The sequence below is a fragment of the Streptomyces sp. NPDC049627 genome (genome assembly GCF_044465645.1).
Classification (GTDB): domain Bacteria; phylum Actinomycetota; class Actinomycetes; order Streptomycetales; family Streptomycetaceae; genus Streptomyces.
Window position 1 is genome coordinate 342,759 of the sequence record NZ_JBITLW010000010.1, and the last position, 57,671, is coordinate 400,429.

Genomic DNA, 57,671 nt, shown 5'->3' on the forward strand with positions numbered 1-57,671 from the left:
GAGGCAGCCGCCCGCGCCTCTCAGAACCCGCCGCGCGTCCTGGTCGGCCTGGTCGCCGAGGGGCGTCGCGTCCCGCGCGCCGGGTACCCGGTCGTGGCCGGCGGCGAGGTCATCGGCGAGGTCACCTCGGGTGCGCCCTCCCCCACGCTGGGCAAGCCGATCGCCATGGCGTACGTCGACGCCGCGCACTCGGCGCCCGGCACGGCCGGGGTCGGCGTGGACATCCGCGGCAGCCACGAGCCGTACGAGGTCGTGGCGCTGCCGTTCTACAAGCGGCAGAAGTAGCGCCAGAAGCGGCAGAACGAGCGCCGGGCGGAGAGACTGGCAGCGGTCCCTGCGTGACCCTGCACACATTTCCGCTGCTCACGCACGTTTCGAGTAGTCCCCCATTCATCACCACTCCCGCGCGTACAGGAGAATTCAGGCCATGAGCAACCCCCAGCAGCTGCGCTACAGCAAGGAGCACGAGTGGCTGTCGACCGCCGAGGACGGCGTCGCGACGGTCGGCATCACCGAGTTCGCGGCCAACGCGCTCGGCGATGTCGTCTACGCCCAGCTCCCCGAGGTCGGCTCGACCGTGACCGCGGGTGACACCTGCGGCGAGCTGGAGTCGACCAAGTCGGTGTCCGACCTGTACTCCCCCGTCACCGGCGAGGTCACCGACGTCAACGAGGACGTGGTGAACGACCCGTCGCTGGTGAACTCCGCCCCGTTCGAGGGCGGCTGGCTGTTCAAGGTACGCGTCACGGAGGAGCCGGCCGACCTGCTCTCCGCCGACGAGTACGACGCCCACACCGCCGGCTGAGGAGTCGTATCCCCCTATGTCTGACAAGTCGCTTCTGAATGCGCCCCTGCACGAGCTCGACCCGGCCATCGCCGCCGCGCTCGACGCCGAGCTGGAGCGCCAGCAGTCCACCCTGGAGATGATCGCCTCCGAGAACTTCGCGCCGCTCGCGGTGATGGAGGCGCAGGGTTCGGTGCTGACGAACAAGTACGCCGAGGGTTACCCGGGCCGCCGCTACTACGGCGGCTGTGAGCACGTCGACGTCGCCGAGCAGATCGCCATCGACCGGATCAAGGAGCTGTTCGGCGCCGAGTACGCCAATGTGCAGCCCCACTCCGGCGCCTCGGCCAACCAGGCGGCCCTGTTCGCGCTGGCCCAGCCCGGCGACACCATCCTGGGTCTGGACCTGGCGCACGGCGGCCACCTCACCCACGGCATGCGGCTGAACTTCTCCGGCAAGCAGTTCAACGTGGTCGCGTACCACGTGGACGACGCCGGTCTGGTCGACATGGCCGAGGTCGAGCGCCTCGCGAAGGAGCACCGCCCGAAGGTGATCATCGCGGGGTGGTCGGCGTACCCGCGGCAGCTGGACTTCGCGGACTTCCGGCGGATCGCCGACGAGGTCGAGGCGTACCTGTGGGTGGACATGGCGCACTTCGCCGGTCTGGTCGCGGCGGGGCTGCACCCGAACCCGGTCGAGTACGCGGACGTGGTCACCTCCACGACGCACAAGACGCTGGGCGGGCCGCGCGGCGGCATCATCCTCGCCAAGAAGGACTTCGCGAAGAAGCTGAACTCCTCGGTCTTCCCGGGCTTCCAGGGCGGCCCCCTGGAGCACGTGATCGCGGCCAAGGCGGTGTCCTTCAAGGTGGCGGCGTCGGAGGAGTTCAAGGAGCGCCAGCGGCGTACGGTCGAGGGCGCGAAGCTCCTCGCCGAGCGGCTCACCGCGCCCGACGCCCGTGAGGCCGGGGTGAACGTGCTCTCCGGCGGCACCGACGTGCACCTGCTCCTGGTCGACCTGCGCGACTCCGAGCTGGACGGGCAGCAGGCCGAGGACCGTCTCCACGAGGTCGGCATCACGGTCAACCGCAACGCCGTCCCCAACGACCCGCGCCCGCCGATGGTGACGTCCGGTCTGCGCATCGGCACCCCGGCCCTGGCCACCCGCGGCTTCCAGGCCGAGGACTTCACCGAGGTCGCCGACGTCATCGCCGAGGCGCTGAAGCCGTCGTACGACGCGGAGGCGCTCAAGGCCCGGGTGAAGGCCCTGGCCGACAAGCACCCGCTGTACCCCGGTCTCAACAAGTAGTTCCCTGGTGGGGGCACCCGACGACGTGTGCCCCCACCCTCTTAGGAGGAGTTCCCGTGGCCATCTCGGTCTTCGACCTGTTCTCGATCGGCATAGGCCCGTCGAGCTCCCACACGGTGGGACCGATGCGTGCGGCCCGCATGTTCGCCCGCCGCCTGCGCAACGAGGGCCTGCTGTCCTCCGCGGTCTCCGTACGCTGCGAGCTCTACGGCTCCCTGGGCGCGACCGGCCACGGCCACGGCACCCCCAAGGCGGTGCTGCTCGGCCTGGAGGGGGCCTCGCCGCGGACGGTGGACGTCGAGAACGCCGACGACCGCGTGGAGGAGATCAGGCAGACGGGGCGGATCAAGCTCCTCGGCGAGCGCGAGATCCCGTTCTCCTTCGACGACGACCTGAAGCTGCACCGCCGCAAGGCCCTCCCGTACCACGCGAACGGCATGACCCTCTGGGCCCACGACGCCTCGGGAACCGAACTCCTGTCCAAGACCTACTACTCGGTGGGCGGCGGCTTCGTCGTCGACGAGGACGCGGTCGGCGCGGACCGCATCAAGCTGGACGACACGGTGCTGAAGTACCCCTTCCGCACCGGTGACGAACTGCTGCGCCTGACGCGGGAGACGGGCCTGTCCATCTCCTCGCTCATGCTGGAGAACGAGCGTGCCTGGCGGACCGAGGAGGAGATCCGCGAGGGGCTCCTCGACATCTGGCGGGTCATGCAGGCGTGCGTGTCCCGAGGCATGTCCCGCGAGGGCATCCTGCCGGGTGGCCTGAAGGTGCGCCGCCGGGCCGCGGTCTCCGCCCGCCAACTCCGGGCGGAGGGCGACCCGTTGGCACACGCGATGGAGTGGATCACGCTCTACGCGATGGCGGTGAACGAGGAGAACGCGGCGGGCGGCCGGGTGGTGACGGCCCCGACGAACGGCGCGGCGGGCATCATCCCGGCGGTCCTGCACTACTACATCAACTTCGGGGCGGGCGCAGCCTCCGAAGGAGAAAAGGAAGACGGCGTGGTCCGCTTCCTGCTGGCCGCGGGCGCGATCGGCATGCTCTTCAAGGAGAACGCGTCCATCTCCGGCGCCGAGGTCGGCTGCCAGGGCGAGGTCGGCTCCGCCTGCTCCATGGCGGCGGGCGCGCTGGCCGAGGTTCTCGGCGGCAGCCCCGAACAGGTCGAGAACGCAGCCGAGATCGGCATGGAACACAACCTCGGCCTCACCTGCGACCCGGTCGGCGGCCTGGTCCAGATCCCGTGCATCGAGCGCAACGGCATGGCCGCGGTGAAGGCGGTCACGGCGGCGAAGATGGCGATGCGGGGGGACGGCTCGCACAAGGTGTCCCTGGACAAGGTCATCAAGACGATGAAGGACACCGGCGCCGACATGTCGGTGAAGTACAAGGAGACGGCTCGGGGCGGGCTGGCGGTCAACATCATCGAGTGCTGAGCGGATTGGCCCTGACCTGCGCGTTCATATCTTTGAGCGCTGTCAGGGCCTTCCCTGCTTACGCGGCGGAAAGTCCATGGAAAGCCCCTGGGACAGGCTTGGAAGTCCCCGAGACTTGAGGGGTGTCATTCGATACATGAGTGCTGCGGAAAACTCGCGCCTGGAGCAGCGGCTGACCGGCCTCTCCCCTACGTTCACGACGGCGCAGGCACGTCAGGCCCTGCTCTCTCCCCGCGATCTGGCGTACTTGGTCACGGAAGGCGAGACAGACGAACTCTCCGCGGGGTCTACCGGCGAGCAGACGCACCGGGGACCGTGCACGTGGATCTGCTGACCGTGTGTGCGGGCCCCTTGCGCCGTCGTGTGCGGCGACCCGGTGCCTGACCGGAACCAGGCCCCTGGGCCACATCAGCTTCTATCCCGGTGTGTGGTTCGCCAACCATGACGCCGTCTTCACCACGGCATACACCGGCGGCAACTGCGAGGGCTGGTCGCAGACCGACAACTGGCATGTCGGACGGACCGGCCCGATCAGAACCAGTGGTGGCTCCTCAGCGCCTCCTGGTGAGCAACCCCGAGGACGCATGGGCCGGTGCCCACGACGGCGACATCGGTCCGCTCATCAGTCGGCGGGCCAGGGGACATCGGTCTCGACGGGGGCGGAGTAGTCGACGCCGGGGACGCTGAAGCCGTACAGCTGCCGGATGCGGTCATGGAACCAGTCAAGGTCCGCGACGTCGGTGATGTTCGCGGTGGTGGCGGCCTGCCAGCGATCGGCGACGGCGTCCTGCACGTCGGGCGCGAGCTCCCAAGTGTCGAGCCGCACCCGCCCCTCGTCGTCCGTCTCGAGCGGGCACACGCCGGTGAACTGGTCCCACAGTTGCGACAGTTGGCGGACCGGGGACACCATGCGGTCCCCGAGGACCCCCCGCAACAGGCCTGTGTACAGGGCGATTCCGGGGATGGCCGTCGACGACTGGGTGACGGCGGCCCCGTTCACCGAGGTCACCGCGCGCCCCCCGCAGAGGTCGCCGAGCCGCGCGTCGAGCGCCCGGGCCGTCTGCTCCAGGTGGGCCTTGGCGGCGCCGATGGTGCCCTGCCGGTAGATGTCGGCCGTCAGTGGAGAGCCGATGTACGACAGGGCCGCCGTGCTGAAGCCGTCGGCGAGCAGCCCGCGGCCGGCCAGGTGGGACACCCACCGTTCCCAGTCGGTGCCGCCCATCACGGCGACCGTCTGCGCGATCTCGTCCTCGTCGGCCGGTTCGGTCACCGCCTCCCGGACGTCCGGCTTCCCGTCCTCGTCGAAGACGAGGGTCTTGGTGCAGGCCGTGGATCCGATCGGCTTGAGCGCCGAGGAGTAGGTGACGCCCGTCTCGGGATCGGTGCGGCGGGGGGCCGCCACGGAGTAGATCAGGTGGTCGAGCCGCCCGAAGCGCTGCTCGACCAGGTCGGCCACCTGCTCCTTCATACCGTCGGAGAACGCGTCGCCGTTGAGGAAGCGCATCTCCCGCCCGGCCTTCCGGGCCAGTTCGGCGGTCGCCGCGGTGCGGTACCAGCCCGCGGTGCCGGTCCTGCGCGCGCTCGGCGCCTTCTCGAAGGAGACGCCGACGCCGCGGATCCCCGCGCGGGCGAGCCCGGCGACGGCGGCGGCCAGTCCGTAGCCGGCGGAGGAGCCGATGACGAGGGCCACGGGCGCATCCTCGCCGAGGCTCTGCGTGGGCCGGGCATCGACCGAGTCCCACATGTCGTTCACCAGGCGGCGGCAGCCGGCGGGGTGCGCGTCCAGGAAGAGGAAACCACGGTTGCGCGGCGTGATGACGCGTTCGCTCATGAAACAGTCCTTGACGTGATGGAGGGCGTGTTCCCAGGGCCCGGAAGGAGCGTACCGAAGGCACGGTCCAAGTAGATCAAGGGAGCTTCCGGGGAGCTCCGCCGAGCGTCCGTCACCGTTCCGAGAAGCAGGACGTGGTCGCCGCCTCGGACTGTCCGCGCGACGTCGCACGCGACCCATCCGAGGCAACCGGCCAGCCGTGGCAGCCCGTTGTCGGCGTGCCAGTCGGCATCGGCGAAGCGGTCCACGTCACGCCGGGCGAAGCGGCCGGCCAGTGCCTCCTGGGAGGCGGCGAGCAGGTTCACCCCGAACCGTCCCGACCGGATGATCTTGGGGAGCAGGGTGGAGCTCTCGCTCAGCGCGACGGTGACCATCGGGGGGTCGAGGGAGAGGGAGGCGAACGCGGTGACCGTGGTCCCGTGCGGCACGCCCTCGTCGAAGGCGGTCACGATGGTCACCGGCCCGCTCACGCCCGCCATCACGTCCTTGAACCTGCGCTCCGCCACGGCGGTGGTCATGCGGTGCACGGCCGCTCCACCGCCGCCGGCCCGGTCCGGAATCGCGCCGCACTGCGCAGGAACGCGTCGTTGGCCGCGGCGTCTCCGATGCTGACCCGCGCGCCCTCGCCCGGGAACGGCATGACGGACACGCCCGCCGCGGCGCACGCGTCGGCGAACTCCACGGTGCGGTCGCCGAGTCGCAGCCACACGAAGTTCGCGTGGGTCGCCGCGATGGTCCAGCCGTGTGCCGTCAGTTCCCCGACGACACGGGCGCGCTCGGCCGTCAGCGCCGCGACACGTTCGCGCATCGCGGACTCGGCGCGCAGCGAGGCGACCGCCGCGTCCTGGGCGAGCTGGCTCACGCCGAAGGGGACCGCGGCCTTGCGCAGGGCCAGGGCCACCGGCTCGTGCGCGACGGCGTAGCCGACCCGCATGCCCGCCAGCCCGTGCGCCTTGGAGAAGGTGCGCAGCACGCAGACGTTGGGGCGGTCGCGGTAGAGCTCGACGCCGTCCGGGTAGTCCGGGTCGTCGGCGAACTCGACGTACGCCTCGTCCAGGACCACCAGGACGTCCGCCGGCACCCGGTCCAGAAACGCCTCCAGGTCGGCGCGGCCCACGATGGTGCCGGTCGGGTTGTTGGGATTGCACACGATGACCAACCGGGTCCGCCCGGTCACAGCCCTGGCCATGGCCTGAAGGTCGTGCCGTTCGTCGCCGGTCAGCGGCACCTGGACCGGTACGGCACCGACGAGCCGGGTCATCACGGGGTACGCCTCGAAGGAGCGCCAGGCGAAGAGGACTTCGTCGCCCGGGCCGGCGGTGATCTGGAGCAGCTGCTGGGTGACGCCGACCGAGCCGGTGCCCACCGCGATGTGCGCGGCCGAGACGTCCAGCCGGGCGGCGAGTTCGGCGGTGAGCTCGCGGCACCCCGGGTCGGGGTAGCGGTGGGCGTCCCCGGCGGTGACCGCGAGCCGTTCCAGCACGCCGGGCAGCGGCGGATAGGGGCTCTCGTTGGCGGCCAGCCTGTGGACCGGTGCCGTACCGACGGGGAGCCGGGCCGGCGTGTAGCCGGGAACGGCGTCCAGCGCCGGGCGCAGTCGGGGGCCGATGGTGCTCGGCATCATGCCTCTTCCGTGCTGGGGGATTTCAGGGTGCTCGGGGTGAAGGCGACGGGCAGCCTGCTGACGCCCGTGAGGAAGTTGGACCGCGAGTACTCGACGTCGCCGGCGAGACTGACGGAACCCACCTGATCCCGTATCTCCTCGAAGAGGATCTGCATCTCGATCCGGGCGAGCGCGCCGCCCAGGCAGAAGTGGGGCCCGAAGCCGTACGCCATGTGCTTGTTGGGCGTACGCGCCAGATCGAAGGAGTACGGGTCCTCGAAGACCTCCTCGTCCCGGTTGGCCGCGCCGATCCACAGGGTGACGATGTCGCCCGCGGCGATCCGGGCCCCCCGGACGGTGGTGTCGGCCGTCGCCACCCGCGCGATGTGCAGCGCGGGCGAGGTCCAGCGGACGATCTCCTCCACGGCGCTGTCGATGACGTCGGGCCGCTCCTTGAGCAGCCGCCACTGGTCCGGGTGCTCGATCAGCGCGAGCAGGCCGCCGGCGCCGGAGAAGCGGGTGGTCTCGTCGCCGCCGATGATGAGGTTGTAGCAGTTGAGGAAGACCTCGACCTCACTCAGTGGCCGCCCGTCGACCGCGCCGGTCGCGAGCATGCTCACGGCGTCGTCCTGCGGGTTCGCCCGGCGCTCGGGCACCAGCTTCGCGTAGTAGTTCATGATGTCGCTCTGCGCCTTGGCGGCCTCCATCGGCGTGCTGTCCGCGTCGAGCGCCGCCGAGGTGAGCTCCAGCATCCGCGCGCGGTCCTCGACGGGGACGGCAAGCAGTTCGCAGATCGCCTCCAGCGGGATGCGCGCCGCGATGTCCGCCACGAAGTCGCAGCCGCCGCGTTCGACGGCCTCGGCGACCAGCCGCCGCGCCACCGCCCGGACGCTGTCGGCGATGCGTCGCATCGACCGTGCCGAGAAGCCGCCCTGGAGGATGCGGCGCAGGTCGCGGTGGCGCGGTGGGTCGGTGACGGCCAGCATCTGCCCGCCGGCGGGGTCGCCACCCGCCAGCAGGGTGCCCAGGATGTTGCCGCGGGCCGAGCTGAAGGTGGTGGTGTCCTTGAACACCTCCATGATGTCCGCGTAGCGGGACAGCACCCAGAACCCGGGGACGCCGGGCGTGGGTTCGTGCCAGCCGACCGGGCACTCGTTCTGCAACCGCCGCCACAGCCGGGGCTGGTTGTCCACCGCGTAGACGTCGGGATTGAGCAGGTCGACGCCGACGGGCGTCCTCGCGTCGCTCACCGGAGGCCGTCCTGAGCGGTCGTCAGGCTCGCCGGACGCAGGTCCGTCCAGTTCTCGGTGATGAAGTCGAGGCACTCCTGCCGGGTGCCCGCGCCCCGCACGGTGCTCCAGCCCTGCGGGACGTCCAGCTCCTGAGGCCAGAGGCAGTGCTGACCCTCGTCATTGGCCAGCACGCGGTAGTCGGCGTCCGGGTCGTCGAACGGATTGGTCATGATCTTCTCCTGTGGTGCCGGCGGGCGGGTCATCCGTTCACCATCCGTTCCCCGACGGCCGCGCCGATCTCAGCCAGCGGCTTGGGGTGAATGATGCTGTTGTGGCCGTAGGGCATCGGGCGGTTGTCGATCCGGCCCGTGCTGAACCTCCGCCAGCTGCGCGTCACGGCGTCCGCGTCGCGGTCGTCGCCGGCCGCATGGAAGAGAAGCAGGTCGCCGTCGTACGGCCGGAGTTCGCCGGCGCGCAACTGGATGTTGTTCGTCGCGATGGCGACGAGCGAGGTGATGCTCTCCTCCGTGAGGTTGCCGAGGGGGCTGCCCTCGCTGCGCAGGATCTGCAGCGCCCGGGCGCGGGTGAGATCGTCGCCGACGGGGCCCTCGTACCCGGCGTCTGCGAGCAGGGCGCCGAGCATCTCCTTCTCGACGTTCAGGTCGTCGCCGAACTCCGGGTCGAGCTCCGGGTCCGCCGGCCAGGCGTCGATCATGGCCAGGACGCCGACCCGGTGACCCTCGGCGGTCAGCCGGGTCGCCATGGCGTGGGCGATCACGCCGCCGAACGACCAGCCGAGGAAGTGGTAGGGGCCGACCGGTTGGATCTCGCGCACCTGCGCCAGGTAGTCCTCGACCATCTCGTCCAAAGTCGCGGGCAGCGGCCCCTCGCCGTTCAGCCCGCGGGCCTGGATGCCGTAGACCGGGTGCCGGTCCGGCAGGCCGCCGAGCAGGCCGGAGTAGCACCAGCTGATGCCGCCGCCGGGATGCAGGCAGAACAGCGGGGAGGCGTCGCCCTCGCGGCGCAGCGGCAGCACCACGGCCAGGGGGTCCTGGGCCGCCGCCCCCGGGTCGAGGTGCCGGACAAGGCCGGCGATCGTGGGGTTCTCGAAGAGCGAGGCGATGGTCAGGTCCACGCCCAACTCGGCGCGGAGCCGGCTGAGCAGCATGGCCGCGCGCAGCGAGTGACCGCCGATGTCGAAGAAGTTGTCGTGAACACCGACCTCCTGAAGTCCCAGCAGATCGCACCAGATGGCGGCGATGGCCTGCTCGGCCGCGCTGTTCGGACGGTCGTCGGCCGCGGCGGTCGAGGCACCGGCGCCTCCCGCCTCGGCCAGGCGCCGCCGGTCGACCTCTCCGCTCTCGGTGACGGGCAGCTCGGCCACCAGGGCGAACTCGCAGTCCGTGCGGGTCCCGTAGCGGTCGGGCAGACCAGGGGCGCCGCGGCCGTCGTCGGCGGACCCGGCGGTGCGGTAGCCGACCAGCCGGTGCAGTGGCGCGGTGGGGGTGAGCAGCCTGCCGGCCACCCATGGCGCGGTGTGGTCCAGGCCGATCAGCACGTGCGGGGTGGCGTGCCGCAGGGCGACGTCGAGGGAGGAGACGGCCTGTCCGGGAGCGAGTACGCGGTACCCGCGGGCCTCGGTCAGGGCCTTCAGGGCGTAGCCGCGGCTGAGTCCCAGCTCGTCCCACATGGTCCAGCCCAAGCTCTGGGCCCGTATGCCGTGCGTGGTGGACTGGTGCACCGCCAGCGCGTCCAGGAAGGCGTTGGCGGCGGCGTAGCCTGCGACGTTGGCGCCGCCGAAGAAGCCGTTGACCGACGAGTAGGACAGGAAGCGGGCTTCCGGCCGGTCCTTGACCAGGTGGTGCAGGACGGCGGCGCCGAGCACCTTGGCCCGGGTGACCTCCGACCAGTCGTCCTCGCCCGCCTCGGTCACCGGAGCCTCGTGGAAGTGGCCGGCGAGATGGACAACGGTGGCCGCCCGCGCGGCGAAACGCTCCTCGGCGTCCTGGACGGCCGCACGCACGGCTTTCTCGTCGGTGACGTCGGCGGCCGCGTAGTGGACCTCGCCGAGGGCACGCAGCCGGCGCAGGACGGCGATCCGCTCGGCGGTCGTTCCGCCGGCGGCGAGCACCTCGTCCCAGGCCTCCTCGGCCGGCAGGGCGGTCCGGCCCAGCAGCAGCAGTCGTACGCCGTGGACGGACAGCAGATGGGCCGCGGTCTCGGCGGCCAGGCCGCCCAGGCCGCCACTGACGACGACGAGTTCGCCGCGGCGGAATCCGGCGGTCGCGGACGGGGCGGCGGGAAGCCGCTCGATACGGCGCACCCAGCGCTCCCCGGCGCGCAGCGCCTGCTCGGGCTCGTTGCCGGCGGCGTCGAGGAGCTCCAGGATCCTGTGCGCCAGCTCCGCGGGCTCAAGCGGCTCCACGTCGAGGTGGGTGGCGCGCAGCCAGTCGTACTCCTGGCCGGCGGACTTCACCACGCCGGCACAGGCACCCCGCTCGGGCACCACGCGGTCGCCCTCACGCACCCACTGGCTGTGGGTGGCGACCACGGTCAGCGCCACCGGCCGGCCCTCGGGGTTGGCCCGGACCACGGCACCGAGAAGCTCCGCGAGTGCCAGCGGCCCCTCGCGGTAGGCCGCGGCGAGTTCCTCCGTGCGCGTCGGCAACTCCTGGTACGGGGCGTAGCCGGCGAGGTGGACGACGCGGTCGACACCGTGCGTCTGCGGGGAGTGGACGGTGTCGGCGGGAAGGACGGTGCAACGCTCGCCGCGGTCGCGCAACAGGCCTGCCAGGGCGTCCGCCAGTCCGTGGCCGTCGGCGACGAGCAGGGTGTGGCCGACGGCCGGTGCGACGGGCCGGGGTCCGACCGCGGCCCGCCGCCACACGGGCCGGTGGAACCAGTTGGGCAGCGTCGTGTCATCGTCCGTTCCAGCTCCGGTGCGCCGCAGTTCGGCCGCGAACTCGCCGGCCTCGAACTGCCTGCGCAGCAGGGTGCGCTGGATCTTGCCGATCTCGGTCTTGGGGATGCGGTCCCGGGTTGTCGGCACCAGGTAGGAGGCATGGGCACCGGCCTCGCGCAGGAGCTTGGCGCGGATGCGGGAGATCGCCTCGGCCTCGGCCACACCGTCCTTGAGGCTGAAGAACAGGGCCAGTTCGTCCGTGGCGCTGTCGGCGGTGCGCACCGCGCAGGCCGCGGTGAAGGACCGTTCGACCTCGTCGAGCTCCTCGACGCACTCCTCCAGCTCATGGCTGTGGAAGTTGTGGCCGTTGATGATGATGGCGTCCTTGGCCCGCCCGGTGATCGTCAGCCTGCCGTCCCGCAGCACGGCGAGGTCACCGGTCTCGAACCAGCCGTCCTCGGTGAACGACTCGGCGTTCTGTTCCGGGTTCAGGTGATATCCGGAGGTGACCGCCGGGCCCTTGACCTGGAGCCGCCCGGGCACTCCTTCGCGGACGACGGTGTCCTCGCCGTCGACGATCCGCATGGTGAACCCCGGGAAGGGTGCGCCGACGCAGACGAACTGGTCGTCGTCGGCGGAGGTCTCCAGATCGAAGCGGTCGTCGACCTCGCCCGAGGACGTCTCCGACATGCCCCAGGCCGGACGCATGGCGGTGGCGGGCAGCCCGAGCGGCGCCAGCGCCTCCATGAAGCGCCGGGTGACCCGGGGGACGATGGCCTCACCACCGTTGATGATCAGGCGCAGGGCGCTGAGGTCCCAGTCCTGCCCGGCGAGCCGGCCGGCGCGTTCGGCGATCAGGCCGAAGGCGAAGTTCGGGGCCCAGGTGGTCGTCACACGGTGCTCGGCCATCTTGGCCGTCCAGCGCAACGGATCGGCGAGCACCCACTGGGTGGGGGCCTGGATCTGCCGGCAGCCGACGTATACGTCGCGGATGTGGGACATCACGATGCCGCCGACGTGGTCCAGCGGCATCCAGTTGAACGAGACGTCCTGTCGCGTCAGTTCGTAGACGTGCTGGGCGGCGACCGTGCGGGCCAGGATGTTGCGGTGGCGCAGTTCGACGGCCTTGGGGCGGCCGGTGCTGCCGGAGGTCAGCAGCAGCAGGACCAGGTCGTCTGCCTGGGAGTCGTGGCAGTCGGTGGCCCGGGGGGCGTCGCGCAGGTCGTCGAGCACGGCGAGCCGGAGCTGCTGCCGCCCGAGCCGGTCCATCAACCCGCGCAGCGGGTCCGCGAGGGTGCGGTCCGTGAGCAGCAGGGGCTCCGAGAGCAGCGTCCAGGCGCCGACGAGCTTGTTGGTGGCGGCCGTGTCCTCCGCGTAGGTGGGCGACACGGCGAGCGGTACGGCGACGAACCCGCCCAGCACACAGGCCCACAGAGCGGTCACGAAGTCGCGGTTGTCCGCGAGCTGGAGGATCACCTTGTCGCCGGGGCGCGCGCCCAGCGCGCGGAGCCCGCCCAGCACCCGGGAAGCCTCGTCGCGCAGCTCGCCGTACGTCTGGTGGTCCTCCTCCCCCTCGGGGGAGACGTAGACGATGTCACCGCAGGCCGGGTCGGTGGCGGCCCGGCGCAGCACCTCGGCCAGGTTCGCCGCGCCGGGGTCCAGCGCGGGCCCGCCGCTGCTGATCGCCGGCACATCCGGGTACCCGGCCGTCCCGGCATCGTCGGTCGGGGCGTTCTCGGCGGCGGTGTCGCGGGCGAGGGCCCGCGGATCGACGACATCGTCCGTGGCCGGCGCCGGGTCGCTCTCGGCGACCACCACGACCGCCGGGACATCCCGCTCGGACAGCGCCTGCTCCCATGCAGCGGCCAGCTCGTCGTCGAGGACGGGCAGTTCGCTCAGCGCGGCGGTGTCCACCCGGCCACCGGATGTGCGCGGCAGGGCGGTGACGAACACCACCGCGGCCAGGGCGGCGCCGCTGGGCAGCGCGGCACGCGCGGCCTGCACGACGCGGTGCGACGGCACATGGCCGCGGCGGACGGCGTAGGCGACCAGCTCGGTGTGTCCGGCGGTGGTACGGCGCTCGACGACCGCGACGTCGGCGATCGCCGACTCGGCCAGGATCGCCGTGGTCACCTCGGCGATGTCGACGGGCACGCCGCAGACGACGGCGGTACCAGGACTGCGGCCGAGGATTTCCACCTTCCCGTCGGGGGTGATCCGGCCGATGTCACGGCCGACGGCCCGGGCCACCGGACCGTCCCCCGCGGCGGGCAGGGCCACTCCCGGACCACCGGCTTGCACCTCGGCGGGGACGCCGACCGGGACGGCGGCCCCGTGCCCGTCCAGTACCCGGACCGCGCGAAGGGGCGTGAACAGCACGGCCGCGTCCGCCGGGGCCGCCTCGGCGACACCGGCCGGACCCGCGTGCGGGGTGACGTACACCCAGCGCGCCGCGGAGCCGAAGCGGTCGTGGCAGCGCCGGGCGAGAGCGGGCGAGGGCACGGATGTCAGGCACAGCAGGGCCCGCGGGGAGACGGCCGGCGCGTCCGCGGCGAGGAGGCGGGACAGGTCGGAGTCCGCTGTGATCACCACGGTGGCGTCCTCGGGGGGGCCTGCCCCGTCGGCGGCCACCAGGCTCGCCCCGTGGCAGACCGGAAGCAGCGCCTCCCACACGGCGCGCTCCTGGCCTTGGGCCGCCTGCCGCGCGACGAGGTCGCCGGTGGTCAGCGCGGACAGCCCGGCCAGCCGGATCAGCCGGTCGGCGAGCCCCGCGTGGTCGAGGACGAACGGGCCGCCCGGCAGGTCCAGCAGGAGTGCGGGCGCGCTGCCGACGGGCGGGCCGGCCGGCTGCGCCGTGTCCGGGCCGGCGTCGCTCGCGACAGAGCCCGCGTCCACGGTGTCCAGGTCGGCGGCGTCCAGGTCCAGGGCAGCAAGGCCGGCGGCCCAGTCGCCGGCCTCGCCTCGGGTGAGCAGCAGGGAGAGTCCGGTGCGGCGGGCGGAACGGCCCAGCAGCGCCGGGTCGTCGGACGGGTTCAGGGGCACGCACACGCCGCCCGCCGCCAGGACGGCGAGGGTGCCCACGAGTTCGTCGACCGGGCCGGCGAGGTGCAGGCCGGTTCGGGTGCCCGGCGTGAGCCCGGCGCCGCGCAGCCGGGCCGCGAGCGTGCTCACGCGCGCGCCGAGTTCCGCGTAGGACAGGTCGGCTCCGGGTGCCCGTACCGCCGTCGCCCCGGGGCGGGCCGCCACCTGGGCGGCGAAGAGCCGCGGCACGGTGGCTTCGGCGTCGAACGCGGCGTCGGAGCCGGCGACGGCGTCCACGACCCGGCGGTCCTCCTCCGTGAGGAGGGACAGCTCGCCGACGGTCCGGGAGGGGTCCGCCAGCGCGCCCTCGAACACCTTGGTGAGGTGCGCCGCCATGCGCTCCATGGTGGCGCGGTCGAACAGATCGGTGCTGTAGACGAAGGAGCCGCGCAGCCGGTGCGGGTCGTCCCAGCAGTGCACCTCCAGGTCGAAGCGGGCGGTGCCCTCCTCGACGGCGATCCGTTCCGCGCGCACGCCTGCCAGCTCGAATCCGCCGAGCTCGTAGTTCTGGAGCGCGAAGGTGACCTGGAACAGCGGGTTGGCGCCGATGCCGCGCTGCGGTGCGACGTCCTCCACGATCTTCTCGAACGGGATGTCGTCGTGCGCGTAGGCGCCCTGGCTCATCTCCCGCACCCGGCCGAGGAGGCGGGTGAAGGACGGGTCGCCCGAGAGGTCCGCGCGCATCGGCAGGGTGTTGACGAACGAGCCGATGAGCGGCTGGGTCTGGGCGTCGTCGCGCCCGGCCATCGGGGTGCCGAGGATGAAGTCGTCCTGACCGGTGTAGCGGTGCAGCAGGGCGGAGACGCCTGCGAACAGGGCCATGTACAGGGTGACGCCCGCTGCCCGGCACATCTCCTTCAGGCGGGCGGTGAGTTCCTCGTCGAAGGTGAAGTCGAAGCGGGCGCCCGCGAACGAGCGGGTCTCGGGGCGCGGCCGGTCGGTGGCCAGCCGCAGCTCGGGCAGATCGCCGCTCAGCCGTGTGCGCCAGTACTCCAGTCCGTCCTGAAGCGCCTGCCCGCGCAGCTGCTCGGCCTGCCATTCCGCGTAGTCGCCGTACTGGATGGCCAGCTCCGGCAGTTGCGGGGCCTCGCCCGCCCGGCGGGCCCGGTAGGCCTCGCCGAGTTCCCGGAGGAAGATGCCCAAGGACCAGCCGTCCACGACGATGTGGTGCATCGACAGGACGAAGAGGTGGTCGGCGGGCGCGGTGCGCACCAGGGTGGCGCGCAGCAGCGGGCCGTTCTCCAGATCGAAGGGGGCCTGGATGAGCCGGGTGAGCTGCTCGCGCACCGCGGGCACCTCGTGCGGGGCCGTCCCGTCGGCCGCGGAGCCGGCGGCCTCGTGCACGTCGAGCGCGATGTCCACGGCGTCGGCGACGACCTGGCGCAGCTCGCCGTCGTGCTCGCGGAACGTCGTGCGCAGCGCCTCGTGACGCCGTACGACGTCGTTCAGGGCCAGCCGGAGCACGGCGGTGTCCAGTTCGCCGTTGAGCCGGTGCACCATCGACACGTTGTAGAAGGCGCTGTGCGGGTTCAGCCGGTAGAAGAACCACAGTCCCTGCTGGGCGTAGGTGGCCGGGAACTCCAGGACGTCGGCGGCCGCGTCGGAGGCCGTCCGCAGGTCGGTGGCGGGCTCCTGCGGCTGGCTCGTCGAAGCTGACGGCATTCGGTGTACTCCTTGGCGACTAGCACCCGGCTGTGCGCCGGTGATTCAGGACTCGGACTGGACTTCGGCGGTGGGAACGGGCGATCAGCCGGCGCGCCGCCCGCGGCGGGCGCTGGGGGCGATCCGGGAGGCCGGGGCCGTGTCCGCGTTGCCGCGCAGGGCGTCGGCCTCGGCGGCCATCGCCGCGACGGTGAGCTTCTCCATGAGCTTCTTGACCCGCAGTTCGACGCCCAGTTCGTCGCGCAGCCGATTGACGAGTTGCAGCGCGAGCAGGGACTCGCCGCCGAGGTCGAAGAAGTTGTCGTCGGCCCCGATGCCGTCGACGCGCAGGATCTCCTCCCAGTGCCGGGCGACGACGCGTTCGGTGTCGGTCGACGGGGCGCGGTGGGCGATGTCGAGGGCGGGCCGCGGCTGTCGTCCCGCACCGGTCTGCTCCGGCGTCCGAGCGGGCTCGGCGCCGGGCCGGGCGGTGGTCGCCCCGGCGGCGCCCGCGGCGGGGCGGCGGCCGGCGATGAGGGCGTGCGGGATCAGCGACCGGTCCGCCCGCTCGTCGCTGAGGACGCGCACCTCGTCGAAGCCCTCCGAGACGAGCAACTCGCGCCACCCGTCGGCCGGCAGGATCGGCGAGTGCCGGCGCAGGTCGTCCGCGAACGCCCACCACTGCGGGAGCAGCCCCACCGACAGCTCGGAAGCCCAGGGCATCCGCACGGTCTCCAGCGCGTACAGCCGGCCGCCGGGGGCCAGCAGCCGCTGGACGTTCCGGGCGCACTCGGGCAGGTCGGCGGGGATATGCAGCACGTTGAAGGCCAGCACCGCGTCGAAGGCGCCGCCGAGCGTGTCGGGATCCACGGCCTGACCGATGTCCAGCACGCCGAACGACATGAAGTCGATCCCGCGCCGCGCGGCCTCGCGCTCGGCCTCCAGGACGAACGACCGGCCCAGGTCGGTGACGTGGTACCGCACTCCGGGGATGCCCCGCAGGGCTTCGGCCACGGTCCAGGTCAGCCGTCCCCGCCCGGCGCCCGCCTCCAGGATCCGGAACGGGCGGCCGCCCGCCGCTCGCGCCAGCTCCGCGACGTGCTCGGCCAGCAGCGTGCGGTACAGGGTGAAGTCGCCCTCGTCCATGTGCGTTTCGAGCACGCCGGCGGTGAGGTCCGTGCGGCCGTCGGGGGTCAGCACCGCGGTGCCGTCCATGTCGCCCCGCACCACGTCCGCGCAGCGGGCCAGACTGGTGTCGAGCAGCTCCAGGTCCTTCGCGAGCGACGGGTGCCGCTCGGTGACGGACCGGGTGAGCCGCTCCTCCTCCGCGGCGTCGGCGCCGCTGCCGGTGAACCGCAGCATGTCGCCCTCGCGGGCCAGGACCCCCGACTCCTGAAGCATGTGCAGCAGGGCGTCGAGCAGCTTGCGGTACGGTCCGGCCGGCCGGAGCCGGCCGATGAGGTCCTCGGGGGTGTAGGTGCGGCCGGCCGTGGTGTCCACGCCCGCCGTCCGCAGGAATGCGGCGGCCCGCAGCGCGGCGAGCCGGTCGAAGTCCGCGCGCAGCGACGCCGGCACCGTGGTCAGTTCGGTGCTCCGGCGCAGCTCCTGCTCGGCGTCCGCGAGGTCGCGTACCGCGCCGCGGCCGGCGGTGGTCCCGGTGGCGGAGGCGGCGGGGCGGACCTCGTCCAGCCAGTACCGCTTGCGCTCGAAGGGGTAGCCGGGCAGCGGAACACGGCGGCCGCGCCGCTCGTCCTCGCCGTTCGCGTGATTCTCCCCGTCCTCCCACGTCAGCTGCGCGCCGGCCTGCCAGAGCCGGCCGAGCGCGGTGAGCAGCACGTGCTGGTCGTGCTGGTCGGCGCGCGGGTGGCGCATGGTCTCGACCGTGGGCACGGCGTCGCCGAACTGCAGTTGGGCGCACCGGGTGAGGATCCTGCCCGGTCCGACCTCCACCAGGACGGGCTCGCCGCCCGCGCGCAGTTCCGCCAGCCCCTCGGCGAAGCGCACGGTCCGGCGGGTGTGCCTCAGCCAGTAGTCGGGGCTGGTCGCCTCCGCGTCGGTGATCCAGGTGCCGGTCACGTTGGAGACGAAGGGAATGGCCGGGGGACGGAGGGTGACCTTGGCGAGCTCCGCCGCGTAGTCGTCCAGGACGGAGTCGAGCAGCCAGGAGTGCACGGCGCTGGGGAAGTGGACCCGCTGGTACTCGATGCCGTCTACGTCCCAGCGTGCCTCCAGCTCCCGGATGTCCTCCTCCGGGCCCGACACGGTGCACAGGGCAGGGGCGTTGACCGTGGCCAGGGAGACGCGGTCGGTGAGGTGGGCGCCGAGGTCCCGCTCGCCGAGCCGGACGCTCACCGCGACCCCGCCGGCCCGCTCCAGGAGCCACTGCCGCTTGGCGACCAGCGGCAACATGTCCTCCAGGGACATCACCCCGGCCAGGCAGGCCGCGGTGTACTCGCCGGCCGAGTGCCCGATGAGCGACTGCGGCCTGACTCCCTGGGACATCAGCAGGGTGGCGAGGGCGTACTCGGTCGCGACCAGCCCGGGCAGCAGGCTCGACCGGGGGCCTTCCTCCCCGCGGTGCAGGGCGGTCCGCACGTCGAAGCCCAGGACGGGTTCCAGGATGGCGGCGCAGCGGTCCAGCGCCTCCCGGAAGACCGGCTCGGTCTCGTACAGGCCGCGGCCCATGCCTTCGTACTGTGCGCCGCCGCCCGGGAACAGGAAGGCGACGGGTCGCTCGGCCGGGCCGTCGACGGGCGGGGCGGCGGGTCCGGGGGCGCGGAGCAGCGCCACCGCCTCGTCACGGTCGCGGCAGACGGCGAAGCGGCGGTGCGGGAACGTCCGACGGCCCGCGCGCAGGGTGTGCGCCACGTCGCCGAGGGCGAGGTCCGCAGTGCGGGCGAGGTGGTCGCCCAGCAGGGCGCCGAGCCGGTCGGCGGCCTCGGCGGACCTGGCCGACCAGGACAGCAGGACCCGGCCCGCGCCGGTTTCCCGCGCCGGGGCCACGGGGGGCTCCTCCAGGACGGCGTGCGCGTTGGTCCCGCCGATGCCGAAGGAGCTCACGCCCGCTCGGCGCGGCGTCGGACCGGCCGGCCACTCGGTGAGCCGGTCGTTGACGTGGAACGGGGAGGAGTCGAAGTCGATGAGCGGGTTCGGGGAGTTGTAGTGGAGTGTGGGCGGGATCTTTCCCTGCTCCACCGCCAGGGCGGCCTTGATCAGGCCCACCACGCCGGCCGCGGTGTCGGTGTGCCCGATGTTGGTCTTGACGGATCCGAGGGCGCAGAACCCGGTGCGCGTCGTCGTCTCCGCGAACGCCTGGGTGAGCGCGGTGACTTCGATCGGGTCGCCGACCGGTGTGCCCGTGCCGTGGGCCTCCACGTAGCCGATGGTGTCGGCGTCGACCTCGGCGGCCGCGTGGGCGGCAAGGACGACCTCGGCCTGGCCCAGCGGGCTGGGCGCGGTGAATCCGACCTTGCGGCTGCCGTCGTTGTTGACCGCGGTGCCCTTGATGACGGCCCGGACCCGGTCGCCGTCGGCCACCGCGTCGGTCAGCCGCTTGAGTACGACCACCGCCGTGGCGTCGCCGGGCACCATGCCCTCGGCCCGCGCGTCGAAGGCCCGGACGTGCCCGTCGGGTGAGAAAGGGCCGTCGGGTGTGTGGCGGTAGCCGCGCTTGGCGGCCGGGTTGATCGAGGAGCCGCCGGCGAGCGCCACGTCGCAGCGGTAGGACAGCAGGTCCTGGCAGGCGAGGTGGATGGCGGCCAGCGAGGTGGAGCAGGCCGTCTGGACGGTCAGCGCGGGCCCGGTCAGGTTGAGCGCGTAGGCGACGCGGGTGGCGAAGACGCCGGGGTCGTTGCCCATGGACGCCGACCAGGCCCGCAGCGGCTCGGCCGACTCGTCGAGGCGAGGGCGCACATGGGACAGGTAGTACCTGCTCTGGCTGGCCCCGCCGTACACGCCGATCACTCCGTCGAAGCGGTCGGGGTCGTGGCCCGACTGCTCCAGCGCGTGGTGGCAGACCTCCAGGAAGACGCGCTGCTGCGGATCCATCATCTCGGCCTCCTCGGCGCGCAGGCCGAAGAAGTCCGCGTCGAAGAGGTCGGCGTCCTCCATCGCCGCGGCGGCCCTGACGAGATGGGGGTCGCCGAGCGCGGCCGGGTCGCCGCCCGCGGCGAGGTACTCCTCGTCGCCGACGGGCCGGACGGACTCCTCGCCGGCCACCAGGTTGGCCCAGAACTCCGCCACGTCGCGAGCCCCCGGGAAGCGGCCCTCCATGGCGACGATGGCGATGTCCAGGTCCCGCACTGTCTGCGAGTCGTCAGCCATTGCGCTGCGTTCCCTTTCTGTCGGCGGCCCGGCGGGCCATGGCCTTGTGCTGGAGTCCGGCGCGCTGCCGGGCGCGGTCGGCGTTGCCGCGCCGTGCCGCCGGCCCGCCGCTCCGCTCCGCGGCGGACAGGTGCGCGGCGAGCGCGGCCACGGTGGGGTGGGCGAACAGGTCCACGACGGGGACCGGGCGCCCGAGCTCCTCGACGAGCCGCTTCTGCAGGGCGACCAGGATGAGCGAGTGGCCGCCGACGTCGAAGAAGTTGTCGTGGGCGCCCACCTGTTCCAGGCCCAGTACCGCGCACCACGCCTCGGCGATGCGTCGCTCCAGCCCTTCGCCGGGGGCGACGTACGACGCCGTATCCGTCGTCCAGGACACGGGCCGCGCGGCCAGTGCGATCCGGTCGATCTTCCCGGACTGGGTGAGCGGCAGTGCGTCCAGCGTGATGGCGATGGACGGGACCATGTGGTCGGGCAGCGACGAGGCCAGCCAGGTCCGCAGGTCCCGCGGTGCGGCGGCGCCGGGCGCGACCGTCACGTACGCCACCAGCCGCTGGTCGCCCGGCCGCTCCGTGCGGACCACGACCGCCGCCTGGGCGATGTCCTCGCGGGCGCTCAGCGTGGCCTCGATCTCACCGAGTTCCACCCGGAAGCCACGGATCTTGACCTGGTCGTCGGCCCGGCCGAGGAACTCCAGCCGGCCGTCGGGGCGTCGGCGGGCGAGGTCCCCGGTGCGGTACATACGGGTGCCGGGCGGACCGAACGGGTCTGCCACGAAGCGGGCCGCGGTGAGGTCGGGGCGTCCCAGGTAGCCGCGGGCCGTGCCGGGGCCCGCCACGTACAACTCGCCCGGCACGCCCGGCGGGACCAGCCGCAGACGGCGGTCCAGCACGTAGAGGCGGGTGTTCACCGAGGGCGGGCTGATCGGCAGCTCTCCGGTGGCGCCCAGCGGCGGACTGATCGCGCAGGAGACCGTGATCTCCGTGGGGCCGTAGGAGTTGACCATCCGCCGGCCGCGCGACCATCGCGCGACCAGGTCGGCCGGGGTGGCCTCCCCGGCCACGACGATCGTGGTGGACGCCGGCAGGCCGCCCTCGACGGGCAGCATCGCCAGCACCGACGGCGGCAGCGTCACATGGGTGATGTCGTGGGCGGCGGCGAGTTCGGAGAGTTCGGGGCCGGGCAGCAGTCGCCAGACGGGGGCCAGGATCAGGGTGCCGCCCGTGAACAGCGCCATGGCGACGTCCCAGAAGGCCGCGTCGAAGCTCGCGGTGGCGAACTGGAGCACCCGGTTGTCCGGTCCGACGGCGCACCGCTCGATCTGGTTGGCGAGCAGGCCGGGGATACCGGTGTGGCAGACCACCACGCCCTTGGGCCGCCCGGTGGACCCCGAGGTGTAGATGACGTACGCGGGGTGCGCCGCAAGCAGCGGGGCGCGGCGCTCGCCGTCCGTCAGATCGTTGGCCGGCAGGTTCGCTACGCGGGCCGCGGTCTCCGGATCGTCCAGGACGACGGGGGTGACCGGGCCTTGGAGTACGTGGGCGGCCTCGGTGGTGGTCAGCACCTGGGCCGGCCGCGCGTCCTCCAGCATGTAGCGGATGCGGTCGGCGGGGTAGTCCGGGTCCACAGGGAGGTAGGCCGCCCCCGCCTTGAAGACGGCGAGCATGCCGACGACCATCTCCAGGGAGCGCGGCACCGCCAACGCGACCACCTGCTCCGGGCCGACGCCCTGGGCGACGAGGTGGCGGGCGAGCCGGTTGGCACGGGCGTTGAGCTCGGCGTAGGTGAGCCGGGCGCCCTCGAAGACGGCGGCGGTCTTGTCCGGGACCGAGGCCGCCTGGGCCTCGAAGAGCTGGGCGGCGGTGGCGTCCGCGAGCTCGCGCCGCGGGCCCTGCCAGTCCTCCAGCAGGTCTTCGCGCTCCCGGGGAGTGAGGATCTCCAGCAGGCCGATGGGGACGTCCGGGGCGTCGGCCGCCGCCCGCAGCAGCAGCACGAGGCGGGCCAGCAGGCGCTGCGCCGTCCCCCGGTCGAAGAGGTCGCTGCTGTACTGGAGCGAGCAGTCGACGCCGCCGGGTGTCCGGTCCGCCCCGGTCACCTCGCTGAACACGAAGGACAGGTCGAACCGCGAGCTGTCGGTGTCACAGGACTCCACGCGGGCGGTGAGGCCGGGCATGGCGGTGACGTCCCGGGCCGGCTCGCGCAGCGCCAGCATCACCTGGAAGAGCGGGTGCCGGGCCAGCGAACGGGGCGGGTTGAGGACCTCCACCAGCCGGTCGAAGGGCAGGTCCTGGTGCCCGTAGGCGGCCAGGTCGGTGGTGCGGACCCGGTCGAGCAGCTCGTGGAAGGTCGGTGAGCCGGAGGTGTCCGTGCGCAGCACGAGGGTGTTGACGAAGCAGCCGACGAGGTCGTCCAGCGCCTCGTCGCCGCGGCCCGCGACGGGGGTGCCGAGGGGGATGTCCTCCCCCGCGCCCAGGCGGGTGAGCAGGGCGGCGAGACCGGCATGGAGCACCATGAAGAGGGTGGCTCCGCGATCCCGGCCCAGGCGCAGCAGCCGGGAGTGGAGTGCGATGTCGACCCGGCCGCGCACGGTGCCGCCTCCGTAGCCGGCCACGAGCGGGCGGGGCCGGTCGGCGGGCAGTGGCAGCTCCTCGGGCAGGCCGGCCAGTTGCTCGGTCCAGTAGGCGAGTTGCCGGGCCATCCGGCTGCCGGGAGCCCCCTCGTCGCCCAGCACCCGGCGCTGCCAGAGGCTGTAGTCGGCGTACTGCACGGGCAGCGGGGCCGGCCAGTCGGGCTCGCGGCCCTCGCACCGGGCCGCGTAGGCGGTGGCGAGGTCCTCGGTGAACGGTGTGACGGACCAGCCGTCCGCGACGATGTGGTGCATCACCACCAGGAGCGTGTGCTCGGCGGGGCCGGTGCGGAACACGATGGCCCGCAGCGGGAGTTCGGTCTCCAGCTCGAAGCCCTGTTCCAGGGCTGTGCGTATCCGCTCCGGCTGCTCCTCGGGCCGGCATTCGACGACCGTCGTCTCGATGCGGCAGTCGGCGGCGGGCCTGACGAGCTGGCGCGGGACCCCGGCGGTCTGCGGGAAGAGCGTGCGCAGGCTCTCGTGCCGAACGAGCACGTCGCCCAGCGCGCTGTCGAGCGCCTGGATGTCGAGAGTGCCGGACAGCCGGAGCGCCAGCGGCACGTTGTACGTGGCGGACAGCCCCTTGACCTGGTTGAGGAACCACAGCCTGCGCTGGGCGAAGGACAGTGGCACCGTCTTCGGGCGGGGCTCCGGGCGCAGGGCGGGCACTGCCGAGTCCGCGTCGCCGAGGAGACCGGAGATCCCGTTGACCGACGGGTTCTCGAACAGCGCGCCGATGGTGATGTCGACGCCCAGCTCGGCGCGGATGCGGCTGATCAGCTTGGCGGCGAGCAGCGAGTGACCGCCGAGGTCGAAGAAGTTGTCGTCGGCGCCGACGACGGGCAGGCCGAGGATCTCGGCGAACAGCGCGCCCACGGTCGCCTCCCGCGAGGTGCCCTCGGCCGCCGCCGGGGTGGCGACGGGGGCGGCGGGCGCGGGCAGGGCCCGCTGGTCGAGCTTGCCGTTCGCGGTCAGCGGCAGCGCGTCGAGCAGTTCGACGGCGGAGGGCACCATGTGGGCGGGCAGGATCCCCGCGGCGTGACCGCGCAGGCCTGCGGTGTCCGGTCGCACGCCGGCGGCCGGCACGGCGTATGCCACGAGGCGCTTGTCGCCCGGCCGGTCCTCGCGGACGACCACCGCGGCCCGGTCGACGTCCGGGTGGCGTTCGAGCGCGGCCTCGATCTCGCCGAGTTCGATGCGGAAGCCGCGGATCTTCACCTGGCTGTCCGCGCGCCCGAGGTAGCACAGGCTGCCGTCGTCGAGCACGCACGCCAGGTCGCCGGTGCGGTACATGCGGCTGCCCGGGGCTCCGAAGGGGTCGGCCACGAAGCGTTCGGCGGTCAGGCCGGGCCGCCCTAGATAGCCCATGGCCAGGCCGGGGCCGGCCACGTAGATCTCGCCGGTGGCGCCTTCCGGCACCGGCCGCAACTCGCGGTCCAGCACATGCACGTCGAGGTCGGGGATCGGCTCGCCGATCACGCTGCCCCGGGCGGCGCGCACCGTCTCGCGGTCGAGGGCGGCGTAGGTGACGTGCACGGTGGTCTCGGTGATGCCGTACATGTTGACCAGGCGGGGCGCGACGTCGCCGTGGCGTGTGTACCAGTCCTCCAGACGGTGTGTCTCCAGCGCCTCGCCGCCGAAGACGATGTACCGCAGCGCGAGCCGCCCGGAGAGGTCCGGGCGATCCCGCTCGGCCGCGACCAGCTGGTAGAAGGCCGACGGGGTCTGGTTGAGGACGGTCACCCGTTCCCGGACGAGCAACCGCAGGAAGTCGGCCGGGGACCGGCTGGTGTCGAAGGGCACCACGACCAGTCGGCCGCCGTGCAGCAGCGGTCCCCAGATCTCCCACACCGAGAAGTCGAACGCGTAGGAGTGGAAGAGCGTCCACACGTCGTCGGCGCCGAAGCCGAACCAGTGGTCCGTCTGCTGGAAGAGGCGCAGCACGTTGTGGTGGGTGACCGCCACGCCCTTGGGCCGGCCGGTGGAACCGGAGGTGTAGATGACGTAGGCCAGGCTCTGCGGGCCGGCTCCGGCCGGACGCTCGGCGGAGGTCAGGTCGGCGCCGGAGAGCTCGTTCAGCTCGGCGGTGACCGCGGGGTCGTCCAGGAGCACCGGGTGCACGCCGCCCTGTACGCGATCGGCGCCTTCGGCGTCGCAGAGAATCAAGGCCGGGGCGGCGTCCTCCAGCGTGAACCGCAGGCGGTCCGCGGGGTACTGGGGGTCGAGCGGCAGATAGCCGGCTCCCGTCTTGAGGACGGCGAGGAGCGCGGTCACCAGGTCCGCGCCGCGTGGCAGGGCCAGGGCGGCCAGCCGCCCGGGACCCAGGCCCCGGCGCAGCAGCAGTCGTGCGAGGCGGTTGGCGCGCGCGTTGAGCTCCCGGTAGGTGAGCCGGGTCCCGCCGCTGGTGACCGCGGTGCGGTGGGGCGTGCTTGCCGCCTGGGCCTCGAACGTCTCGTGCAGGGTGGCGCCGCGCGGCGCGGGACCCTGGACGGGGCGGGCGGAGCGCGGGGCCCTCGCGGGCACCGGTATCCGAGCGAGCGGCGTGCCGGGGTCCGCCTCGGCCAGGGCGGTGAGGAAGCCGGTGAACCGCCGGTGGTGGGCGGCCAGCTCCGCCTCGCCGTAGCGGTCCGGGTTGGCCTCGAAGGCGATGGTGAGAGCGCCGGTCTCCGGGTCGTCGCCGACGACGACGGAGAGGTCGTCGATGGGCCCGGGGGCGACCGTGGTGACGGTCGCCCGGCGGCCGGCGAAGTCCAACTCCCGGTCGTAGTACTTGACGTTGACCAGCGGGCCGATGAGCTGCCGTCCGACCATGCCGAGGTCGCGCAGGACGTCCTCGCTGCGGTAGCGCTGGTGGCGGCGGAGCTCGCGCAGCCGCTCGGCGGCGTGCTCCAGCAGGGCGGCCACGGTGGTGCCGCGCGGCACCGACAGGCGCAGGGGCAGCACGTTCACGACGACGCCGGGGGTCTTGGCGGCGGCGCCCCAGCGGCCGGCCACGGGGACGCCCAGTGTGATGTCCTCGGCCTGCGTCATGCGGTGCAGATAGCCGGCGAGCGCGGCGACCACGAGTGCGGCCCGGTCGGCCGCATGGTCGGCGGCCCGCCCGGGCTGCCGCGCGTCGGGGATCCGGGCGGGGCCGACGGCAAGGGGGTCCGCGGCGGGGCCGTCGAAGGGCCGGCGGGCGAGGGTGACGGCGTCCGAGGCGCCGGCCATGCGCTCGGCCCAGTAGGCGCGGTCGGCCTCGAAGCGCTCGGAGGACCGGTAGCCCGCTTCGGCGCCGACCAGGTCGTCGAGGCTGCCGAACCAGCGCGGGCGGGGCTGCGCGTCGGCCGCCTCGGCGGTGTAGAGCTCGGCGGTGCGCGCGGCCAGCAACTGGAAGCCGTACCCGTCCAGGAGGGTGTGGTGGCAGCGCAGATACCAGCGGAACCGGTCCGGTCCGAGCACGAGCACCGCGGTGTGGAAGAGCGGCCCGCGCAGCAGGTCGACGGCGGTGGCGGCGTCCTCGCGCATCCACCGGTCGGCGGCGGCCGCCGGGTCCGTCTCGGCGCTCAGGTCCACCACGTCGAGGAGCGGCCCGGCGAGCGGTGCCGGCCGTTGCCAGGGCTGCCCGTCGTGCACGACGAACCGCACGGTGAGGGCGTCGGTCTCGGCGACCGCGCGACGCAGCGCCCGCTCCAGGCGGGCCGCGTCGGCGGGCGCTGCGACCTCGACGTACTGGGCGGTGTTGTAGGCCGCGTTGGCAGGATCGACCTGCTGGGCGAACCACACACCGAGCTGGGCCCCGGTGAGCGGTCGGCGTGCCTCTTCCCGATCGCGCATGCTTGAGACTTTCTCCCGGCGAGGACTTACAGGAATCGGTTGGGATCGGTGAAGTCCAGCGGACAGCTGGTCTGTCGGCCGAGGACGATGTCGGCCAGTGCCTCCCCGATGCCGGTGGAGTGCTTGAAGCCGTGGAAGTTGCAGCCGCCGCCGATGACCAGTCGTGGGTCTCCGTGCGGGCGGCCGATGAGGAACTGCTTGTCGGGGGTGCGGCTGAACATGCCGATCTCCGTCCGTGACGGCGCGGCTCCCATGCCGGGCACCGCCTCGGCCAGCAGGCCCGCGACCGCGGTCCAGTCCTGGGGTGTGACGCCGCGGTCGCAGTCGTCGGCGGGGGTGACCCGGAAGGCGCTTCCGCCGTCCTCCAGGCCGAGCTTGACGTCCGGGCCGCCGTGGGAACCGTGGCCCCAGATGGCGCCGCGGCCGCCGAGCTCCCGCATGAAGGGCGGCAGCCGGTCGAGCGTGAACGGCGTGGGGTCGCCGGTCGGCCGGAACCAGGTCTGCGGGACGCGCACGGTCTCCAGGGGCAGGCCGGGCACCAGCGTGTCGAGCCAGGGGCCGGCCGTGACCACGACCTGTCCGACGCGGAAGTCGCGCACGGGGGTGCGGACGATCGCCCCGTCCCCGGTCACCTCGACAGCGGTGACGCGGGTGTCGGTGTGGACCCGGGCGCCGGCCGCGGCGGCCGCGCCGACGGCGGCGCGGACGGCCTCCTCCGGCCGGATCAGCCCGGCCTCCGGCTCACGGACGCCGATGTCGCCGTCCTGGAACGCCGCGTGCTGCGGCAGCCACCGGCTCAACTGGCCCGCGGTCAGGGTGTCCACGGGCAGGTCGTGCTCGCGGGCGGCGCGCAGCGAACCGCCCGCGATGTGTCCGTCCGCGGGGCCCATGAGGACCGCGCCCACCTGGTCGAAGAGGGCACGGCCGGTGAGGGTCTCCAGCTGCTGCCACAGCTGCCGGGACCGCTTGGCCAGCGGGACGAGACCGGGGTGCTCAAGGCAGGTGACGCGGAACATCCGGGTGCCGCCGTGCGACGCGCCGAAGGGGTGGCCCAGGCCGTACCGCTCGAAGCCGAGCACGCGCACGCCGCGCGAGGCCAGTTGCCACAGGGCCGAGGACCCCCAGGCGCCCAGCCCCACCACCGCGACGTCCGCGTCGGGCGTCCGGGTCATGCCGCCTGCTCCAGGCCGGTGAACGCGGGCATCACGTGCTCGGCGAAGAGCCTCATGGCACGCTCGGCGTCCTCGTAGGGCAGGTGGCCGGGGTTGAACTGAAGGCTGAGCGTGGGGTCCGCGCCGAACCAGTCGACGAGCACGGCGATCTGCTCACGCACCTCGTCCGGGGTGCCGGCCAGCACCTTGTTGTCGGCGTGCGACTGCCGGAAGTCGTAGTTCTTGACCTTCTCCACGAACTGCTCGTAGCCGCGGTACGCGTCGCTGCGGGTCCGGCCCCAGCTCGCCACGGCCTCGGCCATGTGCTCGACGTAGTTGACCTCGAAGGTCTCGGCGAGGTCGAGCGCCTTCGCGCGGTCCTCGGCCACGTAGCACGTGTACTTGATCTGGATGCGCGGGCTGCCCGGGTGGCCGGCCTCCCGCCAGGCCTCGCGGTAGCCCGCCAGCATCGACTGGAGCTGCTCGCGGGAGGTCACCGACGGCACCACCTGGAGGTGGTGGCCGGCGCGCCCGGCGGCGGCGCACGAGGCCGGGCTCATCGCGGAGGCGATGAAGATGGGCGGATGCGGCTTCTGGACGGGCTCCGGGAGCATCGTGACGGGGCCGAACCGGTGGAAGGAGCCCTCCCAGACCACGTCCTGTTCGGACCACAGGCGACGGCAGACCTCGACGCCCTCGGCGAAGCGCGCCGGGCTCTCGTCGATGTCGATGCCGAAGGCCTCGAACTCCTGCGGCAGGAAGGCACGGCCGAAGCCGACGTCGAGCCGCCCGTGGGAGAGGTTGTCCAGCATCGCGAGCTTGCCGGCGAGCTTCAGCGGGTGAGTGAAGGCGGGGATGACCGCTCCGGTGCCGATGCGGATCCGGCTGGTGCGCGCGGCGGCGGCGGTGAGGAAGGTGACCGGGTCGGGCAGGTAGCCGCCGTACGGGGAGAAGTAGTGCTCAACGCACTGTGCGTGCTCGAAGCCGAGCTCCTCGGCCAGGCTCACCAACCGCAGGGCCTCGTCGAAGTAGTCGCTCGCACTCTTCTTCGCCGGGTCGACAACGGGAAAGAAATTCACGCCGAATTGCATCGTGACTCCAAATGGATTGCTGCGGACTAGCGGGAGATGAGCTCCCACCAGGCCTTGAGGGTGGGCGCTGCGGTGAATTCGGCGATTTCAGTCCGGAGGCCGTTGCGCTGCCAGCCCGACACGATGCCCATGACGCCGATCGAGTCGAGGCCGAGATCCTGGAGATTCACGTCGTCCGCCACCTCGGAGGTGCCGACACCGAGCCGTTCGGCGAGCACGCGTTGCAGGTCCGACTTGCTCCCGGGAATTACACCCTGGTTACTCAATTTGCCACACCGCACCGTTCGGATCCGTCTGATGACTCAACTGGAATCAACCCTAGCCGCCACCGCTAAAAGGCCCCTTAAAAGGGGCTATTGACGTGTTGTACCGCACCCTAAAGCGTCGGATATTGATGGTTTCCGAACACTGACGGCTCAGTTAGCATCACCAAAATATCAGCCCGAAAACCATCGATTGCGATGGCTGGAGAAAAGGACTGAAAATGCTGGACGGATGCGTTCCCTGGCCGGAGGCCACCGCGGCGGCATACCGGGAGGCCGGATACTGGCGGGGGGAGACGCTGGGACAGCTGCTGCGCGGCTGGGCCGCCGCGTACGGCGACCGGACCGCCCTCGTCGGTGGTGACCGGCGCGTGACGTACACCGAACTCGACGCCTGGGCGGACCGGCTGGCGGCGGGCTTCGCCTCGCGCGGCGTTCAGCCGGGCGACCGGGTCGTGGTCCAGCTGCCCAACACCCCTGAGTTCGTCGCCGTCTGCTTCGGTCTGTTCCGGCTCGGCGCACTGCCCGTCTTCGCGCTCCCGGCGCACCGGCACCACGAGATCAGCCACCTCTGCTCCCACTCCGGAGCCGTCGCCTACGTGGTGCCCGACGTCCACCAGGGCTTCGACCACCGCGAACTGGCCACGGCGGTCCGCGCCTCGGTCCCCTCGCTGCGCGAGGTCTTCGTCCTCGGCGACCCCGGCCCGCACAGCTCGCTGGCGGAGCTCTCGGCCACCGAGGTCCCGGTCCCGGGCCAGGACGCGCCGGCCGGCGCGGATCCGGCGGACGCCGCGTTCTTCCTTCTGTCCGGCGGCACGACGGCGCTGCCCAAGCTCATCCCGCGGACCCACGAGGACTACGCCTACCAGATCCGCGCCGCCTCGGAGGTCTGCGAACTCGACGGCGACACCGTCTACCTCGCCGTCCTGCCCATCGAGTTCAACTTCACCTGGGGCTGCCCGGGCGTGCTCGGCACCCTGAGCAGGGGCGGCACGGTCGTGCTGGCCAGGACGCCGAACCCCGACGAGTGCTTCGCGCTCATCGAGCGGGAGCGAGTCACCATGACCTCCTGCGTGCCGACCATCGCCCACATGTGGCTGGACGCCGCCGAGTGGAGCGAGCGGGATCTGAGCAGCCTCTCGGTCCTCCAGATCGGCAGCGCGAAACTCCACCCGGAGGTGGCCGCCCGGATCACCCCGGCCCTCGGCTGCCGGCTGCAGCAGGTGTTCGGCATGGCCGAGGGCCTGCTCACCTTCACCCGCTACACCGACCCCCTCGACCGGGTGCTCACCACCCAGGGCCGGCCCATCTCCCCGGCCGACGAGATCCGCGTGGTGGACTCCGCGGACCGGCCCGTGGCCCCGGGAGAGACCGGCGAGTTGCTGACCCGCGGCCCGTACACCCTGCGCGGCTACTACCGCGCCGAGGAGCACAACGCTCGCGCGTTCACCGAGGACGGCTTCTACCGCAGCGGTGACCTCGTGCGCTTCACCGAGGACGGGGACATGGTCGTCCAGGGCCGGGTCAAGGACGTCGTCATCCGCGGCGGTGACAAGGTCTCGGCCACCGAGGTGGAGCGGCACGTCACCGCCGCGCACGACGGGATCCAGCAGGCCGCCGTGGTGGCGATGCCCGACGAGCTGATGGGCGAACGGGTCTGCGCCTTCGTCGTACCGGCCGGCGAACCACCCCGCCTCCCCGAGCTCAAGCGGCTGCTGCGCGCCCGGGGGCTGGCGGAGTACAAGCTGCCGGACCGCCTCGAAGTGATCGACGCCTTCCCTCTGACCGGCCTCGGCAAGGTCGACAAGAAGGCACTCACCGTGGAGCTCGCGCAGCGCCTGGCCGCCGCCGACTGACCGCGTACGCCCCTGCGGGAGGGCCCGCCGCACGGGCGACGAACCCTCTCGCGGGGGCGCGCCCGCGTGCCCCCGCGCCGCCGCGCGGGCACCCAACAGCCCACGTCCCGCACGGCGCGGGACGCCTTCGAGTCATGGGGGTACCTCCCGTATGCAGCAACGCTACGTCGTGCCGGGCGGCCGTCGAGGCAGCGTCATCGGCGATCGCGAACTGAACGTTCTGGCACAACTCGTCTCCTCGGACGCCCCGCTCTCCGCCGGGGGGTGGCGGGAGGCGTTCGAGCAGGCCTTCGCCCGTCATGTCGGCGCCCGGCACGCCCTGTCGGTGACGAGCGGGACCGTGGCCCTGGAGATCGCCATCCAACTGCTCGACCTGGCCCCGGGCGACGAGGTCGTGGTGACGCCGCAGACCTTCCAGGCCAGCATCCAGCCGCTGCTCGACCTCGACGTCAAGGTCCGGTTCTGCGACATCGACCCGCTCACCCTGAACATGGACCCGGCCGCGCTGGAGCCGCTGATCACCGACCGGACCCGGGCCGTGATCCTGGTCCACTACGGCGGCTGCCCGGCGGACATGGACGCCATCATGAGCCTCACCCGGCCCCGCGGCATCACGGTGATCGAGGACAGCGCGCACGCGCTCGGCGCCACGTACCGCGACCGTCGGCCCGGTGCTCTGGCCGACATCGCGACCTTCAGCTTCCACTCCACCAAGAACATCACCAGTCTCGGCGAGGGCGGCATGATCACCCTGGACCGCGACGACTGGGCGCAACGGGTGAGCCGCTACCGGAACAACGAGGTGGACGGCGTCTACGCGCACGGCGGGACGGATGCGGCAAAGGCGCCCGCCGCGCTGCCCTGGATGATGTTCTCCGACGAGATCTACGACCGCGTCTGCGCCGGCATCCGCAACGCCGGCACGAACGCCACCATGTCCGAGGCGGCGGCCGCGGTGGGCCTGGCCCAACTGGACCGGCTGGACGAGCTGGTGGAGCGCCGCCGACTGATCGCCCGCAGGCTGGACGAGGTCATCGCGGCGTTCCCCGGCGCCCGGCCGCTCTGCGCGCCGGAGGGCGTCGAACACGCCTACCACCTCTACACCTTCCTGGTGCGCGACCGGGACATGCGCGACGCCCTGCTGCGCGAACTCGACCAGCGGGGCGTGGAGGTGCAGTTGCGCTACTTCCCCCTGCACCTGACGCCGGAGTGGCGCTTCCGCGGCCACGGCCCCGGCGAATGCCCGGTCGCGGAACGGCTCTGGTTCGAGCAGCACATGAACCTGCCCTGCCACCCGGGGCTGCTCGACTCCCAGGTCGACCATCTCGTCGACGCCCTGACCGCCGGACTCGGCGCCGTCACGGGCGCGGCCGCGAATATCCGCGGCGGCACGGCCGCCACCGTCTGACAGGAGGACCACCCATGCCTTTCATCGAGGTCAAGATCTTCGAACAGCGCCTGACCGAGCAGACCGAGCGGGAACTGGTCGAACAGCTCACCCGGGCGACGGTGAACGTGTTCGGCGAGGACATCCGGGACCAGACCTGGGTGGTCCTCACCCCGGTTCCCGCCCACCGCTGGGGCATCGCCGGCAGCACCGGTCCCCGGCCCGAGGCGCAGGAACAGGAGCCCCGGGCATGACGGCACCACGAGCCGGGACCAGCCGGTGGCGGCTGCTGAGCATGGCGCTGCCGCCGCTGCTCGGGCTGGCCTTCGTCGCCATGACGCTCATCGTCAACGCGCCGGTCTCACCCGCGCGGACCCAGGCGTACAAGGCGGTCGCTCCCGTCGCCGACACCTACTTCCGGCAGAGCTGGATGCTCCTCGCACCGTACTCGGTGGACTACAACGGCGAGGTCTTCTACCAGGTCGAGTACGAGAACGCGACCGGCAGGCACACCACCGAGCCGGTGTCGCTGTCCCGCAAGATGGCCGACACCGCCCGTGAGATCCGCCTCGCCCCGAACCGCATGGGCGCGGTCGGCCTGTACCTCGGCGTCGAGCTCGGCAGCCTGCACGACAAGCAGGTGTCCGTCGACGAGGCGCGCAAGAAGGCCCTCTCCGACTTCTCCGGCCGGCAAAGCGAACTGAAGGCCCTGCGGGAGGCGGCGAAGACGGACACCGCCACCGTGCTGTCGCCGCTGGTGGACGACCTCCACCTGGACGGCGAGGTCACCCGGCTGCGCGCCTACTACACCTACACACCCGTCAAGCGCTTCGACGTGCGCCACTCGCCCGAAGACCCGCGCTCCGAGGTGTTCACCGACCTCGGTTGGTTCGACTACCGGCCTGGAGCCCAGCCATGGACAAACTGAAGAAATCCGCCGCGAGGGCGCTGCGCAGCGTGTCCAGCCGGCCGAAGTACCTCGTAGGCCTCTCCCTCTGCCGCATCCTGCTGGGCCTGAGCACCACGCTGTACTACGTCTCCAACATCCCCTACCGCGAGTTCCTCTGGGGGCCGGACAGTTACTCCGGCTTCGCGGCCTTCCAGGCCCTGACCGAGGACAAGAACATCTTCTCGCTGTACGCGCTCAGCGAGAGCAGCACCTGGTTCAACCTCGTGTACTTCGCCGGCCTGGCGGTGTCCGTCGCCTGGACGGTGCTCGGCTCCCGCAGCCTGACGGTGCTGCACGCCGTGTTCATGACCTCCATCTACCACCGCAACTACACGATGTGGGAGGGCGGCGACGCGCTGACCGGCATCGTGCTGATCCTGTTGCTGGGCACCACGGTCAACGCCCACTTCAGCCCCCTGGCCAAGCGCGTCCGGGCGCGGCTGGAGCGGCGCGCCGGTGAACCGCGGCTGCGGACCTCACTGCACAACACCGCGGCCGTGCTGATCGTCTTCCAGGCGTGCGTGGTGTACGTGGTCTCCGCCCTGTGGAAGGTGGCCGCACCGCAGTGGCAGGAGGGCACCGCCCTGTACTACATCAGCCACGTCTGGCAGTACACCTACAGTTCCGCCTTCCCCCAGCTGATGGACAGCCTGGTCCTGACGACGCTGGTCGGCTACTTCGCCATCACCGTGCAGCTGCTCGTCGTCCCGGCGGCGCTCACTTCGCGACGGTGGCTGCGCGAGGCGGTCGTCCTGGCCGTCGCCGGGATGCACCTCGGCATCATGGCCGGCATGGGCCTGATGACGTTCGGCTTCGCCATGATGGCCATCGACGCCGTGATCGTCCGCGACGCCGACTACGAGGCGGTCTTCCGACGTGTGCGGCTGCTGCGGGAACGCCTGGCGGCCCGTCGGGGCGACCGGACGCCGACCGCCGTGGAACCCGCGGCGGAGGAGCTGAGAGCGGCCTGAAGGACGCGCCCCGGAACGAAGGGAGCCCGGCCGGTCTGCCGACCGGCCGGGCTCCCTTCGTATGGTGCGGTGGGTCAGACCATGCCACCGGTCACGCGCAGGTTCTGGCCACTGACGAAGCCGCCGTCCGGGCCGCAGAGGAAGGCCACCACGCCGGCGATGTCCGCGGGCTCACCGATCCGGCCCAGCGGCGTCATCCTGACGGCCAGCTCCAGGCCCTCCTGGGTGATGTTGGCCCGCAGCAGCTCGGTGTCGGTGGCACCCGGCGAGATCACGTTGACGGTGATGCCGCGCGCGCCGAGCTCCTGGGCCGCCACGCGGGTGTACTGCTCGACGGCCGCCTTGCTGCCGGCGTGCAGCGACACGCCCGGCACCGGCAGTGCGGTGTTGGCGGTCGAGAGGTTGATGATGCGGCCACCGTCATTCATCAGCCGGGAGGCCTCCTGGAGGGAAAAGAAGACGGCCCGGGCGTTGACCGCCATCGCCCTGTCGAACTCCTCCTCCGTCACGGACTCGATGCGGGTGGCGGTGGCCGCCGCGGCGGCGTTGTTCACCAGGATGTCCAGTCCGCCCAGCAGGCGGTGCGCCTCCAGCATGGTGCGGCGCACCTCGGCGACCTCGGTGAGGTCCACGCGGATGGCGTGCGCGGCGCGCCCCGCGGCCTCGACCGCCGCCACGACCTCCTTGGCCTCCGCCTCACGCTCGCGGTAGGTGAAGGCCACGTCGGCGCCCTCGGCGGCGAGCCGCTCGACGACCCCGCGGCCGATGCCGCGCGAGCCCCCGGTGACCAGCGCCTTCTTCTGGGAAAGAGTCATCATGTGTCCTCGGTGTGCGGAGCGAGTGTGACGAAGCGGGGGCCGGCCCGGTGGCCGGCCCCCTGTCAGCCGGTCAGCCGGCTGCGCGAACGTCGAGGTAGGCCGGGTCCGGCGGGATGGACGACAGGTCGGCGGCGAACCGCACCAGACCGTCCTGGCGGGAGATCTCCTCGAAACCGTTGAACTTGAAGGAGACGTACATCATCCGGTTGCGATCGGTCGGCACGAAGTCCGCGATCAGCCGGGTGTCCGCGTCCCGGGCCCGCCGCTTGACGTGGTTGATCAGAACGGTGCCCACGCCGCGCGACATCACCCGGCAGGACATCAGCAGCAACCGGAGGTGCCAGTCCTCCTCCCCCGTCTCCACCAGGGCCAGCCCGATGGTGCCGTACGGGCCGTACCGGTCGGTCAGGGAGGCGGTCAGCAGCAGGTGGCGGTCCGACGTGCGGAAGGCGTCGAGCTCCTCGTAGGAGTAGGTGACGCCGGTCGTGTTCAGCTGGTTGGTGCGGACGGTCAGTTCCTCGGCGCGCTGGAGGTCCGACTCGCCCGCGGGGGCGATCTCGAACCGCATGCCGAGGCGGGCGAGGAACTCGTCCTGGGCGCCGTCGAACTTCTCCTCGGCGTCCTTGCGGACCTGGTCCGCCCGGTACATCTCGCGGCGGCGCCGGGAGTCTTGCGTGGCGAAGCGCGGCATCAGCTCGGGCATACGCGTCAGTTCGGGGAGTACGGCCGCGTCCAGGCAGCGCACCTGCGGGAGTTCGAAGGAGACCTCGTCCCGCTCGAAGGGCTGGTCGTCGATGAACGCGATCGCGTCCAGGCCGATGTTCAGCGCCTCGGCCACGGACCGCACGGACGCGGACTTGGCACCCCAGTTGATCTGCGGGTGCAGGAAGTACTCGGCCAGGCCGAGTTCTTCGAGCCGGGCCATGGCGGCCGCGTGGTCGTTGCGGCTGGCGATCGAGTGGAGGATGCCGCGCTCGTCGAGGGTGCGGATGGCGTCGGCGACGCCGGGTCGCAGCGTGACCCGCCCGTCCTCCAGCAGGACACCGTCCCAGACGGTGTGGTCCAGGTCCCACACCACGCACTTCACGGTCTTGCCGGTCTCGCTCATACGGCACGCTCCCGCAGGGCGGCCTGCGCCAGGTAGTCCTGCTGCACTTGGGTGCTTCCCTCGATGATTTCCATGATCTTCGCGTCCCGGAGCATGCGCTGGGCCGGGTGGCCCTCGGCGCAGCCCGCGGCCCCGAAGATCTGTACGGTGTCCGCCGCCGCGCGGAACGCCTTGACGGAGGCGAAGTACTTGGCCATCCAGGTCGCGTTCACGGTCGCCGGGTCGCCCACCTCCTTCAGCTGCCCCGCCCGCAGGCACAGCAGCCGGGCCGCGGTCGTGTCGGTGACCATGTCGGCGATCATGCGGCGTACCAGCTGGTGCTCGCCCAGCGGCTTGCCGAACTGGACGCGCTCGTCGGCGTGCGCCATGGCGGCTTCGGCACACGCGGCGAGCAGGCCGACGCACCCCCACGCCACGCTGTAACGGCCGATGTCCAGCGCGCTGGTGGCCACCGCCGACAGGCCGAAGCCGGGCCGTCCCACGAGGGCGTCGGCCGGCACCCGGCAGTCGTCCAGCCGCAGTTCGGCCAAGAGGGAGGCGCGGGTGCCGAGCATGCCGGTGACGGGTACGACCTCCAGCCCGGGTGCGTCGCGTCCGACGAGGAACGCGGTGATCCGGCCGTCCAGCCGGGCGAACACCAGGTAGACGTCCGCCCGTTGCCCGAAGGTGGTCCACATCTTGCCGCCGGTGAGGGTGTAGCCGCCCGTCGGCAGGTGTTGCGCCGTGGTGCGCAGCCGTCCGGCGTCGCTGCCGGCCTCGGACTCGGAGAGACCGAAGGCCCCGACGCTCTCGCCGCCGGCGAGGCGGGGCAGCCAGTGGGCGCGCTGCCGCTCGCTGCCCCAGCGGGTCACCGCGTGCACCACCATGCTGTGCACGGTCAGCAGACTGCGCATCGACGAACAGCCGTAGCCGACCGCCTCGTTCAGCAGCCCGTAGGAGACCGCGTCGAGCCCGGCGCCGCCGTACTCCCGGGGCACCAGTGCGCCGAGGTGGCCGCGCTCGGCGAAGCCGGCGACGGCCGATTCGGGCACGGCCTGGTTCTCGTCCCATGTGCCGGCGTACGGGGCGATCTCCTGTGCCACGTAGGACCGTGCTTCCGCGAACAGGTTCTCCTGCCGCGCCGTCAACTGCATCGTGCGTCCCCTGTGGTCGTCAGGCGGCCGGCGTGGCCGCGGCCTTGCGCGCCACGAAGGCGGCCACGGCGTCCACGCTGCGGAAGTTGTCCATCTGAAGGTCCTCGTCGGCGACCGGGGTCGACAGCTCGCTCTCGACGAACATCACCAGCTGCATGACGAAGAGCGAGTTCACGAAGCCGGAGGCGAACAGGTCATCGCTGTCGGCGAGTTCGCGGTTACGTACGTACTTGCCGACGAATTCCCTGGTGGCGGACTTGATGGCGTCGTCCATCGGGACCTCTCTGTGATGGTGTGCGGGATGAGGGGGAGGGGGGCGGAGCGGGGAGGGCGTGCCGTGTCAGGCGGCGGCCTGCCCGCCGTAGTCGTAGAAGCCGCGGCCGCTCTTGCGGCCGTGCAGACCGGCGTGGACCATCCGCTGGAGCAGCGGGCAGGGCCGGTACTTGCTGTCGGCGAAGCTCTCGTACAGGCCCTGGATCGAGAGCAGGATCGTGTCCAGTCCGATGAGGTCGGCCGTCTCCAGCGGTCCCATCGTGTGGCCGAAGCAGGTCTTGAAGATCTGGTCGACGTCCTCGACGGTGCTGACCCCGTCCTGGAGGAGGAATACCGCCTCGTTGATGGTCAGCATGAGAACGCGGTTGGACACGAAGCCGGGCGCGTCGTTGACGACGATGCCCTCCTTGCCCATCGCCGCGAGCAGCCGCCGCGTGATGGCGATGGTCGCCTCGGAGGTGTGGTGCCCCCGGATGACCTCGACGACCGGCTTCTGCGTGACCGGGTTCATGAAGTGGGTGCCGATGACCCGGTCCGGGCGCGACACCGAGCCGCCGACCTTGGTGATCGGGATGCAGGAGGTGTTCACCGCGAAGACCGCGTGCTCAGGGCAGAGCCGGTCGATCTCCGCGTACACCCGGCGCTTGGTCTCCCAGTCCTCCGTGACGTTCTCGACGACGAAGTCCACCTCGGTGAACCCGCTGTAGTCGGTGGCGAAGGTGATGCGCTCCAGCACCTCGGCCACGGGGACCTCCGGTCCGCCGGCGCCCAGCAGCCGCTGGAAGCGGACCTTCTGCTCGATGGCCTTGAGCGCCCCTTCCAGCGCCTCCTCGGAGACGTCGACGAGGACGACCCGCATTCCGTGCTGGGACAGCACCTGGGCCACCTCGCGGCCCATCACTCCGGCGCCCGCCACACCCACCGCACGCAGCGCTTCCATGTTCTCCTCCATGCCGTTGCCGTTCCGTTCGCTCTCCGGGCGGGCCGCCCGCTGGGCGGCGGTCACCGGGCCTCCTCTTTGAGCCGGTCCACGACCGTGGCCAACTCGGCGACCGTGAGCGCGTTGAAGATGGAGCCGACGGCCACGTCGACGCCCAGGTCCGCGCGCAGCCGCGCCGCGAGCTGGATGCCCAGCAGGGAGTGCCCGCCGAGCTCGAAGAAGTCGTCGTGCGCGCCGACCCGGTCCAGGCCCAGCAGGTCCTGCCAGAGCGCGGCCAGCGCGCTCTCGGTGTCCCCGCGCGGGGCGGTGTACGGGGTCATCAGGTGCGGCCGGGGGTGCGCGGGGCCGGCCGGGGCACCGTCGGCGGCGGCCTCCTGCGGCTGCGCGCCCTCGGCGATCACCTGGGCCACGACCGCGTCCAGGTCCTGGGTGCACACGGCGATCTGGGGGCCGGGGTCCGCCGCCACGATCCGGTCGAAGACCGCCACGCCCTCATCCGGCAGGATGCCCTGCTCCAGTTGCTGCCGCAGGAAGGCCACGCCCGGCGCCTCTCGCTCCTGCTCCGCCTCAGCGAAGCGGTAGCCGACGATCTCCTCGGACGTGCCGTTGCGCAGGCCCGCCAGCCGCTCGGTGAGGTCGCCGGTCCGCTTCAGGACGAATCCCTCGACGACGACCAGCACACGGCCGTCCTCGTCGGTGATCGTCACATCGGCGGAGAGGGTCTCCAGTGCCGCGTCGTCGGCCACGGCATAGCGGTGGTGGCTGTAGACGCGCGCGGTGAGCGGGGCGTACTGGGTGATACGGCCGTAGGAGATGGGGATGCGGAACTCCTGCGCGGCGTGCACGCCGACGAAGGCGGTGGCGAGGTCCATGAGGGACGGGTGGAGGGCCAGGTCCGGGACCTCGTGGGCGTACCGCTCCGGCAGGGCCAGCAGGGCCAGGTACTCCCGGTCACCGGCGTACATCCGCTCCAGGCACAACGAGCGGCCCGCGAAGCCCATCGGGCCCTCGTGTACGGGGCGTTCCACCGGACGCAGGCCGTCGGGACCGGTCAGGGCCGCGACCTCCAGGCGCTCGCCGTCCGGCCGGGTCCCCCGGTCGCCCGCGGTCGCCTTGCCGGTGGAGTTGAGCTGCCAGGCGGCCTTGCCGTCGTACCGGCTGACCACCGAGAACGTGTAGTGGTCAGCGGTGCGGTCGAGCACCACCCTGACCTCCCGGGGCCGGTTCTCGTCCACCACGATCGGGGAGAGGAAGGTGACGTCGGACAGCTCCCGCAGCTCCTTGCCGGAGTGCTCGGCCACCGCCGCCCGGACCAGTTCCAGGTGGCCGGTTCCGGGGACGACCGGGTGGCCGAGCATCCGGTGCTCGTCGACGAGCCAGCTGCGATCGGCACTGAAGTCGGTCGCGTAGACCGCGTGCCGCTCGGTGGCGGTCAGGCACCGCTGGAGCAGCGGGTGGCCGGTCTCGATGGCTGCGTTCTGGGCGTTCGCCGCAGCGGGCCCGCCGACAGTGCGCTCGGCCATGCCGACCTCGCGCCAGGCGTCCCAGTTGACCGCCGTGACCGGCAGGTCGCCGAGGGCGTCGTGGTGGTGGGCCACGGCGTCCAGGAAGGCGTTGGCCGCGCAGTAGTCCACCTGTCCGAGCCCGCCGGTGACGGACAGCAGGGAGGAGCACAGGACGACGAAGTCCAGGTCCGCCGCGACCTCGCGGCAGGCCTCCAGCAGCGCGAGTGTGCCGTCCACCTTCGGCGCCAGCACCCCGGCGGCCGCCTCCGGGTCCTTGAGTTGCATCAGGCCGCCGCCGGGCACGCCCGCGGTGTGCACGACGCCGTGCACGGCCCCGAAGCGCTCCACAGCCCGCCGCATCGCCGCGGCCACGGCCGGGCCGTCGGTGATGTCGGCGCGGACGACCTCGACGCTGCTGCCGAGCTCCTCCAGCCGCCGCACCCGCTCGATCCGCCGGACGAGCGCGGGGTCCGCCCCCGTCCCGGCGGCCAGGGCATCCCACTCCTCCCGGGGCGGCAGCCCCTGACGGCCGATCAGCACGAGGTTGGCACCGGCCGTCCGGGCCAGGTGACCGGCCAGCTCCAGGGCCATGCCGCCCAGACCACCGGTGATCAGGTAGGTGCCGCCCCGGCGCAGCCGGGGATTGTCCTGCTCCGTGGTGCCGACCGGGGTGGGCAGGAACACCCGTCGCCAGCGGCCGGAACCACGCAGCGCGATCTGGGTGTCGGTGACCGGCTGGTGCAGTTGCGCCACGAGAGCGTCCAGGGCCCGGGTCGTGTCACGGCGGCTCGCGGGGGCGGTGAGGCTGATGTCCACGCTGCGGCAGGCGACGCCCGCCGACTCGCGCGGCCAGACCTGGGTGGGGCCCAGCAGCAGGGCCTTGAGCGGCTGCGAGCCGCTGCCGTGCAGCGGGTGCAGGTCACTGGAGACAACAGTGACGGCCACCTCCTCGACGGCGCCCGTCCCGCCGAGCGCCTGTGCCAGGAACAGCAGGCTGTCGAAGGCCCGCCACCGGAGCTCGGCGGTGTCCGGGCGGTCGTCCGGACCGGTCACGGTCCAGCAGTGGACGATGTGCCGTGGCAGTGCGGCTGCGCGGTCGAGCCCGCGCAGCAGCGCGGCGTAGTCCTCGGCCCGGTCGGGCCGTACGGTGTAGCGTCCGTCACCCAGTTCCTGCCACGCGTCGCCGGGCCGGACCGTCACCACACGGTGTCCGCGCTCGGTCAGCCGGGCGACGACGTGGTCGCCAACCGCCCGGTCGTCGAGGAACACCAGCCAGGTGGCGGGCTCGCCGGCGGCGTCGGCCCCGGTGAGCAGAGGCGGCAGCGGTTCCCAGCCCGGCACCGAGAACCACTCGGCAAGGTCCTCCTTGCGGACGAGCGCGGGGGCCGCTGACGGAGTCTGCTCTGTCTCCCAGCGGGGGGTGACGCGGTGCTCGCGCAGGTCGAAGGGCGTGGTGGGCAGAGCGACCCTGGCCGGGCCGCCGTCGATGGCGGGCCACTGCACCGGTACCCCGGCGAGCCAGAGCTTGCCGAGCGTGCCGCGCAGGATCCCGGCCGCCGGCCGCCGGTCGAAGGACGGGGGCAGCGTGGCGAGCACCAGCTGGGCCGCGGCGTCCTCGGCGGGGCGGTTGCGCAGGGCGATGCCGCCGAGCGTGGAGCCCGGCCCGACTTCGAGGAGTACCCTGTCCGGCTCCGCCCACAGCTTGAGGACGCCGTCGGCGAACCGGACCGGCTCGCGCAGGTGCCGCGCCCAGTAGCCGGGGTCGGTGGCCTCCTCGTCCGTGATCCAGTCACCGGTCACATTGGACAGGTACGGGATGGACGGCGGCTTGAGCGCGAAGCCGGCGACCAGCTTGGTGAACTCCTCGACGACCGGCTCCATCATGACGGAGTGGAAGGCGCGGGAGGCGTTCAGCCGGCGGGCGGCCACGCCCTCGGCCGCCAGGTCGGCCTCGACGGCGGCGATGGCGTCCGGCTCGCCGGACAGGACGCACAGCTCCGGTCCGTTGACCGCGGCCAGGGAGAGCCGGCCACCGAGCAGCGGGCGGACCCGCGACTCGGGCAGCGGCACCGCGAGCATCCCTCCGGGCGCGAGCCCGCTGATCAGTCCGGCCCGCGCGGCCACCAGCGTCAGCGCGTCCTCCAGGGTGAGCACGCCCGACAGACAGGCCGCCACGTACTCGCCCAGGCTGTAGCCGATGAGGGCGTCCGGCCGGACCCCCCAGTGCTCCAGCAGCCTGGCCAGCGCGTACTCCACGACGAACAGGGCCGGCTGGGCCTGCTCGGTCTCGCTCAGCCCCTCGACCGGGGCCGTCCCGCGGCCGAGCAGCCTGCGCAGGTCGGGGCCCTGCTCCGACTCGTCCGCGGGGGCGGGCCCGGGGTAGAGGGCGGCCGGCAGATCGATGCCGGACCGCTCCTTCAGCAGGGCCGCGCAGCGGTCCACCTCGGTGCGGAAGACCGGTTCGGTTTCGTAGAGCTGACGCCCCATCTGGGGGTACTGGTCGCCGAGCCCGGGCAGCAGGAAGGCGACCGGAGGAGCGTCGTGCGACGCCTGGCCGGCGAAGAGGGCGTCGGCGGACGCGCCACGCAGCGCGGCGACGGCCCCGTCCAGGTCGCGGGCGACGGCAATCCGTCGGTGCGGGAAGTGGCTCCGGTCGTTCTGGAGCGTCCGGGCGATGTCGGCGAGCCGCAGTCCGGGGTGGTCCGCGAGGTGGGCGGCCAGCCGCTCGGCGGCCTGCTCGGCGCCCTGGGGGGTGCGGGCGGACACCGGCAGCAGATGCCAGCGGCCCCGGGCCTCGTCCTGCTCGGCGCGGTCCGGCTCCGGCGCCTGTTCCAGGATGACGTGTGCGCCCGTGCCGCCCAGACCGAAGGAGCTCACCCCGGCCCGCAGCGGGCCGGTTCCGGCCGGCCACGCGGTGAGTTCGTCGTTGACCCGGAACGGGGTGCGGGCGAAGCGGATGCGCGGGTTGGGCCGCTCGAAGTGGAGGGTCGGCGGCAGCATCCGGTGCTGGAGGGAGAGGACCGTCTTGATCAGACCGGCGATGCCGGCGGCGGCGTGCGTGTGCCCGATGTTCGTCTTGACGGAACCGAGGGCGCATTCGCCCTCGCGCCACCCGGCGGCGCGGAAGGCGCGGTCGAGTGCGTCGACCTCGATGCGGTCGCCGAGCGGCGTGCCGCTGCCGTGCGTCTCGATGTAGCCGATGGTGTGGGGGTGGACGCCGGCACGTTCCAGGGCGGTCCGTACGACCTCGGACTGACCCTGCACGCCGGGGGCGGTGAAGCCGACCCGGTCGGCGCCGTCGTTGCCGACGGCGGAGCCCAGGATCACGGCCCGGATCGGGTCGCCGTCGGCGATCGCGTCGGCCAGCCGGCGCAGCACGACGACGCCCACGCCGTCGCCGATGACCGTGCCCTCGGCGGCGGCGTCGAAGGCACGGCAGTGCCCGTCGGAGGAGAGGATGCCGCCGCGCTGGAACACGTATCCCCGCTGATGGCCCGAGCGGACGGTGGCCCCACCGGCCAGCGCGGTGTCGGACTCGCCCAGGAGCAGGCTCTGGCAGGCGAGGTGTACCGCGACCAGCGAGGTGGAGCAGGCCGTCTGCACGGTCACCGACGGGCCGGTCAGGTTGAGCTTGTACGAGATGCGGGTGGCCAGGTAGTCGCTGTCGTTGGCGACGTCGCGGGCGAATTCCGCGGCCGCGTCCCCGTCGGTGCGCACGTGCTGGAGGTAGTCGCTGCGGTAGCCGCCGGCGAAGACGCCGACTTTGCCGCCGAGCCGGTCGGGACGGCGTCCGCTGTCCTCGACGGCCTCCCAGGCGCACGCCAGCAACAGCCGGTGCTGCGGATCCATGATGTCCGCCTCACGGGGGTTGATGCCGAAGAAGCCCGCGTCGAAGCCGAATTCGTCATCCAGCACGGCTTGGGCCGGGACGAAGTCGGGGTCGGCGCGCAGCGCCTCCGGTACGCCCGCGGCCGCAAGCTGCCCGTCGTCGAAGAACGTGACGCTTTCGGTGCCGTCCCGCAGGTTGCGCCAGAACGCCCCGGGTCCGTCGGCGCCTGGGAACCGGCAGCCGATGCCGACCACCGCGATGCGGTGGTCGGGGATGCCGGCGGTGCGGTCGGTGGTGGCCGTCTCACGTCGGCTCATCGCTGCCCCTCTCCTCCTTCGGTGTGGGGCGCGAAGTCCAGCCCCAGGTCCAGGGCGGGCGCCGAGTGGGTCAGCGCGCCGACCGCGAGCAGGTCGACTCCGGTGCGGGCGTAGGCGGCGGCGACATCGAGGGTGAGGCCGCCGGAGGCCTCCAGGCGGGTGCGGGTCCCCGCGGTGTCGCGGCGGCGGACCGCCTCGGCACACTGCTCGACGGTGAAGTTGTCCAGCATCACCTCGTCGGCTTCGAGGGCCAGGACCTCGTCAAGCTCCGCGAGGGTGGTCACCTCGACCTCGCAGGGCAGGCCGGCGGCGCGGGCGCGGGCGGCCCGCAGCGCGGCGCCCGCCGATCCGGCGGCGACGATGTGGTTGTCCTTGATGAGGATCGCGTCGCCGAGGCCGAGGCGGTGGTTCTCGCCGCCGCCGCGGCGCACCGCGTACTTCTCCAGCAGGCGCAGGCCCGGCAGGGTCTTGCGGCTGTCGCGAACCTTGCAGCGCGTGCCCGCCACCGCGTCGTTCCACCGGGACGTGAGCGTGGCGATGCCGGAGAGATGGCACAGCAGGTTGAGCATGGTGCGCTCGGCGACGAGCAGTTCGCGGGTGCCGGCCGTCACGCGGAGCGCCACGTCACCGGGGCCGAGCCGGTCGCCGTCCACGCGGCACTCGGCGACCTCGAAGCGTCCCCCGGTGACGAGGTCGAGCACGGCCAACGCCACCGGCACACCGGCCAGTACTCCCGGCCGACGGGAGGCGACGACCGCCTCGGTGACGGCGTCGGCGGGCACGGTGGCGTCGGTGGTGGCGTCGCCGCCGTAGCGGAGGTCCTCCTCAAGCGCGGTGACGACCACGCGGCGGGCGTCCTCGGCGTCGATGCCGGCGGCTCGCAGGCGCTCATCGGTCTCGGGCGACCAGCCCTCGGCGATCATGCTGCTCCTCCCACGGGAACGCGATGGTGGATGGCCGGCTGTCCGGTGGCCGGGTCCAGACGCACCGTCGTCGAGCGGCCCCAGGCGATGTCGTCGGTGCCGCGGAAGTCGGTGCGCACATGGCAGCCGCGTGTCTCGCGGCGCTCGGCCGCGGCTCCGAGGAGGGCCTCGGCCACCAGCGTGAGCGCCGCGTCCTCGACTGCGGGTGCCGAGTCGAGCGGGCGCCGATGGCTGCCGGCGGCGACGGTGCCGGCGGCCTGCGCCAGACCGGCCGCGGTGCGGCCGATGCCCGCGTGACGGCTCATCGCCCGTTGCAGGACGGAGCGGTCCGCCACGGCCGCGGCAGCGGGCCGGTCCGGCCACACCGCCGCCTCGGCAGCCGCCGGTGCGCGCTCACGGAGGTCGGCCGCGACCGCCCGCGCCGCCCGTTCCCCTACCACGAGCCCTTCCAGCAGGCTGTTGGAGGCGAGCCGGTTGGCGCCGTGCAGTCCGGTGCGCGCGACCTCGCCGGCCGCGTACAGTCCGCGCACCTCGGTGCGGCCGTCGACGGTCGCCACGACTCCGCCGCACGAGAAGTGGGCGGCGGGTGCGACCGGTATCGGCTCGCACGCCGGATCGACGCCGACGGCGGCGCACAGGGCGTGGACGGTCGGGAAACGGCGCCGGAAGGCCTCCGGCGCGAGGTGGGTGGCGTCCAGCAGGACGTGGTCGCTTCCCGTCTGTGCCATGCGACGGGTGATGGCGGCGGACACCACGTCGCGCGGGGCGAGGTCGGCGAGCGGGTGCACGCCGGCCATCACCCGCTGCCCACGGGTGTCCACCAGGACGCCGCCCTCGCCTCGCACGGCCTCGGTGACCAGGGGACGGCGGCCGCGTGCGCCCGGGCCGGTGAACAGGACGGTCGGGTGGAACTGGACGAATTCAAGGTCCGCCAGGCTCGCTCCCGCACGCAGCGCCAAGGCGAGTCCGTCGCCGGTGGCGCCCTCCGCGTTGGACGTCGCCTGGTAGAGCTGTCCGAGGCCGCCGGTGGCCAGCAGCACGGCCGGGGCGCCGATCAGGCCCGGCACGGCGGCCGAGTCCAGCACCGTGAGGCCGGCCACCGCGCCACCCGGCGTGCGCAGCACGTCCAGCGCGATGTGTCCGGTCAGCACGGCGACGCGGCGGTCGCGGGCGGCCGCCAGCAGGGCCCGTTCGACCTCGGCGCCGGTGGCGTCGCCTCCGGCACGCAGGATGCGGAAGGCGCTGTGGCCGCCCTCGCGCGTGCGGGCGAGGGCGCCGTCGTCGCCGGTGTCGAACCGGGCGCCGGTCCGGCGCAGCCGCTCGACCGCGTCCGGACCATGCGTGACGATCTGTTCGACCGCGTCCTCTTCGCAGAGTCCGGCTCCGGCCACGTGGGTGTCCCGCGCGTGCCGCCGGACCGTGTCCCCCGGCTCGTGCGCGGCGGGCAGCACGACGGCCACGCCGCCCTGGGCGTGGCGGGTGTTGCCGTCACCCGGAGCACCCTTGGTCACCACCAGGACCCGCAGCCCGAGTTCGACGGCGGTGAGAGCGGCGGTGAGGCCGGCGACGCCGGTCCCCACTACGACGAGGTCCGCGCGAGCCTCCCAGCGCGGATCGGTCATTCGCCACCGCCCGGCCGGCCGATGGCGATCATCCGCTGTACGGATTCCCGGCCACGAGCGGCGACATCGGGGTCCACGTGCACCTCGTCGGCGCCCTCGCGCAGTGCACGAAGCAGCGCGGCCGGCGTGATCATCTTCATGTAGCGGCAGGAGGCGCGCTCGTTGACGGCCCGGAAGTCGATCTCCGGCGCGGCCTTGCGCAGTTGGTGCAGCATCCCGATCTCGGTGGCCACCAGGACGGAGCGCGCCCCGGTCTCGCGTGCCGCGTCGAGCATCCCGCCGGTGGAGAGGATCTTCACCCGTTCCTGGGGCACGATGCCCTCGCCGGCCAGGTACAGCGCGGAGGTGGCGCAGCCGCACTCGGGGTGGACGAAGAGGTCGGCGTCGGGGTTGGCGGCCGCCTGGTCGGCCAGCTCGGGTCCGTTGATACCGGCGTGCACATGGCACTCACCGGCCCAGATGTGCATGTTCTCCCGGCCGGTCTTCCGCTTGACGTGGGCGCCGAGGAACTGATCCGGGCAGAAGAGGACTTCGCGGTCGGCCGGGATCGACTCGACCACCTCGACCGCGTTGGAGGACGTGCAGCAGATATCGGTTTCCGCTTTCACGTCGGCGGTCGTGTTCACGTACGAGACCACCACGGCACCCGGGTGCTCGGCTTTCCACGCACGCAACTCTTCGGCAGTGATGGAGTCGGCCAGCGAGCAGCCGGCCCGGGCGTCCGGAATGATGACCCGTTTCTCAGGGGCCAGTATCTTGGCCGTTTCCGCCATGAAGTGAACGCCGCAGAAGACGATGGTGTCGGCGTCGTGCTCGGCGGCGATCCGGCTCAACCCGAGGGAGTCACCCACGTGGTGCGCGATTTCCTGGATCTCCGGGAGCTGGTAGTTGTGCGCAAGAATCACCGCGTTGTGCTGCTCGGCGAGCCGCAGCACCTCGTCGCGCCAGGCCGCATCGGCCGCCACCCCTCCGTACGGGGTCAGGTCACCCTCCGCGCGCTCCGCTCCGGACGAGGCCACCACGGGAATTGCTTCCGCCGTCATCTGTTCAAGCCCTTCCAACCGAAAGCCTGGCGAACCAAATTGTCTGACGGAAACAACGTAATCGAGCGCCCTAAAACTGGCCTTAAAGTTCGCCAGTCGAGCGGATACCCGACGCTAAAGACATACGGAACTCCCGCATACCCGAGGAATATTGCAACAGGCGGGCCGCTAGCATGACGGCGTATCACGTGACTTATGGCCGCCCGGCATCCGGTTTACCGCCAAAAACCCACGAGGAGAAGCCCTTCTCCAGGAGGTTCTGTGAACGCGACTCTCGATGAACTGCGCAGCATTCTCATGGCGCTGGGCGTGCCGGAGGACGAGCTGACTCCCGGCTGCCGCCTGCGGTCCGGGCTCGGTCTGGACTCCACCGAGACCGCCCAGTTGGAGCTGGAGATCGAGGAGCGGCTGCGTGCGCAGGTCGACCTCTGGGACAGACACGACTACTCCCTGGCCGAGCTGGCCGAGGTGATCGACCGGGGGTCGAGGGACGCGGACGGGGCCGCCGGAGAGGGCGACCGATGACCGACGGCATCGTGCGCGTCCCCGGCGAGCGCGCCGAGGAGTACCGCCGACGCGGCTGGTGGCGGCCCCGGCTCATCACGGACCTGGCGCTCGGCGGGTCGCGGGCGTACCCGGACCGCTGCGCCGTCATCGAAGGCGACCGCCGGCTGACGTACGGCGAGCTCGCCGCGGCCGCCGACGCGGCGGCGTCCCGGCTGCACCGCCTCGGCATCGGCCGCGGCGACCACGTGCTCGTCCAGCTACCCAACAGCCTGGAGTACGTGGTCACCGTGCTCGCTCTGATCCGGCTCGGCGCGCCCCCGGTGGTGGCGCTGCCGGCGCTGCGCGAGCACGAACTCGATCACGTCCTGAGCGTCACCCGGCCGGTCGCGCTGGCCGTGCCGCGCCGCTCGCGCCGCTTCGACCATCTGGCCATGGCCGAGCGTCTCAAGGAGCGGCACCCGGGCATCCGCACGCTGCTCGTCTCCCGCGAGGACCGGAGCACGGCGGACGAGGACTTGGCGGCCCGGGAGGGCCTGGCCGACCTCACCACCCTGGCCCTGGGCGGCGTACTGCCCGGCGTCGCCGCCCCGGACCCCGGGCGGCTCCACGCCTCCGGCGATGCCCCGGAGCCGCCCCGTCCGCAGGACAACGCGCTGTTCCTGCTCTCCAGCGGCACCACCGGCCCGCCGAAGGCGATACCCCGTCCCCACGAGGCGTTCGGGCATGTGATCAGCTCCGCTGCCGAGGTGTCCGGGCTGACCGAGACCTCCGTCTACCTGGCGGTGATGCCGGCGTCGCACAGCTTCGTCTTCGGCCACCCCGGGATCCTCGGCACGCTCTCGCGCGGCGGCCGGATCGTCCTCGACTCCCCCGACGACCCCCGGCGGACTCTGGCCATCGTCGAGCGCGAAGGGGTGACGCACTGTGCCCTGGCCCCCGCGGTCCTCCTCCAGTGGCTCGCCGTCGCCGAAGCGGGCGAGCACGACCTGACGAGCCTTCGGGTGCTGCAGATAGGCGGCGCGCGTCTGGACGCCACCACCGCCCGTCGGGTGCGCGAGCAGCTGGGCTGCCAGGTCCAGCAGGTCTACGGAATGAGCGAGGGCCTGCTCAACTTCACCCGGCTCGACGACCCGGACGCGGTGGTGGACGAGACGCAGGGCCGCCCGTCGGCCGCTGGCGACGAACTCCTCGTCATCGACGAGTCCGGCCACGAGGTGGGTCCGGGAGAGACCGGTGAGCTCCTCGCCCGGGGCCCCGGTGTGCTGGCCGGCTACTACGGCGAGGATGAGGGCAACGCCCGCTCGTTCACCGCGGACGGCTACTACCGCACCGGCGACCTGGTCCGGCGGCACCCCAGCGGCAACCTGGTGGTCGCGGGCCGGGTGAAGGACGTCATCAACCGGGGCGGCGAGAAGATCCCCGCGGACGAGCTGGAAGCGGTCGTCCTGACCCACCCGGGCGTCCGCGCCGTCGCGGCGGTCGCGATGCCTCATCCCCTGTACGGCGAGGCCGTGTGCCTCTTCGTGGTCGGGGCCGGGGACGGGGTGCCGACCCTGCGCGAGCTGCGGCGCCACCTGGAGGACAAAGGGCTGGCCCGCTACAAGTTGCCGGAGCGGCTCGTACCGGTTCAGGCGCTGCCCCTGGCCGGCGTCGGCAAGGTGAACAAGGTGGCGCTGCGCACCGAGGCCGCGCGGCTGGTGGCGGCCGGGCGGGCCGCCCGCTCATGAGCCGCACCGGCTCTGGACAGGCCCGCGAACTCCCCGTGCAGGACGGCGAAGCCGGGTGGTCCGAGCACCGCCAGCACCGCGGCGTATCCGGCGGGCGCGTCGAGCCGGGCCAGCCTCATCTCCTCGGCCAGCCACGGCCGGCCCTCCCAGTGCGTGAGCCTCGGTGTGCCCTCCGGATCCTCGACACCCAGCCGGTTCATGGGGAACCGCAGTCCGTCGCCCGTCGCCTTCAGTGCCGCCTCCTTGCACGTCCACACGGACAGCACCCGGCGCCGGCGCGCGGACTCGGCCAGCTCCGCGTAGCCGGGCGCCTCCATGGGCGACAGCACCCGGGGTGCGAGCCCCGGCAGGTCGATGGTTCCGTCGTCGCTCTCCACGTCGATCCCCAGGGGTGTCTCCCGGGCCACGGCGAGGGCGATGTGCTCGCCCGAGTGGGACAGCGACAACTCCAAGGACTCTCCCACGGCCGCCCGGGGCTTTCCGTGCGGTCCGCCGCATCCGTCGCACTCCCGGACGACTGGTACGTCGCGGGGCGCGATGTCCGTGTAGCGGCTCACGGCCAACCGGATGAGGGCGCAGCCCATGACGAACCGGGCCGCGTCACCGTCCCTGCGCAGCTGTGCGAGGCGTTCCCGCTCCTGCTCACCGAGCAGGTGGCGGTGGTGCGGACGCACGTCGCCCACCGTCGCCCACCACACGTGGACGGTTCCCTTCGGCAGTTCCCCACTCATGTCGACGACGGCCCTCACGCGACCACCACTCCTTTGCACAACGGATCGGACAGGACGGCTTCCATGACTTTTTCGGTGTGTGTCTTCTGCAGTTCCTCGGACTCGGTCGACGCCGGGTATCTGAAGCTGGCGCAAGAGGTGGGCACGGCCGTCGCCGCCCGCGGGTGGACGCTGGTCTCCGGCGGCGAGCGCGTCTCGATGATGGGCGCGGTGGCCGTCGCCGCCCGGGCGGCCGGCGGGCAGACGGTGGGGATCGTCTCGGAGTCGCTGCTGCAGCGCGCCGACCTGGACAGCGACCGGCTGGTCGTCGCCGAGGGCATCGGGGCCCGTAAGCAGCGGATGGCCGAGGAGGCGGACGCCCTGCTCGCGCTGCCGGGCGGTCTCGGCACCTGCGACGAGATCTTCACCGCGTGGACGGAACGCATGGTCGGGGCGCACGACAAGCCCCTGGTCCTGCTCGACCCCGAGGACCACTTCCGCGGCCTGCTCGACTGGGTCGCCGACGCCCGGGCGCGCGGCTTCGTACAGGAGCGCTCGCTGGCGGCGGTGCGGCAGGTGCGCACCGTCGCCGATGCCCTGGACGCCTGTGCCGGCCGGTTTCCCGCCGCCGCGTCGCGCTGAGTCAGCCCACCCACGGAAAGGTCCCGGAGAACACCATGGAAACGACGAACCTCACGAGCCCCTGGCTGATCACCCCCCGGCCCGACGCCGACGCCCGGCTGAGGCTCTTCTGCATCCCGTACGCGGGCGGTGGAGCGTCGATGTACCGCGGCTGGGCGCACCGGCTTCCGGCCGGTGTGGAAGTCAACGCGGTGCAACTGCCCGGCCGTGAGGAGCGCTTCCGCGAGGAACCGGTGCGCAGGCTCGACGACGTGGTCGCGGGGCTCAGCACCGTGCTGGCCGCGAACACCGACCGGCCCTACGCCCTCTTCGGGCACAGCATGGGCAGCCTGTTGGCCTTCGAGACCGCGCGATGGCTGCGCCGTGAGGGCTGCCCGGCACCCGAGTTCGTCATGGTGTCGGGCCGCGGAGCAGCGCAGATACCGCCGCCGTGGCCGGCCATCCACCACCTCCCGGAGGAGGAGTTCGTCCAGCGGGTCATGGAGATGCACGGCACGCCGGCCTGGGTCTTCGAGGACCCGCAGCTGCGCGCGATGGTGGTGCGGACCCTGCGGGCCGACCTCGCGGTGGTGGACACCTACCAGTACCGCGACGAGGCCCCGCTGCCCTGCCCGCTCACGGCCTTCACCAGCCCGGGTGACCGGCTCGCCCCGGTGGAGCACGTCCGCGCCTGGGCCGGGCAGACCACGGCGGACTTCCGGTATCACGAGATCGAGGGCGGGCACTTCTTCCTCCGGGACAATGCGGAGTCTTTCCTTTCCGTGCTGAGTTCCGAACTCCAGTCGAGGCTCGCGTCGTGACGGCGGTCCGCCGCGCCCTCCTGGTCGACCAGGTGATCGAGCACATACGGCGGCAGATCACCGCCGGCGCTTGGCCGGTCGGGCACCGCATTCCCACCGAAGCGGTGCTGTCCGACGAGCTCCGGGTGGCCCGCAACACCGTTCGCGAGGCGGTCCGGGCCCTCTCGCATGCCGGGCTCCTCCAGGTCCGGCAGGGCAGCGGCACGTACGTGCGAGCCGCCACCGAGCTGTCCGGCGCGCTGCGTCGCCTGGGCACGACCGAGCTGCGCGACGTGCTCCAGGTGCGGCGCGGGTTGGAGGTCGAGGCGGCGCGGCTCGCGGCCCACGTGGCGGACGAGGACGGTCTGCGATCGCTTGAGGCGCGGCTCTCGGCGTGCGAGGCGGCCGCACGCGCGGGCCGGTGGGAGGCCCAGGCACGGCAGGACACCGAATTCCACACGGCACTCGTGGAGTACACCGGCAACGGCGTCCTCGCCGGTCTGTACCGCGGCGTCTACGAGGCCGTGCTGGGCAGTGTGTTCACGTGCGTGGATCCGTGCGCTGCTGAGATCGGCCTCGCCTCCCACCGCAGGCTCCTCGAAGCGGTGCGCGCCGGCGACGCCGAGCAGGCGGCGGCCGAGGCGAGCTCCCATCTGTCCGCCCTGCTGCGGCAGCAGGACACAGGAAGACCCCGGGGCAGCGGGCCGAGGGGCCGTCACAGCGACGGCGTGCAGGCCACCGCTGTCAACGGCGCGGCGGGGGGCTCCAGCCATGGTTCCCTGGACAGCACGGCGTGATGCAGATTCTGCAGCCGCGCGCTGGGCTCCATGCCCAGTTCCTCGATCAGGATGCGCCGGATGCGGTTGTAGACCTCCAGACACTCGGAGATCCGGCCGCTGCGATAGAGGGCGATCATGAGGAAGTAGTAGAGGTTCTCCCAGATCGGCTTCTCGGCGATGAGCCCGTACAACTCACTGGTGAGCATCGAGTGGCGCCCCAGGCCGATCTCGAGTTCGAGCCACTGCTCGTACACCGAGTTGCGCCGTTCGTCCATCTGCCGGGCGTAGTCCCGCAGAGCCGGTACGTCTCGGAGGTCAGCCAGTGCCGGACCGTTCCAGAGGGACAGGGCGTCGGAGAACGCAGCCGCCGCTTCCTCCGTGCGGCCGACTCCGACCGCGGACCGGGCCTGCGCCACCAGCGCGTCGAAGTCGTCGCGGTCCATCACAGGGCCGCCCGGACGGAACACATAGCCGGCCGGCGTGGTCGTGAGCACGCTCGGGTCGATGCCGGCGCCGTGAAAGTGCTTGCGCAATTTGGAGACGTAAACCTGCAGGGCGGTGGACGCCGTACGCGGCGGCTCGTCCGACCACAGGATATCGATCAGGTGCGGTGCGGTGACCGGGCGGCCCGAGCTGACGCACAGGGCCGCCAGAAGGGAGCGGAGCTTTAGCGGGCGGGGCGTAATGTCCTCTCCGTCTTCGGTCTTCACTTCAAGTGGGCCAAGAATTCGTATATTCAACGATCGCTTCCCCCGTCGCTGGTCATACATGCACGGCACGTAACCGCATCGTGCACGTCTTTGCTGCCCTGCCCCGCGAAGCAGCGGGTCCGGTTTGATCTTCAACAGAGAAACAGGGCTCGTCAAGTTTTACATGACACGCATCTCTCATGTGAGCAGCAGAATTCCAGTACACTGATCGCCCATACAAGCCGCCAATCGGGACACTTGGCGACATATCCATCACTTCATGGTGCACAAGAATCCCGCCACAACCCGCGAGCAACGCCGATCAGCAGAACGGCCCGGCGACGCGGAGCCCAGCGACGGTAAACTTCTCGCCAAAATAATCCGCCCGAACGGTCTGGATTTTCTGGCGCTTTAGCGGCTCGTAACCGGCGCCCGGGCAACGGCCGTCTGGCGCGTTTCCTTCAGCCCAGGGTTACCGACAGCGACACATATCCACGCAGAGCCAGCCGTTCGGTGCGGGAGGGCGTCCCCACGAGGGATATCGCGGGGAATCTCGCGAACAGCTCCTTAAATGCGACCTCTGCCTCCATCCGGCCGAGTGCCGCACCCAGGCAGAAATGGGGTCCGGCCCCGAAGGAGAGCGACCGGCCGACGGGACGGCCGGCGTCGAAGACGTCGGGATCGGGGAAGCGGCGGGGATCGCGGTTGGCCGCTCCGAGGAGAAGCAGCACCTGGGTGCCCTCCGCGATCCGCATCCCGCCGACCGCCGTGTCCTCGGTCGCCCACCGGTCGGTGGCCTGCGCGGGCGGGTCGTAGCGAAGGACCTCCTGCACACAAGCCGCGGCCGCCGCGGGGTCCCGCGCGATCCGGTCCCGGTCCGCCGGACGGTCGAGCAGTACCGCGAGTCCGTTGGCCAGCAGACTCGCGGTGGTCTCGAACCCCGCGGCGAGTATCAGCGCCAGGTTCACCACCAGTTCGCGCTCACTGAGCCGTCCGGCGTCGGCGTCGCTCACCTGGACCAGGGAGCTGATCAGATCCTGCTCCGGCCGCTCGCGACGCTCTCGGATGAGGCCTGCGAAGTACTCCATCAGTCTGCTCGCCGCGGCGTCGGCCCGGCTCAGGTCGCGTTCCCGGCCCGCGGGTTCGAGCACATACGACAGGTCCGCTGCCTGCCCACGGAACCAGGTGCGGTCCTCGGCGGGCACGCCGAGCAGATCACAGATCAGCGCGATGGGCAGCGGATAGGCGAAGCCGTCCACGAAGTCCACGGGCCCGCCGCCGACGGCCCGTGCGGCCAGATCGTCCAGCAGCCGACGGGTGTGCCCGAGTGCGGCCTCCCGCAGGGCGGCAACCCGCCGGGAGGTCAGCGGCCGGCGCAGCAGGCCCCGGACCCGTTCGTGGTGCGGCGCCCGGGCCCGGATGACCGAGTCTGCGATCATGGCCGCCGAGGGGTGCTCGGCGATCCACCCGGGGCGCGTCCGCTCCCGGAACTCGCTGTCCTTGACCTGGAACACGGGGCTGCGCAGCACCTCGTCCGTCTCCGCGTACCCGCAGACGACCACCCACTCGTCGTTCAGCCGGTGCACCGGCCCGCCCGCGTGCAACTCGCGGTAGACCGGGACGGGGTTCTCCCGGGCCCCAGGCGTGAACAATGCGTCTACTGCGCGCAGGGCGTGGTTCGTCATGTGACCCACCATGCCGGTCGTTCTGCTTCCGTAAAACAAAGCCCCGGCTGAATTATTAACGATTCCGGGTACCCGACCCTGCCCTGCTTATGCCGCCGATTAGTCACGCTTTAGCGGAATACCCGTCACGTATTGCTACAGTCGGAATCCCTCACCTGCCGACAACCCTAGGCGAACCATGCTCCGGTCATCACTCAGGGCAATTCTGGCCGTTATGATGCGCGTATTCTTCCGTCCCCGCATCACAGGAACGGAGAACATTCCAGAATTCGGACCCTGCATCATCGCGGCAAATCATCTGTCCTTCTCGGACCACGTCTTCATTTCGCTGGCCACCAAGCGACCCGTCTGCTTCATCGGCAAGGCCGAGCGGCTCACCGGCACGGGGCTGAAGGGGCTCGTCAGCAAGGTCTTCTTCAGCGCTGTGGGCATCGTCCCCGTGGAGCGGGACGGCGGCCCGGGCGGCGTCGCCGCACTGGAACAGGCGCGCGGAGTCATCGAGGACGGACGGGTCTTCGGCATCCACCCCGAGGGCACGCGCTCCCCTGACGGCCGCGTCTACCGGGGCAAAACGGGGGTGGGCTGGCTGGCCATGGCGACCGGTGCGCCCGTGGTGCCGTGCGGCCTGTCCGGCACCGGGAAAGTGCAGCCCGTCGGCAGCCTCGTGCCCCGGCCGGTCCGTTTCGACATGCATTTCGGAAAGCCCATGCTCTTCCTGGAGCACGTGGGATCCGAGCGGGACCCGAAGCTGCGCCGCTCCGTCACCGACGAGATCATGCGGCAGATCCAGGAGCTGTCGGGACTCGAATACGTCGGCCGATTCGCCTCGAAGGACAAGGCGACAACCGAGAAATCCAGCCGCTGAGCGGCCCGACGCCTCCACGGGGGACCCCTTGTTCTCGCACCTCTCGGAACGACTGCACGATCCGGTGATCTACGCGCTTCCCGTGGTCGCTCTGATCATTCTCGTCGAATTCACGGCCATACGCCTGGACCGCGACGAACGAAAGCGCTTCGACGCCCGGGACACCCGGGCGAACATCGTCACGGGGCTCGGCGCCCTGGTGATATCCAGCGTGCTGCGCACGGCGGCCCTGGTCTTCTACGCCTGGCTCTACACCTCCGTGGCGCCGTTCCAGTGGCCCGCGGATGCCTGGTACACGTGGGTCGTCCTCTTCTTCGGGGTCGACCTCACGATCTACGTCTACCACCGGATGACGCACCGGATCCGGCTGCTGTGGGCGGGCCACCAGGTCCATCACTCCAGCCAGTACCTCAATGTGTCGGTCGCCCTGCGCCGCAAATGGGCTCAGTGGTTCGAGAAGCTGATGTGGCTGCCTCTCCCGCTGCTGGGCGTGCCCCCCGTCCTGGTCTTCACCATGCACTCGGTCCATCTGATCTACGGGCTCTTCGCCCACACCGAGAAGATCGGCAAGCTGCCGCGGGCCATCGAGGCCGTGTTCGTGACGCCCTCCCACCACCGGGTGCACCACGGCAGCGACCGGGTGTACCTCGACAAGAACTTCGGCAGCATCCTCATCATCTGGGACCGCATGTTCGGCACGTTCCAGCCCGAACTCCACCGTCCCACCTACGGTCTGACGACGCAGATCGACACCCACAGCATCTGGCGCATCCAGTGGCACGAGTTCGCCCGGATGATCCAGGACATCCGCCGGGCGCGCAGTTGGCGCGACCGGGCCGGCTACGTCTTCGGTCCGCCCGGCTGGCGGCCCGCCCCGGACATCCGGGAAGCCGGGCCGTCACCGTCGACGCACAGCATTCCGTCCTGACGAAACACGAGGCTTCGATGAACACGCCCGGGGACGCCGCGCGCGGGCCGCGCGGCCGTCCGTGGTGCACGCTGGCGGCACTGACGCTCGGCGCCATGACGGTCTCGCTGGACGGCACCGTCGTGGCCATCGCGCAGCCGGCCATCCAGGAAGAACTCGGGGCCTCGCTGAGCGACGTCCAGTGGATGACGGCGGGCTACCTGCTCGCCCTGGCGGCCCTTCTCGTCCCTGCGGGAAAGCTGGGGGACCGGTTCGGTCACCGCCGCCTCTTCCTCGTCGGGACGACGGGTTTCACCCTCTCCTCCGCGGCCATCGGGCTGTCCGCGCACATCGCCTGGATCATCGCCCTGCGCGTGGTGCAGGGCGTCTTCGGAGCGCTCATGCAGCCACCGACCCTCGCCCTGCTGCGGGCCGCCTTTCCGGCGGATCGCCTGAGCATGCCGATCGCCGTCCGCAGCAGCGCGCTCGGCCTGGCCACCGCAGCCGGGCCGGTCGTCGGCGGCCTGCTGGTGGAACACATCGGCTGGCAGTCGGTCTTCTTCCTCAACGTGCCGCTCGGCGCCGTCACCTTCGGCCTGGGCCGGTGGGTGCTGCGCG

General features: G+C 72.1%; 40 protein-coding genes (2 of these 40 cut by a window edge). 17 read left to right on the forward strand and 23 right to left on the reverse strand.

The genetic code is table 11. The features are described from left to right. The 4 genes from gcvT to ACIBU0_RS27955 all read left to right on the forward strand — a co-directional run. A protein-coding gene (gene gcvT, locus ACIBU0_RS27940; RefSeq protein WP_398823597.1) for a glycine cleavage system aminomethyltransferase GcvT crosses the window boundary here: on the forward strand, positions 1-285 show its 3' portion. It extends 834 nt beyond the left edge of the window; only the last 285 of its 1,119 coding nucleotides appear in the window; its start codon lies beyond the left edge, outside the window; its stop codon occupies positions 283-285. 142 nt (positions 286-427) lie between these two features. Next, on the forward strand, positions 428-805 hold the full coding sequence (gene gcvH, locus ACIBU0_RS27945) for a glycine cleavage system protein GcvH (RefSeq protein WP_398823600.1): 378 nt from the start codon (positions 428-430) through the stop codon (positions 803-805). Positions 806-821: 16 nt separating this feature from the next. Continuing rightward, the gene (gene glyA / locus ACIBU0_RS27950; protein WP_398823603.1) at positions 822-2,093 is read left to right on the forward strand and encodes a serine hydroxymethyltransferase; all 1,272 of its coding nucleotides are present in this window, start codon (positions 822-824) and stop codon (positions 2,091-2,093) included. A 56-nt stretch (positions 2,094-2,149) separates the two neighbouring features. Then, positions 2,150-3,532: an L-serine ammonia-lyase gene (locus tag ACIBU0_RS27955; protein WP_398823606.1), complete on the forward strand. Its 1,383-nt coding sequence runs from the start codon at positions 2,150-2,152 to the stop codon at positions 3,530-3,532. Between the two features lie 622 nt (positions 3,533-4,154). On the opposite strand, the gene fabV is transcribed toward ACIBU0_RS27955, so the two are convergent. The 11 genes from fabV to ACIBU0_RS28010 all read right to left on the reverse strand — a co-directional run bounded on the left by fabV (position 4,155) and on the right by ACIBU0_RS28010 (position 29,044). Beyond that, positions 4,155-5,363, reverse strand: coding sequence for an enoyl-[acyl-carrier-protein] reductase FabV (fabV, locus tag ACIBU0_RS27960; RefSeq protein ID WP_398823609.1), 1,209 nt, complete (start codon positions 5,361-5,363; stop codon positions 4,155-4,157). Then, positions 5,360-5,881 carry a flavin reductase family protein gene (locus ACIBU0_RS27965; protein ID WP_398823612.1) on the reverse strand — a complete coding sequence of 174 codons (522 nt, stop codon included), beginning with the start codon at positions 5,879-5,881 and terminating at the stop codon, positions 5,360-5,362. Before ACIBU0_RS27965 ends, fabV begins: the two co-directional genes overlap by 4 nt. Then, the gene (hisC, locus tag ACIBU0_RS27970) at positions 5,878-6,987 is read right to left on the reverse strand and encodes a histidinol-phosphate transaminase (protein WP_398823615.1); all 1,110 of its coding nucleotides are present in this window, start codon (positions 6,985-6,987) and stop codon (positions 5,878-5,880) included. The genes ACIBU0_RS27965 and hisC overlap by 4 nt, the downstream gene beginning before the upstream one ends. After that, positions 6,984-8,216: a cytochrome P450 gene (locus ACIBU0_RS27975; RefSeq protein WP_398823618.1), complete on the reverse strand. Its 1,233-nt coding sequence runs from the start codon at positions 8,214-8,216 to the stop codon at positions 6,984-6,986. Before ACIBU0_RS27975 ends, hisC begins: the two co-directional genes overlap by 4 nt. Next, positions 8,213-8,428, reverse strand: coding sequence for an MbtH family protein (locus ACIBU0_RS27980; RefSeq protein ID WP_398823621.1), 216 nt, complete (start codon positions 8,426-8,428; stop codon positions 8,213-8,215). Before ACIBU0_RS27980 ends, ACIBU0_RS27975 begins: the two co-directional genes overlap by 4 nt. Before the next feature lie 29 nt (positions 8,429-8,457). Further along, positions 8,458-15,843 (reverse strand): SDR family NAD(P)-dependent oxidoreductase, encoded by a 7,386-nt coding sequence (locus ACIBU0_RS27985; RefSeq protein WP_398823624.1) that lies wholly within the window; start codon positions 15,841-15,843, stop codon positions 8,458-8,460. Positions 15,844-15,927: 84 nt separating this feature from the next. After that, on the reverse strand, positions 15,928-20,145 hold the full coding sequence (locus tag ACIBU0_RS27990) for a type I polyketide synthase (RefSeq protein ID WP_398823627.1): 4,218 nt from the start codon (positions 20,143-20,145) through the stop codon (positions 15,928-15,930). Next, positions 20,138-26,584: an amino acid adenylation domain-containing protein gene (locus tag ACIBU0_RS27995; RefSeq protein WP_398823630.1), complete on the reverse strand. Its 6,447-nt coding sequence runs from the start codon at positions 26,582-26,584 to the stop codon at positions 20,138-20,140. The genes ACIBU0_RS27990 and ACIBU0_RS27995 overlap by 8 nt, the downstream gene beginning before the upstream one ends. A 26-nt stretch (positions 26,585-26,610) precedes the next feature. Further along, positions 26,611-27,756 (reverse strand): N-methyl-L-tryptophan oxidase, encoded by a 1,146-nt coding sequence (gene solA, locus ACIBU0_RS28000; protein ID WP_398823633.1) that lies wholly within the window; start codon positions 27,754-27,756, stop codon positions 26,611-26,613. Beyond that, a complete protein-coding gene (locus tag ACIBU0_RS28005; protein WP_398823637.1) occupies positions 27,753-28,814 on the reverse strand; it encodes an LLM class flavin-dependent oxidoreductase in 1,062 nt (353 codons plus the stop codon). The genes solA and ACIBU0_RS28005 overlap by 4 nt, the downstream gene beginning before the upstream one ends. A 38-nt stretch (positions 28,815-28,852) precedes the next feature. Then, positions 28,853-29,044: a phosphopantetheine-binding protein gene (locus ACIBU0_RS28010; RefSeq protein ID WP_398823640.1), complete on the reverse strand. Its 192-nt coding sequence runs from the start codon at positions 29,042-29,044 to the stop codon at positions 28,853-28,855. A 266-nt stretch (positions 29,045-29,310) separates the two neighbouring features. On the opposite strand from ACIBU0_RS28010, the gene ACIBU0_RS28015 reads away from it, so the two are divergent. The 5 genes from ACIBU0_RS28015 to ACIBU0_RS28035 all read left to right on the forward strand — a co-directional run bounded on the left by ACIBU0_RS28015 (position 29,311) and on the right by ACIBU0_RS28035 (position 34,252). After that, positions 29,311-30,945, forward strand: a complete 1,635-nt coding sequence (locus tag ACIBU0_RS28015; protein WP_398823643.1) for a (2,3-dihydroxybenzoyl)adenylate synthase — start codon at positions 29,311-29,313, stop codon at positions 30,943-30,945. 151 nt (positions 30,946-31,096) lie between these two features. Then, complete coding sequence (locus tag ACIBU0_RS28020) at positions 31,097-32,353, forward strand: DegT/DnrJ/EryC1/StrS family aminotransferase (RefSeq protein ID WP_398823646.1); 1,257 nt, start codon at positions 31,097-31,099, stop codon at positions 32,351-32,353. A 14-nt stretch (positions 32,354-32,367) separates the two neighbouring features. Next, on the forward strand, positions 32,368-32,586 hold the full coding sequence (locus ACIBU0_RS28025; RefSeq protein WP_398823649.1) for a 4-oxalocrotonate tautomerase family protein: 219 nt from the start codon (positions 32,368-32,370) through the stop codon (positions 32,584-32,586). Next, the gene (locus ACIBU0_RS28030) at positions 32,583-33,260 is read left to right on the forward strand and encodes a DUF5819 family protein (RefSeq protein WP_398823652.1); all 678 of its coding nucleotides are present in this window, start codon (positions 32,583-32,585) and stop codon (positions 33,258-33,260) included. Before ACIBU0_RS28025 ends, ACIBU0_RS28030 begins: the two co-directional genes overlap by 4 nt. Next, a complete protein-coding gene (locus ACIBU0_RS28035; RefSeq protein ID WP_398823655.1) occupies positions 33,248-34,252 on the forward strand; it encodes a hypothetical protein in 1,005 nt (334 codons plus the stop codon). Before ACIBU0_RS28030 ends, ACIBU0_RS28035 begins: the two co-directional genes overlap by 13 nt. A gap of 74 nt (positions 34,253-34,326) precedes the next feature. Here the strand turns inward: ACIBU0_RS28035 and ACIBU0_RS28040 are convergent, their stop codons facing one another. The 9 genes from ACIBU0_RS28040 to nadA all read right to left on the reverse strand — a co-directional run bounded on the left by ACIBU0_RS28040 (position 34,327) and on the right by nadA (position 47,763). After that, a complete protein-coding gene (locus ACIBU0_RS28040; RefSeq protein WP_398823658.1) occupies positions 34,327-35,070 on the reverse strand; it encodes an SDR family oxidoreductase in 744 nt (247 codons plus the stop codon). A 70-nt stretch (positions 35,071-35,140) separates the two neighbouring features. Beyond that, positions 35,141-36,178: an HAD-IIIC family phosphatase gene (locus ACIBU0_RS28045; protein ID WP_398823661.1), complete on the reverse strand. Its 1,038-nt coding sequence runs from the start codon at positions 36,176-36,178 to the stop codon at positions 35,141-35,143. Then, complete coding sequence (locus ACIBU0_RS28050) at positions 36,175-37,311, reverse strand: acyl-CoA dehydrogenase family protein (RefSeq protein ID WP_398823664.1); 1,137 nt, start codon at positions 37,309-37,311, stop codon at positions 36,175-36,177. Before ACIBU0_RS28050 ends, ACIBU0_RS28045 begins: the two co-directional genes overlap by 4 nt. A gap of 19 nt (positions 37,312-37,330) precedes the next feature. Next, complete coding sequence (locus ACIBU0_RS28055) at positions 37,331-37,585, reverse strand: phosphopantetheine-binding protein (RefSeq protein WP_398823667.1); 255 nt, start codon at positions 37,583-37,585, stop codon at positions 37,331-37,333. A 66-nt stretch (positions 37,586-37,651) separates the two neighbouring features. Further along, complete coding sequence (locus tag ACIBU0_RS28060) at positions 37,652-38,590, reverse strand: 3-hydroxyacyl-CoA dehydrogenase family protein (RefSeq protein ID WP_398823670.1); 939 nt, start codon at positions 38,588-38,590, stop codon at positions 37,652-37,654. Next, a complete protein-coding gene (locus tag ACIBU0_RS28065) occupies positions 38,587-44,175 on the reverse strand; it encodes an SDR family oxidoreductase (RefSeq protein ID WP_398823673.1) in 5,589 nt (1,862 codons plus the stop codon). Before ACIBU0_RS28065 ends, ACIBU0_RS28060 begins: the two co-directional genes overlap by 4 nt. Then, positions 44,172-45,098 carry a carboxylating nicotinate-nucleotide diphosphorylase gene (gene nadC, locus ACIBU0_RS28070; RefSeq protein WP_398823677.1) on the reverse strand — a complete coding sequence of 309 codons (927 nt, stop codon included), beginning with the start codon at positions 45,096-45,098 and terminating at the stop codon, positions 44,172-44,174. The genes ACIBU0_RS28065 and nadC overlap by 4 nt, the downstream gene beginning before the upstream one ends. Further along, positions 45,095-46,720: an L-aspartate oxidase gene (locus ACIBU0_RS28075; protein WP_398823680.1), complete on the reverse strand. Its 1,626-nt coding sequence runs from the start codon at positions 46,718-46,720 to the stop codon at positions 45,095-45,097. The genes nadC and ACIBU0_RS28075 overlap by 4 nt, the downstream gene beginning before the upstream one ends. Next, complete coding sequence (nadA, locus tag ACIBU0_RS28080) at positions 46,717-47,763, reverse strand: quinolinate synthase NadA (protein ID WP_398823683.1); 1,047 nt, start codon at positions 47,761-47,763, stop codon at positions 46,717-46,719. Before nadA ends, ACIBU0_RS28075 begins: the two co-directional genes overlap by 4 nt. 261 nt (positions 47,764-48,024) lie before the next feature. Between nadA and ACIBU0_RS28085 the strand changes: the two genes are divergently transcribed. Continuing rightward, positions 48,025-48,288 carry an acyl carrier protein gene (locus tag ACIBU0_RS28085; protein ID WP_398823686.1) on the forward strand — a complete coding sequence of 88 codons (264 nt, stop codon included), beginning with the start codon at positions 48,025-48,027 and terminating at the stop codon, positions 48,286-48,288. After that, positions 48,285-49,997, forward strand: coding sequence for a (2,3-dihydroxybenzoyl)adenylate synthase (locus ACIBU0_RS28090; protein ID WP_398823689.1), 1,713 nt, complete (start codon positions 48,285-48,287; stop codon positions 49,995-49,997). The genes ACIBU0_RS28085 and ACIBU0_RS28090 overlap by 4 nt, the downstream gene beginning before the upstream one ends. Here the strand turns inward: ACIBU0_RS28090 and ACIBU0_RS28095 are convergent. Beyond that, positions 49,898-50,746 carry a 4'-phosphopantetheinyl transferase family protein gene (locus tag ACIBU0_RS28095; protein WP_398823692.1) on the reverse strand — a complete coding sequence of 283 codons (849 nt, stop codon included), beginning with the start codon at positions 50,744-50,746 and terminating at the stop codon, positions 49,898-49,900. The two genes, ACIBU0_RS28090 and ACIBU0_RS28095, sit on opposite strands and share 100 nt — an antisense overlap. Before the next feature lie 45 nt (positions 50,747-50,791). Between ACIBU0_RS28095 and ACIBU0_RS28100 the strand changes: the two genes are divergently transcribed. Genes ACIBU0_RS28100 through ACIBU0_RS28110 form a run of 3 tightly spaced genes read left to right on the forward strand, consistent with a single transcriptional unit; the run spans position 50,792 to position 52,925 of the window. Further along, a complete protein-coding gene (locus tag ACIBU0_RS28100; protein WP_398823695.1) occupies positions 50,792-51,349 on the forward strand; it encodes a TIGR00730 family Rossman fold protein in 558 nt (185 codons plus the stop codon). A 35-nt stretch (positions 51,350-51,384) separates the two neighbouring features. After that, positions 51,385-52,149: a thioesterase II family protein gene (locus tag ACIBU0_RS28105; protein WP_398823698.1), complete on the forward strand. Its 765-nt coding sequence runs from the start codon at positions 51,385-51,387 to the stop codon at positions 52,147-52,149. Then, positions 52,146-52,925, forward strand: coding sequence for a FadR/GntR family transcriptional regulator (locus ACIBU0_RS28110; protein ID WP_398823701.1), 780 nt, complete (start codon positions 52,146-52,148; stop codon positions 52,923-52,925). Before ACIBU0_RS28105 ends, ACIBU0_RS28110 begins: the two co-directional genes overlap by 4 nt. Here ACIBU0_RS28110 and ACIBU0_RS28115 read toward each other — a convergent pair. Beyond that, a complete protein-coding gene (locus ACIBU0_RS28115) occupies positions 52,844-53,677 on the reverse strand; it encodes a BTAD domain-containing putative transcriptional regulator (RefSeq protein WP_398823704.1) in 834 nt (277 codons plus the stop codon). The genes ACIBU0_RS28110 and ACIBU0_RS28115 overlap by 82 nt on opposite strands. A gap of 380 nt (positions 53,678-54,057) precedes the next feature. After that, complete coding sequence (locus ACIBU0_RS28120; RefSeq protein ID WP_398823707.1) at positions 54,058-55,281, reverse strand: cytochrome P450; 1,224 nt, start codon at positions 55,279-55,281, stop codon at positions 54,058-54,060. 178 nt (positions 55,282-55,459) lie between these two features. On the opposite strand from ACIBU0_RS28120, the gene ACIBU0_RS28125 reads away from it, so the two are divergent. The 3 genes in view from ACIBU0_RS28125 to ACIBU0_RS28135 are tightly spaced (at most 28 nt apart) and all read left to right on the forward strand, a layout consistent with a single transcriptional unit that may run on beyond the window. Further along, complete coding sequence (locus ACIBU0_RS28125; protein WP_398823710.1) at positions 55,460-56,146, forward strand: lysophospholipid acyltransferase family protein; 687 nt, start codon at positions 55,460-55,462, stop codon at positions 56,144-56,146. Positions 56,147-56,174: 28 nt separating this feature from the next. After that, positions 56,175-57,074 carry a sterol desaturase family protein gene (locus ACIBU0_RS28130; protein ID WP_398823712.1) on the forward strand — a complete coding sequence of 300 codons (900 nt, stop codon included), beginning with the start codon at positions 56,175-56,177 and terminating at the stop codon, positions 57,072-57,074. 17 nt (positions 57,075-57,091) lie between these two features. Beyond that, positions 57,092-57,671, forward strand: the beginning of a protein-coding gene (locus ACIBU0_RS28135) for an MFS transporter (RefSeq protein WP_398823715.1). It continues 1,019 nt past the right edge of the window; only the first 580 of its 1,599 coding nucleotides appear in the window; its start codon is at positions 57,092-57,094; its stop codon lies beyond the right edge, outside the window.

Bases quoted from the DNA above. Each gene is read 5' to 3' on its own strand.
- ACIBU0_RS28035 (WP_398823655.1), top strand. From the start codon at position 33,248: ATGGACAAACTGAAGAAATCCGCCGCGAGGGCGCTGCGCAGCGTGTCC.
- ACIBU0_RS27985 (WP_398823624.1), bottom strand. From the start codon at position 15,843: ATGCCGTCAGCTTCGACGAGCCAGCCGCAGGAGCCCGCCACCGACCTG.
- fabV (WP_398823609.1), bottom strand. From the start codon at position 5,363: ATGAGCGAACGCGTCATCACGCCGCGCAACCGTGGTTTCCTCTTCCTG.
- ACIBU0_RS28030 (WP_398823652.1), top strand. From the start codon at position 32,583: ATGACGGCACCACGAGCCGGGACCAGCCGGTGGCGGCTGCTGAGCATG.
- ACIBU0_RS28050 (WP_398823664.1), bottom strand. From the start codon at position 37,311: ATGCAGTTGACGGCGCGGCAGGAGAACCTGTTCGCGGAAGCACGGTCC.
- ACIBU0_RS28125 (WP_398823710.1), top strand. From the start codon at position 55,460: ATGCTCCGGTCATCACTCAGGGCAATTCTGGCCGTTATGATGCGCGTA.
- ACIBU0_RS27995 (WP_398823630.1), bottom strand. From the start codon at position 26,584: ATGCGCGATCGGGAAGAGGCACGCCGACCGCTCACCGGGGCCCAGCTC.
- ACIBU0_RS28015 (WP_398823643.1), top strand. From the start codon at position 29,311: ATGCTGGACGGATGCGTTCCCTGGCCGGAGGCCACCGCGGCGGCATAC.
- ACIBU0_RS28025 (WP_398823649.1), top strand. From the start codon at position 32,368: ATGCCTTTCATCGAGGTCAAGATCTTCGAACAGCGCCTGACCGAGCAG.
- ACIBU0_RS28065 (WP_398823673.1), bottom strand. From the start codon at position 44,175: ATGAGCCGACGTGAGACGGCCACCACCGACCGCACCGCCGGCATCCCC.
- solA (WP_398823633.1), bottom strand. From the start codon at position 27,756: ATGACCCGGACGCCCGACGCGGACGTCGCGGTGGTGGGGCTGGGCGCC.
- ACIBU0_RS28105 (WP_398823698.1), top strand. From the start codon at position 51,385: ATGGAAACGACGAACCTCACGAGCCCCTGGCTGATCACCCCCCGGCCC.
- hisC (WP_398823615.1), bottom strand. From the start codon at position 6,987: ATGATGCCGAGCACCATCGGCCCCCGACTGCGCCCGGCGCTGGACGCC.
- ACIBU0_RS28075 (WP_398823680.1), bottom strand. From the start codon at position 46,720: ATGACCGATCCGCGCTGGGAGGCTCGCGCGGACCTCGTCGTAGTGGGG.
- ACIBU0_RS28115 (WP_398823704.1), bottom strand. From the start codon at position 53,677: ATGTATGACCAGCGACGGGGGAAGCGATCGTTGAATATACGAATTCTT.
- ACIBU0_RS27980 (WP_398823621.1), bottom strand. From the start codon at position 8,428: ATGACCAATCCGTTCGACGACCCGGACGCCGACTACCGCGTGCTGGCC.
- ACIBU0_RS28120 (WP_398823707.1), bottom strand. From the start codon at position 55,281: ATGACGAACCACGCCCTGCGCGCAGTAGACGCATTGTTCACGCCTGGG.
- nadA (WP_398823683.1), bottom strand. From the start codon at position 47,763: ATGACGGCGGAAGCAATTCCCGTGGTGGCCTCGTCCGGAGCGGAGCGC.
- glyA (WP_398823603.1), top strand. From the start codon at position 822: ATGTCTGACAAGTCGCTTCTGAATGCGCCCCTGCACGAGCTCGACCCG.
- gcvH (WP_398823600.1), top strand. From the start codon at position 428: ATGAGCAACCCCCAGCAGCTGCGCTACAGCAAGGAGCACGAGTGGCTG.
- ACIBU0_RS27965 (WP_398823612.1), bottom strand. From the start codon at position 5,881: ATGACCACCGCCGTGGCGGAGCGCAGGTTCAAGGACGTGATGGCGGGC.
- ACIBU0_RS28020 (WP_398823646.1), top strand. From the start codon at position 31,097: ATGCAGCAACGCTACGTCGTGCCGGGCGGCCGTCGAGGCAGCGTCATC.
- ACIBU0_RS28090 (WP_398823689.1), top strand. From the start codon at position 48,285: ATGACCGACGGCATCGTGCGCGTCCCCGGCGAGCGCGCCGAGGAGTAC.
- ACIBU0_RS28045 (WP_398823661.1), bottom strand. From the start codon at position 36,178: ATGAGCGAGACCGGCAAGACCGTGAAGTGCGTGGTGTGGGACCTGGAC.
- ACIBU0_RS27990 (WP_398823627.1), bottom strand. From the start codon at position 20,145: ATGGCTGACGACTCGCAGACAGTGCGGGACCTGGACATCGCCATCGTC.
- ACIBU0_RS28040 (WP_398823658.1), bottom strand. From the start codon at position 35,070: ATGATGACTCTTTCCCAGAAGAAGGCGCTGGTCACCGGGGGCTCGCGC.
- nadC (WP_398823677.1), bottom strand. From the start codon at position 45,098: ATGATCGCCGAGGGCTGGTCGCCCGAGACCGATGAGCGCCTGCGAGCC.
- ACIBU0_RS28100 (WP_398823695.1), top strand. From the start codon at position 50,792: ATGACTTTTTCGGTGTGTGTCTTCTGCAGTTCCTCGGACTCGGTCGAC.
- ACIBU0_RS28055 (WP_398823667.1), bottom strand. From the start codon at position 37,585: ATGGACGACGCCATCAAGTCCGCCACCAGGGAATTCGTCGGCAAGTAC.